This window comes from Siphonobacter curvatus (genome assembly GCF_002943425.1).
GTDB classification, from domain to species: Bacteria; Bacteroidota; Bacteroidia; order Cytophagales; family Spirosomataceae; genus Siphonobacter; species Siphonobacter curvatus.
In genome coordinates, this window is the sequence record NZ_PTRA01000008.1 from 60,172 (window position 1) to 117,842 (window position 57,671).

Consider the following 57,671-nt stretch of genomic DNA (forward strand, 5'->3'; position numbering starts at 1 on the left):
GGAAAATATGGCTCCGGGTCAGTATCGTCTGGCCGCTATCAAGGATGTCAACAACAACCTTTTTTATAATACCGAAAAGGAACAAATTGGCTTCTACCCTAACCCGATTACACTTCCAGGTTTTACAGGTTCGCCCGAATTGAAAATTACAGCAGCTGATCAGTCGCCCCAACGTACGCCCAAAACCGTAGCTACTTCCCGTAGTTTTTCTCTGCTTTATCCGCGAGGTTTACAGGCCATGCAGGTGCGTTTCGAACGTAAGGAAGATAGTCTGACTTACGCATTCATCGAGCCGAATCAGTTACGTTTTTATAATATCCTCAATACGACGGATACGGTACGGGCGACCATAACCGTACAGGACTCGCTGAATCGGGATTTCACGCATACGCAAAAAATTCGGTTTCGGGAACGGGGCAAACGCGATGCCGATACGCGGGAATCGATGGAAGTAAAAGTCAGTCCAAAAACGGGAGAGGACCAGGAACAACTTTTCCAAGTAACCATCGACTTTAGCAAACCCATTACTCAATTCAATCCACTACGGGTAGAAATTCAGGAAGACACCATTCGGCAGGTTATGTTCTCAGCCAACGATTACCAATGGAATCCATACCGAACACAATTGAAAATTGAAAAGGAATTAAAGTTCCGCCGGGACGTTCGAAGTATTTTTCCCAAGGGTACATTCATTTCCATCGAAGGTGATACGGCACAGGCAATACGATTACTCAATCCCCTTCGCGACCCCGAGAAGTATGGTACCATTAGTGGGGAAGTACGGAATGTACAATCTGATTTTATTGTCGAACTCCTAAGTGCCGCCGATTACAAAGTGGTACGTAGCCTTCGGAATCAAACTCCGTATACCTTCAAATCGGTACCGGCTGGAACCTACCGTTTGCGACTCGTTTTGGACGTTAATAAAAATGGACGCTGGGATGCCGGAAATCCGGATGCTTTTATCCCACCCGAAGCCATCATTCTTTTCCCCGGTGAAATCAAGCTGAAAGCGAACTTCGAATTACTGGGGAATGATTTCACCTTACCCTAGTTGAACGAATCGATACATTGGTTTCAAGCCTCGCCTACTTAGGCGGGGCTTTTTTATGCCTGTAGCGGTGTCTTTTTTGATGTGGAAAACTTCTGTGGACAAGTAGCCAAATGAGCTCTAAAAGGACTACTACGGAAAAGCTACATTCAAAATAAAAAATGTCCAAAGATTACGTGGATAAGTTCGTGGATAACTGGGCCATTTTCTGTGGAAACGGGGGATAAGCCCTGTGGATGATTTCTGGATCTATACACATTGCTTAGGGCACAACTCCTAAAGCGGAAGATCGCGTTGAAAACTCGGGAGAAATCCCCCATTTCATACACGAGTTATTAACCGTAATTCACACCCTTCGAAAAACAAACTTTTCCACCGTGGATAAAACACTATTTTGTGCATAACTACGGTTTGATTGTAAATCAGTATATTAGATGTGGAGAAGCATGTGGATAGTTGTGGAGAAGTAGGGAAATAATCAACGAAGTATCAGGCAAGGATTTTAAAAGAAAAACTTTCCCACTTTTCCACTGCCCCTATTACAACCATTAAAAAAGATTTAAAAGAAAGATATTGTTAATAAATGTAATGGTAAACGATCTGTGTAAACTGATTTTCGTTGGGACTCTATTGCTCACGCTGAATGTACAGGCTCAGCTCCAGCCCGCTCAAGTAGAAATGCCCGAAGTACAGTTGGGGCGGGAATACCTTCGTAACGGGGAATATGAAAAAGCCCGTGCTACCCTTGAGAAATGGACGCGGAATAAGGAAACCGTGGGTGAAGTGTACGAGCCCTATCTGGAAAGTTTGATGCGTCTGAAAGAACTGGGCGAAGCCGAAAAGTTTTTGAAGCGTCAGATCAAGAGTGATGGGGATAACCCCTTTTATCTACTCGACTATGCCCGCCTGCAGGAAAGTCAGGGCAAAATCAAGGAAGCGGATAAGCTTTACGCCGAAGCTCTACTCAAAGCCCAGAAGAAAGAAGAGCTAACCTATCGCCTTGGAAAGAACCTAGCCGACAAGGATCAGGCCGATTTGGCTCTAAAACTCTTCCAGGAGGCTCGCAAAACGCAAAATGATCCCCTACGCTACTCCATCCAGATTGCACGGCTCTATCGCATTCTGCAGCAAAATGAAGCGATGATGGAAGAATACCTCCGGTTTGGATCGCAGGAAGGCAATACGGATTTAGTTCAGGGCATTCTTCAGGATGAGATGAAGGATGAGAAAATGACCCTGCTTCTGGAAAAATTACTGTACAGAAAAGTGCAGGAAGTGCCCAATGAAAAGTACTATGGTGAAATGCTGGTCTGGTACCTCATTCAGCAAAAAGAGTTTGGGAAAGCCTTTATTCAGGCCCGGGCTCTGGACCGTCGTCTAAAGCAGGAAGGCCAGAAAGTAACCGAGATTGGCTTCATGGCCATGCAGAACAAGGATTACGAAGCAGCGGGGAAAGTTTTTGAATATTTGGTGAAGGAATACCCCAAAAGTCCCAATTACCCCGTCTACCGCCGATTGCTAATCAACGCCAAAGAGGAAGTAGTCAAAACCACATACCCTGTCCAATTAAACGATATCCGGCTCTTAATTGGCGAATACCAGCGATTCTTTGCTGAAGTTGGCGAAAACCCGCGTACGCTCGAAGCCTTGCGAAACACGGCCCATCTGTACGCATTTTACCTGAACGAAAAGGATACTGCCGCCGTTATTCTGCAGAAAGCAATCAGGAGTGCGGGAATGGATCAGGATTTCATCGACAAGTGTAAGCTGGATTTAGGTGATGTGTACCTGTTGAAAAGTGAACCCTGGGAAGCGACGCTCTTGTATTCGCAGGTGGAAAAGTCAGCCAAGGAAAGCCCTCTGGGTTATGACGCCAAGCTGAAAAATGCGAAACTCTCCTACTACAAAGGCGATTTTGAACTAGCCAAGGAAGTGCTCGACATTCTCAAAAAAGCTACCACCCGCGAAATTTCGAATGATGCGATTGAGTTGAGCCTACTCATTCAGGACAATACGGGCATGGATACAACCGAAACGGCTATGAAGGCCTACGCTGCGGTAGATCTATTGCTCTTCCAGAACCGGACGGAGGAAGCGTTAGCATCGCTGAATGCCCTGTATGAACAGTACAAAGAACACCCGCTGGCAGATGAAATTTTGTGGCGTCGGGCGAATACGCTGGTGAAACAAAATCGCCCCGAAGAAGCTCTGGCGGATCTGGATAAAATCCTTAAAAACTATTCGGTGGATATCCTGGGTGACGATGCCCTGTTTCTATCGGCTAAGATTCAGCAGGAAAATATGAATGACAAAGACACCGCTATGAAGCTGTACCAGGAGATTCTTCAGAAGTATCCTGGAAGTATTTATACCGCCGAAGCCCGTAAACGTTTTAGAAATCTGCGGGGTGACGCAATAAATTAAGGCGAAATGCCATTTGTACCATAAAGTCCGTGGCTTGTGATTCGATATGTACAGGGCCGCAGTGAAATGAGCCACGGGCTTTTCTTTAGTTTTGTGGACAAGTACCCCTCATTGTTAATAACTCAGACAAGTTATCCACATTTGCACACCTATGAACAGCTTTTTCAAGCAAGGCCTTCTATGGGGTTTATTAGCGGTAAGTGGACCCGTAATGGCTCAAGACTCCACTGATAATCAAGAAGATCGTTTTCCTACCTGGAGCTACGGATCACAGAAATTGCAAAAAGGTCCCTGTGACGTATACCTATTCAAGTCGAATCAACACGCCGAGACGGTTGTGGATAACATTTTGAAATCGGCGGGTATGGGCTTTGGGAAACGCAATTTCCAGGTAGTCGAATGCCCTAATACCGATAACTGTTACGCGACTATCATCAATGGAACCCGCTACGTCGTTTATGATAACGCTTTTCTGAAGCTGGTGGAAAACCGAACCCAAACCGACTGGTCGGCGGTAAGTATCATGGCTCACGAAATCGGACATCATATTCTGGGCCATACGTCCGATGGTACCGGTAGCCGTCCTGATAAAGAACTTCAGGCCGACTATTTCTCGGGCTTCGTGTTACACAATCTGGGTGGAAGTTTAGAGAATGCTCAGATTGCCATCAAGCTCTTACAAAACGACGAAGGAGACTATACTCATCCACCCAAGCGTGATCGATTATCCGCAATTGAGAAAGGATGGCGAGAAGCGGATAATTTTTACCCACGTATAGCCAGTAAGGAACCGGTTTCCTCCCCTACCCCATCACCTTCAGTTGCCAAGCTTCCGTCCGTACCATCCGTGACCAAAGTGGAAACTAAGGTCCCGGAGGTTGCTCAAACGGGATGCTTGGCGGGCAACTGTGATAATGGTACAGGGCTTTACGTAAATCGGAAAACACTGGAGAAATACGAAGGTGATTGGAAAGAAAGCCGCCCTAATGGTTTTGGAACACAGTATTATTCAACGGGTAAAAAGAAATACGAAGGAACCTTTCTCAACGGACGCTTCGATGGTAAGGGTACCTTGTGGTACACCAACGGGGCTATTTACGCCGGTGATTTTTCCGCGGGCCAATGCCATGGTAAAGGGATGTTACGGTACGCTAACGGCGATCGCTACTTGGGTGATTTTAAAAATGGCTACCGCCATGGAAAAGGGAAATATATTTATGCTAGTGGATACGAGGAAGTGCTGTATTATTTGAACGATAAGCGGCAGCCCGAAAAATAATGGTATAGTATTTACAGAGACAAGGCCGGATTCCGGCCTTTTTTTGTGCATAATCCAGCCACTTGAAACGTTCGATATTAAAATGTTTTAAATTGAACTTCGAAAAGGAATATATTGGACCTGTACCACTATGGAAACGCAGACCCTAACACCCCGCCCTCCCATGCGTGAAACGCACTATCCCTACGACAGGGTTTTCGATATACTGCCGCAGTATGTACTGCAAACCAATAGCGATGAAGCCCTAGCCTCCAAGATCAATGGAACCTGGAAGAAAATAACTGCTCAGCAATTTGCTGAGCAGGCCAATCAGGTAAGCCTGGGTTTATTGAAAATTGGTATTGGGAAGAATGACAAAGTGGCGATCATTTCGAATAATCGTCCGGAGTGGAATATTGTAGACTTTGGCATTCAGCAAGTAGGAGCCGTATCGGTACCTATGTACCCGACCATTACGATTGAGGATTACCGCTACATTTTACGCGATGCTGGAGCAAAAGTGGTTTTTGTCTCAAGCAAAGACTTACTGGTGAAAGTACAGCAAGCGGTTGAGGAAGTACCAACGGTACAAGCCATCTACACGTTCGATGCTATTGACAGAGCTACGCACTGGTCAGAACTTACTAAACTAGCCAATCCAGACAATCAGGAGGAACTGGAACGCATTAAAGACAGTATCCGTACGTCTGATTTATTGACCTTAATTTACACATCAGGGACGACAGGTACGCCTAAAGGGGTAATGTTGACGCATCGGAATATCGTTTCGAACATTGAAGGGGTAAATCCATATATGCCCATGAAGCCCCACGAACGGGCCTTAAGCTTTCTCCCCTTAAGTCACGTTTACGAGCGTACCATCCTGTACGTTCACATGCGGTACGGCGTTTCCATCTTTTATGCGGAGAGTATGGAAACCATCGCGGAAAATTTACGGGAAGTAAAACCCACCGTTTTTACCACCGTACCCCGTCTGCTGGAAAAAGTATACGACAAAATCGTAGCAAAGGGATATGAACTGAAAGGCATTAAAAAGCAACTTTTCTTCTGGGCGTTGAATCTGGGCCTTCGGTATGATCCCGTACAAGACATGGGATTCTGGTACAATACGCAGTTGAAAATTGCTCGTAAATTAATCTTCAGTAAGTGGCAAGAAGCTTTAGGAGGTAAAATCCGCATAGTAGCGACGGGTTCAGCGGCTTTGCAACCTCGCTTATCCCGGGTGTTCTGGGCGGCTGGAATACCCATTGCCGAAGGGTATGGATTAACGGAAACTTCGCCGGTAGTATCCGTGGGTCGGGTAGATCCGCCGGATCTACGTGTAGGATGTGTAGGTACGATCATCCCAGAAGTTGAAGTGAAAATCGCCGAAGACGGAGAAATTCTGGTGAAAGGTCCCAACATCATGCAGGGCTATTACAACCAACCGGAACTTACAGCCCAAGCTATTGACAAAGAGGGATGGTTTCACACCGGCGACATTGGAGAAATGGTAGAAGGTCGTTTTCTTAAAATTACCGACCGGAAAAAAGAGATGTTCAAAACCTCAGGAGGTAAGTATGTGGCTCCGCAGTTGGTAGAGAACAAACTTAAAGAATCCAAGTATATCGAGCAGGTGCTCGTCGTAGGCGAAGGTCAGAAATTTCCGGCGGCCCTAATTGTACCCGAGTTTGGAGCACTGAAAGTGTACTGCAATCTTAACCAGATTGAATTCACCACGCCGGAAGAAATGGTAAAAAACGAAAAGGTTCTGGAGAAAATGCATCAGGAGGTCGAACGCCTCAATGAAAGCTTCGCTCAATATGAGCGGGTGAAAAAGTTTAAAATACTAGCCAAACCTTTTACGCTGGAAGCGGGTGAGCTGACACCTACCCTGAAATTAAAACGGAAAGTAATTTACAAGAATCATCAGGCTGTAATTGACAGTATTTATCAGTAATCTAGTCCTAGATTTAAACTAAAAAGGGCTTAGCAATATCCATTGCTAAGCCCTTTTTAGTGATAAAGAATGAGTTTATACGGTGGCTCTCTTTCGCCAGATCCAATAAAAAGGTAATCCAGTAGCCATCAGCAAAAGTCCAATCATAGCTTCCGTTGTACGGGTGAACAGGGTATTCACTACCAAAAAAGCACAAAAGATTAGAAACAGACCCGGCACGATTGGATAACCAATTACCTTGTACGGACGATTGACGTCCGGCATTTTTCTACGAAGAATGAATACGCCTAAAGTCGTAGCTCCGTAGAAAATGAAGGAGGCGAAAATGAGCATATCGGTTAATTGATCGAAAGTACCGGATAAAATCAGCACCGAAGACCAGAAGCCCTGAATCCACAATGCTTTGGAGGGTGTGTTGAAAACTGGGTGAATATAATTGGCTGTCTTAAAGAATAACCCGTCTTTGGCCATGGCATAAAACAAGCGGGAAGCCATGAGAATAGTGCTGCTTGTACAGTTGAACGTTGTGACCAGGATTAATAATGAAATGACTAAACCACCGCCATTCCCCAAAAAGTGCTTCACAGCCACTACTGCAGCAATACCGTTCTTGGATTGATGCACTGCAATAATGTCGTCAATCGGTAAAACGTAGAAATAGACGAAGTTCATCAATAGATAAATCGTCATGATGATGAGCGTACCAATCGTCAATGCCCAGGGCAAGTTTCGCTGCGGGTTACGAATTTCACCGCCAATGTAGCCGAGGTTGTTCCAGCCCTCGTAGGCCCAGAAGGCACTTAAACAGGCGAGGGCTAACGCACTTGCCAGCGTACCACCTGACATTTTATCGGCGTCGAAATTCACCGAAGGCTGTTCAATATTCGCCCAACTGCCCGTAGCTGAGAACAGACCCAGAACGATAATGACCAGCATGGTGGAAATCATGGCTACCGTCAGAATTCGGCTAATGGTTTCGCCCATTTTCAAGCCTCGAGCATTGAGAAGCGTTAGAATCAGTACCAGTCCAATAGCGACGAGTTTTACGCTCAAATTATCCAGGGGCTGCAAGCCAAACAGATGGATCGAGGATAGGGATTCGGGCGTAGCGGGTAGCGTGATGAGTGAGCCTAACGACTGAGCAAAAACGTAGGAAATGGAAGCAATAGAGGCCGTTCGGATGACTGCGAAGTTGGTCCAGCCTAGCAAAAAAGCAAAGAATCGATTGTAGATCGTACGGAAATAGACGTATTCACCCCCCGAATCCACCAGCATACTGGCTACTTCAGCGTTACTGAGCGTTCCGGCCAAACTAATCATTCCGGCCAGTAACCAGGCCGCTAGTACTAGGCCCGGTGACTGCAATTCCGCCGACATAGGGGCTACTTTCTTAAACACGCCCGTTCCAATAACGGCACTAATCACAAAAACAATTCCGGAGACCAGACCAATCGAACGCCGAAGGTGACCCTGAGATTCAGGCATACAAGCAAATTTTAGTTGGGAAAAGCGGTTAGATGAAAAAGCAAATTCGGAAAAAAATGGCGAAGTTGGTATAGTTTTCGGTTTAGAGTTTTCGTGTAGCCTAGCTGACTACCCGGTTTCTTACTGCGTAATAGACACGTGTACACTATACCTATACTACGCTTCTGACGTTACTTGGGATTAACCGCTTGGTTGCAAAGGCAGTTTCCAACTGCCTCATGGTAGGTACAAGTTTGGAAACCTGCACCAGTTGAGGGGCTGCTCGAAATCAAAAACTCAAAACCCAACACGCAACCCTAAACCCGATTCTCTATGTAACTTTGTCTTTTACGAAGCAAATCAGTATGGCTCTTACTACCCTTACGGCTATTTCGCCCGTAGATGGCCGCTATCGTCGGACTACGGAATCGCTGGCCCCCTTTTTCTCTGAATTTGGGTTAATACACTATCGGGTTCGGATAGAAATCGAATATTTTATCGCTCTCTGTGAGCTTCCCCTGCCCCAACTCGCTGATTTTGACCCCTCGCTGTTCGATCAGCTACGGTCCATTTATACCGAGTTTTCTGAAGCAGACGCCCTGCGAATTAAAGAAATTGAGAAGACGACCAACCACGATGTAAAGGCGGTTGAGTACTTTATCAAAGAAAAACTCGCCGATCTGTCCATCGAACAGTACCTGGAGTTCATTCACTTCGGACTCACTTCGCAGGATGTGAACAACACGGCTATTCCGCTTTCCCTCAAAGAAGCGATGGACGCCGTGGTCACGCCCGCTTTCGAAGAGGTTATCTACAAGCTCAGTTCGCTGGCGGCTTTGTGGAAAGATATTCCGTTACTGGCCCGTACGCACGGTCAGCCCGCGTCACCGACCCGCCTAGGGAAAGAATTACAGGTATTCGTCGAACGCTTACAGCAACAGCGGAACCTGCTGGTTCAGATTCCTTACGCGGCGAAATTTGGCGGAGCAACGGGTAATTTCAACGCCCATTTCGTAGCCTATCCAGGTTTTGACTGGCCGGAATTTGGTAATGATTTCGTGAGTGATCTCGGTCTTTGCCGCAGTCGGTATACCACGCAGATCGAACATTACGATCATTTGGCAGCGATGCTGGATACGCTCAAGCGATTGAATACCATTCTCATCGATTTCTCGCGGGACGTGTGGAGCTACGTATCCACCAATTACTTTAAGCAGAAAATCAAAGCGGGCGAAGTTGGTTCTTCCGCGATGCCGCATAAGGTCAACCCGATCGATTTCGAAAATGCGGAAGGAAACCTGGGTGTAGCAAACGCCCTCTACGAACACCTGTCTGCTAAGCTACCCATCTCTCGTTTGCAACGGGATCTTACGGATTCAACGGTACTGCGGAATCTGGGAATGCCCCTGGCTCATACGCTCATCGCTTTGAAATCGCTGGTACGGGGTATGGACAAACTGGAGTTGAACGAAGCCGCTATCCACGCGGACCTCGAAGCCAACTGGGCCGTAGTAGCCGAAGCGATTCAAACGGTATTACGTCGCGAAAGTTATCCACAACCCTACGAAGCACTCAAGGCTCTTACCCGGAAGAACGAAGCGATCACGGCGAAGACTATTGCCGAGTTTATTGAGACCTTGGACGTATCAGAGGGCATTAAAGCCGAATTACGGGCTATTTCGCCGTTTAATTACCTCGGTGTAATGGAATAAGGCTAAAAAGAGCGTTTCATTCGATTTGTGGACAATGGATTTGAATGTGGAAAAAACTGTGGATAACTTGTTGACAATCAATTTTTAATCGACTGAAAATTGCCTAAGGTTAGCCACTGAGATTTTGATAGAAAAACGGAGCTGTACCTTTATACAGCTACAAACCATTCTCGAAGTCCTCAAAACGCTCTTTTTGTAGAGCCGTTAACAAAATTTTGGCGAGAGCCCCGGTCGGTCATTCAGGCCCGCCGGGGTTTTTTCGTGGCGAATGTTTTATTTTTGAAGAATGAAGATTTTACACACGGCGGACTGGCATTTGGGAAAACGCCTGTATCAAACGGATTTGCTGGAAGACAGTCGCCGCTTTGTAGAGTGGCTGCTGGCAACGATTGAGGAACGACAGATTGATGTGCTGCTGGTGGCGGGCGATATCTTCGATACGGCCCACCCATCGGTGGAAGCCATGCAGGTATATTATGATTTTCTAAAAGGACTCATTGCCTCCAAATGCCGGCTGGTCATTACGGGTGGCAACCACGATTCGGCGGCGGTCCTGAACGCTCCCCGTGAAATTCTACGACTACTCGACGTTCACGTTATTGGTGGTGCCTGTGACGATTGTTGCGAGGAGGTATTGCCCCTACTCGACCGCCGGGGTAATCTACAGGCTGCCGTAGCGGCTGTACCTTTTCTGCGGGATCGGGATCTGAAGCGTTCGGTTGAGGGAGAAAGTTTTGAAGATCGTCGGATGGCCGTGCGAGCGGGTATTCAGCGTCGGTATGAGCAGGTGCACGCCCACGGTCGGAAAACGTACGCAAGCGTACCCGTGTTGGGGATGGGACATTTGTTTGTCAACGGCTCGGCTACATCGGACAACGACGAAAAACTACATAGCATCGGTACGCTGGATTTGTTCGAGGTCAACTTGTTTCCAGCCTTCGATTATCTCGCTCTCGGACATATCCACCGACCCCAGATGTTGGGAAAAATGGAATACGTTCGGTACTCAGGCTCACCAACGGCCCTGAGTTTCAGCGAGCGGCTGGATGAAAAGCTAATTATTCAACTGGAAATCAAAAACCAGAAGGTTGTTGATATTCAAGAACTTAAAGTGCCAAAGTTTCGACAATTGCGGCGGTTTAGCGGTTCGTTTACCGAAATTGAAGCAGCCGTTACTAGGTATCAACATTCCGATGTGTTACGGACGCTGGCTGAAATTGAGATTCTGGAAGAACACCGCGATCCGATGCTGATTGACTTGGCCAAGAGCTATTTTCTCAAACTCAACCATCCCTACCTATCCGTACTCAACTGGCGGTTCCGTTTTCAACAACAGTTAAAAACGACGGACGAATTGTTTGGTGAGACGATGGCCCTGCCCGAACTGGCTCCAACGGAGGTATTTGAACAATGGCTCCAGGAAAATGCGGAGACGGAAGAATCCAAAGCCTTACTTACCGAAGCCTTTCACGAGTTATTACACAGTCTGTAAGAGTTATCCACATAAGTTATCCACATTTTACAGCGGGGGGTTGATAAGATCGCATGCGTATTCTAAAAGTATCTTTCGAAAATATAAATTCGCTACGAGGACAGCATACCATTGATTTTCAGAACGAAACGGCCTTTCGTACGTCCAACCTGTTTGCGATTACCGGGCCAACGGGAGCGGGAAAGACCACGATTTTGGATGTGATTACGCTGGCTCTATACCACCGTACCCCCCGATTAGGCGAAGTCAATACCAATTTGCTGGAAAAACTCGGCGGTGTACTCACCCGTGATACACACGTGGCTCAGGCCGAAGTGACGTTTTCCACACCCGGCGGTACGTATCGGGCCAAGTGGGGGCTGCAACGGGAAATGATCAGTCGGGGGGCAAACAAAGGGCAGTTTCGACTGGATGAATACGCTGAAATTGCCGATGTGGATAACAATGTTATACTGGCATCCAAGAAGAAAAAAGAAGTACAGGAAGAAATCAAAAAACGAATTGGACTGGATTACGAACAGTTCGTCAAGGCCATTTTGCTTTCGCAGGGTGATTTTGCGGCTTTTCTAAAAGCGAAACGGGAAGAAAGAGCCGAGTTGCTGGAACGGATTACGGGCACGGAAATCTACCGAAAGCTCGGGATGGAAGCGTATGCCCGCTGGCATGATGGCTACAAAAGGGAAATCGAGCAGAAACAGCAATCGCTTGATTTACAGAAGCTTTTATCCGATGAAGACGTTACCGAATACGAAACGTTCATTAAAGAGTACGACGAGCTTTGCCGACAGGCCGAAGCTGGACGCAAAGGCTTGGAAGTTCAATTGCAGCGAAAAGTACGGATTAGTGAAATCTGGAAATCGCTGGAAGCCATCCGGCAAACGGAATGGCCCACCTGGGAACGCGACCAACACCAGTTCGACCAACAGCATACCCCCGCCCTGAGTCGGCACGAACGCGTACAGCAGTTTTCAGCCCAGTTAACGGAATATCAGGTCCAGGAACAAAACGTAAAAAATGCCCAGATCCAGGCGGAACGACTGGCCAACGAATACCAGCGGGCTCAGCAAAATCGTACGCAGCTGCTGGGAGATATTGCTAAACTGACGGGCGAACTGGTAACGGATCAATCGGCTCAAAGCGGACTGGAACGGTTTCGGGAAACAGTCTCGGGACTGGTTACTGCTCGGCAGGAAGTGGCTCAGCAGTGGCAATCGGCGAAAGAACAAGGGACGTATTGGCTCGATAAAACGGGTTCGGGGGAATTACAGTCCCTCTGGAAGCGGGAATCGTACGGCGATTGCCTGGGCAGTTCGCGGGAATTGTGGAAAGAAACGCAACGGCGTCAAACGGACATACGAACGCTGTATAACTGGGATACGCAAGCCAATCTGCCTGAGATTCGCCAGCAGTCGCAGATCCGCCGTGATGCTTTACAACAACTGGAAATACAGGTTCGTCAGTACGAAACCGTTCGCCGACGATTGGCTGACTACGATCGTCAGGTAGACGAACAACGAAAGCTGATACGGGCCAATGAACCCGCCTTACAAACGGCTCAGCAGGCCGTTACGGAAGCTAAGAATTTAGTACAGATTGCTCAGGAAGAGCAGCTTACCTTTATTCGGGAAACCTCTATTCCCCGCTTGCGTACGGAGTTACGTCCGGATGAACCCTGTCCCGTTTGTGGCTCTATGGATCATCCCGCTGAAAATAGTAGCGATGATCATTTTAGCATCGAACGTTACTTACAGGAATTAGCCAGTTTAAAAGCCCGTTTTGAAGCTCGTGAACGCTCGCTAAGTACCACGGAGCAACAACTGCGGCAGGTCGAACTCGTGACCAAAGCCGCGGAAGCAACAATTCAAACCCTGGAGCGGGAGAAAACCCAGGCCCAGATGGAGCTCCAGCCCATTGCGGAAGCGGTGGGAATGTGGAAAACTCAGTTAGCCATTGAAAAGATTGGCAAATCGGAAGAAGTAAAAAGTTGGGTACAGGCAGAGGTCGAACGATTCCAATTACTCGAAGAACTTATTCAGCTACAGGAACGGAGCGATAGTCTGGCTCATTTTGGGAAACACCTGAAAAATGGCCTCGAATTCTTCCAGAAACAGCAGGAATACACCGCAGAGCTACAGAAACGCTACCCAAAAGACCCAAAATATCTAAACGCTGAATGCGACGAATTGCTTCGCAAACTGGTTCAAAAAACCTTTTCGCCGCAGCAGTATGAACCAGAACTTGTGGAAAACAAAAAGCTCCTATTGGATACGCAGGAAGTTTTCCACCAGTTGCAGACAAAGTTATCCACAGAGTTATCCACATCGGGCTTTGCCAGTGTGGAAGAAGCTCGGTCAGCTTTGTTGTCTACTGAGTTATACCGCACCCTGGTTGAGCGTAAAGACCAGCTCATTCGTCGGAAAACCCAACTGGAAACGCAGATGGAGAACCTGACGAAAGAAGTGGAAAGTCTGATTCAGGCCGACGATTCGGATTTGTCGATTGATGTGTTGAAAAGTCGAATGGAGGATTACCGCAATTCCGAACGGGAGTATCTACAGAAAATTGGTGGCTGGAAGCAGTCATTGAAAGATAATGAAACGAGCCGGGCCGAAAATGCCCGCCGGATTGCGGAAATCGCGAATCTCGAACAACGCTATAAAAAATGGCGATTACTGGCCGAAGGGCTGGGTGACCGCGAAGGAAAAAAATTCAACCAGTTTGCTCAGAAATTAACACTAGCGAATCTGGCCCGTTCGGCGAATAGTCGTTTGAAGGATTTATCGGATCGGTATCTGCTCCTGCCGCCCGAAGGCGATGAGGAAAACCTGTGGGTACTCGATCGAAACTTTGACGAACGCCGGGCGGTGGCTACGCTCTCGGGCGGAGAAACTTTTCTGGTAAGTCTAGCTTTGGCCCTGGGTCTTAGCGATATGGTATCGAAAAACGTCCGGATTGAAAGTCTGTTCATCGACGAAGGTTTCGGTACCCTTGATCCCGATACGCTGGAAATTGCTCTGGGAACGCTGGAAAAATTACAGGCCGAATCCAACCGCATGATTGGGATTATTTCCCACGTGGAAGCCCTGAAAGAACGAATCACTACCCAAATCCGGCTTCGGAAACAGGCCAGCGGATTCAGTGAAATGGAAATTGTCGGGTAAACTAATTCGAGTTATCCACAGTTATCCACAAGCAATACCTTTATTCACAAATTAGGAAAAATATGTCGATTACCTCACAGGCCGAATTAGCGGGAATGCAACAGGTGAGCGAAGCCGTCGGGCTGACCCTTAAGGAAATGCGAGCGTACGCCCGCCCCGGTCTCACGACGAAAGACCTGGATAATTTCGGTGGAAAAATCCTCAAGGAACTGGGAGCCCGCTCAGCTCCTCGCCTGAGTTACGGTTTTCCCGGCTGGACCTGCATCAGCGTGAATCACGAAGTAGCCCACGGCATTCCTTCCGCTAAAAAAGTACTTCGCGAAGGCGACCTGATTAATATCGACGTATCCGCCGAGCTGAACGGCTTTTGGGCAGACAATGGCGGTTCGTTTGTATTAGGGCAGGATACCCGGAAACACCAGCCGTTAGTCAACACGTCGAAACAGATTTTACATAAGGCAATTCAGCACATTAAAACGGGCGTACGTATTGCGGATGTTGGTTTACTGATCGAAACGGAAGCAAAAAAAGCGGGATATCGGGTGATTAAAAATCTGGCCGGTCACGGCATTGGCCGCAAATTACACGAAGAACCCAGCAGTATTCTGAACTGCTACGACCGTTTTAACAAGGCTCGTTTCAAGAAAAACTCGGTGGTAGCCATTGAAACGTTTATCGCCACGGACTCCATGTACGCCAACGAAACCAACGATGGCTGGACGCTGATTGGCAACCGGGGCGGATTTGTGGCTCAGCACGAGCATACCATTGTCGTTACGGATGATCAGCCGCTGATCCTTACGGCGATGAACGAAATCTGGAATTAAGAAATTTAGTTTCGCCGCAATACGACACGTTGCAGATGATCGACGGAGTAGTTGACGACGGATTGCGGCGAACCTTTTTTCCCGGAAGTAACTTCAAAAATTAACTCATCTTCCCGCAGTTCATACGTGGAGGTAAGTACGATTCCTTCCGTTTCAAATACGCTATACAGCTTATTACCAAAGCGATAACTCGTTAACTCCGTTCCGTCGCGTTCGTCCATGAGGTACAGGCCCGTAGCGGCATCTTTCAATCGTAACCGGTAATCTTTGACGGCGGGCTGTTTTGCGGAAAGGTACTCGGTTTTCCAGGACCAGCTTTCCGGCTCGGTAGTTGTTCCCACCGTCAGTCGAACGGTAACCGTATCGCGTAGTTTTCCACGAGCAAAGATTTCCATCCGGCCCGTCCACGTACCTACGCAGGCTTCCCCAAACGGGACCTGAGCGGCGGTTGGCTGAAGAAAAATCCACAGGCAAACGAGTGTACTCAAAAGCGTTTTCATGCAGTCAGTAGAAGGTAAAAAGCAAGTGTTTTTACTCGGCCGCGGCTCTTCGGATCCGGTCATTAATTGCGGTTCCCAAATCCCGCTCGGGTACTAATTCGGCGTAAATACGATCCAAACCCAGGGCATCCAATCGTCGCATGGCGGCAAAAAGATTATGAGCCGCTTCGGCAAAATCACCCGTTACGGAAAGAATTTCCTGATGCAACCGGCCGTAATCGTTCTGGAAACTAAGCACTCCTACTCGATCTGAGTTTGGTACCGAGGCAGAACCGCTAATCAAGGTCAGTGGCGTACGTGGGGCGTAATGACTTTTCAACATGCCCGGAGCCTGTGGATTCGAGCTGGAATGAGCCCTTACCTCTACAGGGCCTACCAGTTGTTCAATGCGTTCGATCGGCGTACCTCCCTTTCGGTACACAATGACCTGATCGCCTTCAAAACCCACAATGGTTGACTCCACGCCCACCTCGCAGGCACCGCCATCCAGAATGTAGGCAATCTGCTCCCCCAGTTGCTGTTCGACGTGTTGGGCGGTGGTGGGACTGATATACCCAAACGGATTTGCACTCGGAGCCGCCAGCGGAAAGGCTAGTTGACTCAGCAACGAAAGACTTAGCTCATGTCGGGGAATGCGTACGGCGACGGTATCCAGACCGCTGGTCACCAGATCCGGTACGGATTCGGCTTTGGGTAGCAAAAACGTAATAGGTCCCGGCGTTAAGTGTTCCGCCAGTACCAAAGCCTTCTCGGGGATTTCCCGCACAAATTCCCGCAAACGTTCAAACGCGTTGGTATGCACAATGAGCGGATCGAAGGCCGGCCGGTTTTTAACCCGAAAAATAGAAAGTACAGCCGCTGGGTCGAGGGCATTACCCGCTAGACCGTACACCGTTTCGGTGGGAATGGCGACGAGTTCTCCCGCTTCCAAAAAGGCCTTCGCCTGCTGTATATCCGTACCAATCATTCTTGTTAGTGTTCAGTCTTTTTTGCCGTTCCCCGGGTAAGCTTTCCGACAAAAATACGGAAAATGCGGTTGACTTAGGCACAAAACAAAGCTGCCAGCTTGGGGCTGGCAGCGAAGGACTGAAAAGGAATGACAATTATTTGATTCGGAAAATAACCTGAATGCGGGAGGTGAACTTTACTTTCTGGAATTCCAGATCACTTTGGGCTACCTCCTCTGTATCAGCTTTTGCCATACGCATCATAGGCATTTGAGCCATTTGGTACATGGGGGCATTGTAGCTGTCTTCGATTTCGTGGATTTCTAGCACTTCGCCTAATTTGTCACCGAGCGATTCTACTAAATAGGCGGCTTTTTCTTTGGCGTTCTGTAAAGCCTTAATTTTCACGTCTTTGCGTAATTGCTCTTTTTTGGAGTAATCCACCCGGCTGATGTAAGTATTGGCAATACCCCGGGAATCCACTTTGGAAAGCAAGTTATCCACATTATATAATTTGGTTAATTTGAGTTGGTATTGTTTGCTTTCCAGAAACTGAGCCGGGTTTTTCTTTTTTCCAATGCTGTTCTGGTAACCCGTGATTCCTTGAATAGTCAGGGCGTCTTTGGGCAAACCGGCTCCTTGTACCGACTGAATCAATTGTTTTTCCAGAATATCGATGGTGACTTTATCTTTCTGATTTTTCTCATCCTTATAAAACTCTTTGAGGCTAACGGTCAAGTAAAACTCATCCGGATCGACTTCTACTTCGGAAGTTCCGGTTACTTCAATTTTACGAACGGGATCTTTTTCCACGGTTTGAGCGAAGGCGGCAGTGCTGAAAATGAAAGAAGCGGCAAGCAAAAGAATGTTTTTCATGGCTTTGTAAGAATTAGTTTTTGAATCGTTTACACTCAGTAGATGCGATCGATCCAAAAATTCCATACGGAGAAGGTGTTAATGAAAGTTAAAGATAAATTGGAAATGAGAAGGTCAATAAAAAGGTTGATAATGAATGGTTTACAATTGAGATGGATTTTTAAATTACTGTAGATACCAAATAAAACCGGAGATGTTTTAAATCTCTACGCGTAGCACGCTTGAATTATCAGTGCATATTTCCAGTAATCGCTGCTGAGTTAACTGTAACACTGGATGTACAAAGTCGGGAGCAATCTCAGCCAGTGGTACTAGGGTAAAACGTCGTTCCGCCAGGTAAGGGTGAGGAATGCTCAGTTCCGGATCCCTAACAACTTCCGTACCATAGTACAACAAATCAATATCGATCAAACGGGCTCCCCACTTCTCTTTTCGGACCCGACCCAGTTCCGTTTCAATGGCCTGCGTACGCCGGAGCAGCTCTAAAGGCTCCCATTCGGTATTTACTTCGATTACCTGATTCAAAAAGGCGGGTTGATCCGTCAGGCCCCAGGCGGCCGTTTCCCACAAACTCGACTGGACGCGGATGGGTCCGATCGTGTTTTCAATACGTTTCCGGGCTTGTTGAAACGTGGCTAGCCGGTCGCCTAAGTTGGCTCCTAAAAGTAAGAATACGTTCAAAATATCGATTGAATGGTCGTTGCTGCAAAGGTAAAAATAGAGTACCGGGAAAATACGGGTAATCCAGATGAAAGCAATCAACGACTACATTCCCCAGCTCTCCCGGTCCAGACTTCGGTATTGAATGGCCTCGGCTAAGTGCTCAATTTTGATTTCGGGAGAGCCCGCCAAATCAGCGATGGTACGAGCTATCCGTAGAATCCGGTCGTACGCTCGAGCCGAAAGTTGCAATTTATTCATGGCTGTTTTGAGCAGCATCTTACCCGCTTCACTGAGTTCACACACTTTTCGTACTAGCTCCGACGGCATCATCGCATTGCAATAAACGCCCGCATGTTCAGTGAAGCGTTCCGTTTGCATTTCGCGAGCCTTAATGACCCGCTCGCGAATGGCGGCACTCGCTTCGGACTTTCGGGTAGAAGATAACTGCTCAAAATTGACTGGCGTTACTTCTACGTGTAAATCAATCCGATCCAGTAAAGGGCCGGATATGCGGCTCAGGTACTTGCTAACGCTACCGGGCGGGCAGGTGCATTCCTTTTCGGGATGATTGTAATATCCACACGGACAAGGGTTCATACTGGCAATGAGCATGAAATTAGCCGGAAATTCCACCGCCCAGCGAGCCCTCGAAATACTGACGGTCCGCTCTTCCAACGGTTGCCGCATGACTTCCAGAGCCGACTGCTTAAACTCAGGTAGTTCGTCCAAAAACAGGACACCATTGTGAGCCAGTGAAATTTCGCCGGGTTGTGGCATACCCCCGTCCCCCACCAGGGCGGCATCCGAAATCGTATGGTGCGGATTCCGGAAGGGGCGACGGGCCATGAGGGTGGCCCGACTGCCCAGCTTGCCCGCCACGGAGTGAATCTTCGTTGTTTCAAGAGCCTCGTGTAAAGACAAGGGCGGAAGTATACTGGGAAGACGTTTGGCCAGCATGGTCTCTGCCGCCCCCGGCGGTCCGATCATGATCACGTTATGCCCACCGGCGGCAGCAATTTCCAGCGAGCGTTTGATATTTTCCTGGCCCTGTACGTCAGCAAAATCAGTTTCGTATTCGTTGAGGGTGGTAAGAAAAATGTCCCGCGTATCGGATGTGGTAGGTTCAATGTCTAACGTTCCCCGCAGAAAATCCACCGCCTCGCTGAGCGTATCGACGCCAATCACGTCGATGTTATTAACAATGGAAGCTTCCGAAGCATTTTCTTTCGGTAAAATGAATCCTTTGAACTGGTTTTTGCGAGCTTCGATGGCAATAGGCAGTACTCCTTTGATAGGCCGCAATTTGCCGTCGAGCGAAAGCTCACCCATGATTAAATATTCTTCCAGCTTTTTCAGATTCGCCTGTTCGGAAGCGTGTAATACGCACAAGGCAATGGGCAAATCATACGCGGAGCCTTCTTTACGTATATCTGCCGGAGCCAGATTGATTACGGTCTTCGTTCGTGGATAGAAGTAATCGTGATACTTAATGACGGCTTCCACGCGTTGCACGCTCTCCTTCACTGCACTATCGGGCAATCCCATCAAAAAAGTACCTGTGCCCTGTCCTACCGTTACTTCAACGGTAACCAGGGTTGCATTCACGCCGAAAATGGCCGCTCCGTAAGTCTTTGCCAACATAGTTTTCTTACCTAAAATCAGGTAGCAAACTTAAGCGGTTTAGGAGTTATAGCAGATAGAGCCTTTTATTTAACCAACATCAAAGCCGTAAAAAACGAAAAACCCATGGGTAAGAAATTTCTTACCCATGGGTTTTTCGTAGGTATGCTAACTAATGTCCAGTACATATTTAGGGAACGGTACTAGACGGTTGCTTCCAGTAACTGCTTCACTTTCAGTTCTAGTGGAGACAAAGACGAGGGATCTGCTGTTTCACTGGCAGCCGTATCTAGTCCCTCGCAGTAGCCCCAAAGTTTCTCTGACTCGTAGGCCGTAATTACTTTGGGATGAACATAGTATTTTTTGCTAACGGCCCGGGTATTACCCAACGCCTCAGCCACCAAATCATAACAGCGGTTGATATTGCGTTTACAGGCCGTAGGCGTATCGAATAATCCGAGCGATTGAAACGCCTCAAAAGCTCCCAGCGTACCTCGCCAGGTACGAAAGTCCTTAGCGGTAAATTCTTCACCCGTGATCTCACGTAAATAGGTATTGACATCACCAGAGCCAACACTACGGTGGTTGCCTTCATTATCTACATACTGAAAAAGCTCCTCGCCGGGCACATCCTTACACCGCTGAATCAACTTCGCCAGTCGTTTGTCTTTGAGGCTAATTTCGTGGAAAATGCCCTTTTTCCCTTTGAAACGAAAGGTAACTTTTGATCCTTCGATGTCGGCATGTTCATCCTGCATGGTGGTAAGTCCATACGAGCCATTTTGCTTCTTATACTCTTCGTTACCCACCCGAATGCTGGTTTTTTCCATGAGTCGAACAATGAGGGCCAGTACTTTTTCGTACGGAAGGCCTGGGCGACGTAAGTCCTTTTCAACCTGCTCCCGAATCTTTGGCAGCACTTCAGCAAATTCTACTAAACGATAAAACTTGGTCTCATTACGAATAGCGTTCCAATCCGGATGATAGCGATACTGCTTGCGACCCTTCGTATCGAAACCCGTGGCTTGCAGATGCCCGTTATCCAGCGGACTTATCCACACTTTTTCCCAAGCCGGTGGTATAACCAGTGAACGGATTCGCCGTAGCGTATCCAGATCGCGTATAGGCTTTTTGTCAGCGTCAACGTACCGAAACGATTTATTATGGCGTAAACGATAAATACCCGGTTGATCGTCGGTCGTGTAAACTAACCCTGCCACCTTAGCCGACCGCTTTGGATCTTTTGACCAAAGACGAGTACGGCGGCGACGGGTGGTTTTCGAAGGAGGTAGTGCAACAGCACTCATAAAGTTAAAGGGTTGTGGGGTTTAGAGAAGGGTATAACCTTCCCAACAAATATCAATTATAGCAGAGGATCGTCTTCCTTAATCGGAGCCTCATCGTGCTGGCTATGGCGATCAGCATCCTGCTGATGGCGGTCAGCCCGATCAACACTTCCCCGTTCGCGAATATTTACTTCCGTTTCCATATCGGTTGGATCAAACTCTCCTTTTTCATTTTCAAAGGATTGTTCATAATTCTCAACACCTTCACTTTCCAGAGCTTTCAGTTCAGAGGGGTTCAGACCCAGATATAACTTTTCTGGTTCTTGCTTCTCCGTGTTCTCTCTCAGTCCATTGTTTTCTTTCGGTTCGGTATTCATGGCTGTCGGATATTAGTTTGAACAGGGATAGGATAAAAAAGAGTGCCTTCATGAATTTCCCCCGCATCTAAAGCCCTTTGATGTAGAAAATATTCCCTTGTTTTTCTGATTTCAACCCTGTTCTGGAAACTAGTTATTATGCTTGCATACTATTTTGATAATGGTATCTTTGCTAGAGTAAATTGATTTTTTCGAGCAAAACAAAAAAGGTATGCAACTCCTATCGCAAGTAGTCTTTGCCTTAGTTGCAGGGTTAGTGGGCTGGATGATGGTTCGACGGATTCGAATCATTCAGCAAACGATCCAACTCGGCCGGGCCGAGGATTTGACGGATCAGCCGGGTCTTCGCTGGCGTACCATGCTCCGGATCGCGTTCGGGCAGCAACGCATGTTCGATCGACCGCTGGTGGGTATACTGCACTTATTGGTCTACGCGGGTTTCCTGTTGATCAACATCGAAGTACTGGAGATTGTACTGGATGGCTTACTCGGCACGCACCGACTTTTTGCTCCAGTATTAGGCGGTTTTTATCCGTTCCTGATTGATTTTTTTGAAGTATTGGCCCTGGGTGTACTCGTAGCCTGTGTACTCTTTTTGATTCGCCGGGATGCTCGGCTAGTGCCCCGTTTGCAAGCCCGTCAGCACCGGGAATTGAACGGCTGGCCCTTGCTGGATGCCAACGTTATTCTGATTACCGAGATCGTACTGATGGTGGCCATTCTGAGTATGAATGCTGCTGATAGCTTGTTACAGGAACGCGGGCAGGCCCATTATCCGCTTGTGGGTGATTTTGTCATCAGCCAGTTTTTGAAGCCTGTTTTTGCGGGTTTTAGTACGGAAGCTTTGCTCGTCATCGAACGGGTCGCTTGGTGGTTTCATATTCTGGGCATTTTTGCCTTTGCCGTATACGTTACCTATTCCAAACACCTGCACATCTTTCTGGCCTTTCCGAACACCTATTTTACCCGATTTCAGCCGCAGGGAACCATGGATGCTATGCCTTCTGTCACGCGGGAAGTAAAACTAATGCTCGGTACCGAAACGGATACGGGAACGCCGCCGGAAGCGGGCAGATTTGGAGCTAAAGACGTCATGGATCTTTCCTGGAAAAATCTCATGGACGCCTATTCCTGTACCGAATGCGGACGGTGTACGGCAGCTTGTCCGGCAAACCTGACGGGTAAGAAACTTTCGCCCCGGAAAATCATGATGGATACCCGGGATCGGCTGGAAGACCTGGGAAAAAATCTGCAAACGAATGGCGGTGAGCTAAAGGACGACGGAAAATCACTACTGGGCGACTACATTCAAACGGAGGAATTACGAGCCTGTACAACCTGTCAGGCTTGCGTACAGGCCTGCCCTATTCTGATCAATCCACTTGACATTATTCTGCAATTGCGTCGGTATCAGGCCATGGAGGAATCCAACGCTCCGGCCGCCTGGAATGCCATGTTCCAGAATGTGGAAAACAATCAGGCTCCGTGGAAATTCTCGCCCGGCGACCGCTTTAACTGGGCCGAGCAGTTGTAACCGTTTCAAAGCAATTCGTGTATGAGTATGGACTATAAAGTACCTACCATGGCCGAACTGATGGCTCATGGAGATACGCCCGAGGTATTGTTCTGGGTGGGTTGTGCGGGCAGTTTCGACGACCGCTACAAACGCGTAACCGTTGCTTTTGCCAAGATTCTCAATCAGGCGGGGATCAAATTTGCGGTGCTGGGTACGGAAGAAAGCTGTACGGGTGATCCGGCTCGTCGGGCCGGAAATGAGTTTCTGTTTCAAATGCAAGCCTTAACCAATATTGAAGTGCTAAACGGATATGGTGTACAGAAAATCGTGACGGCCTGTCCCCACTGTTTCAATACGCTGAAAAACGAATATCCGGCTCTAGGCGGCACGTATGAAGTCATTCATCATTCCACCTTTCTCCAGCAGTTGCTTGATGAAGGCCGCCTGACCGTACAGGGCGGAGCCTTTCGTGGCCAGCGAATCACCTATCACGATTCTTGTTATCTAGGGCGGGCGAATGGTGTATACGAAGCTCCACGGATTCTTATTCAGGCTCTGGATGCTGATTTGGTAGAAATGAAGCGTTCCCGCAAAAACGGCCTCTGCTGCGGAGCGGGCGGTGCTCAGATGTTCAAGGAACCCGAACCCGGACGAAAGGACATCAACGTCGAACGAACGGAAGAAGCCCTACATACCGGAGCGAAAACCATCGCCGTTGCCTGTCCTTTCTGTATGGTGATGATGACGGATGGGGTCAAAGCCAAAGAAAAAGAAGACCAGATCAAAGTCCTGGATCTGGCCGAACTGATCAGTCAATCGAACGGCTGGTGAGCCTTACGGAAACGCCAGCGGATCGGGATACTGAAAGGTGTACGCCAGTTGCTTGATGAGTTTTTCCGGTGAAATTACTTTGAACGGAACGGGTGCTTCCGGTTCTTCGAATACAGGCGGAGCCCAGCCCTGTTGTTCCGCGTTTCGTTCGTAGATGGCCCGCCGTACCGGATGCTCGGGAGCTACCACGTTGAAGGTTTCATTCCAGACGTCCTGTTGTAAGAGGGTCTCAATAATGCCAATGACGTCGTCACGGTGCACAAAGTTGACGGGTACATCTCCGGTATCTACCGTTTTTCCAATGAAGTACTTCCCGGCAATGCGGTCATAGCCCATCAGGCCACCGCAGCGGAGTACGGTCAGGGGAAGCGTGCTTTCCTGTAGCAGATGTTCAACGGTAATCAAAGGATGATTCTCCAGCGTTGGTCCGTATTCATCGAGTACCGTACTGGTTTCGGGATACACGGAAGTCGAGGAAATGTAGATTAGCTTTCCTCGAAAGTCGGTCATCTGGTGGAGTAACTGGCGAATTTGTTGCGGATGAAAATCGTCGCCCTGCGAGCTGGCTCGGGGTGGAATACTGATGATCAGTACCTCCGCCTGAAGTAAAGCCGCCAGATCGCCTACGGGTTCGGGATTGAAATTCAGAAGCACGGGCTGAATGCCTGCCTGCCTTAACACGGGCAGTTTTGCTTCTGAGGTGGTCGTTCCGATCACCGTATGCCCTTGTTCGGCCAGTGCTTTGCCCAGCGGTAAGCCCAGCCAGCCGCAACCCAGAATACTAACGTTCATTGCTTTAGACGTAAAATTTTTTCCAGCGAATATAGGCTTCTACTTCTTCGGGGACCATATACCGAATGGTTCGTTCGGCCTTGATTTGTGCCCGGATAAAGGTAGCCGAAATATCCAGCAGGGGCGATTCCACAAGCCGGACGTTGGGATGATCTACCAGATCGCTCGGCTCAGCATTGGGCCGGGGATAGACGTACAGACCAAATTCACTTAGAATTCGCTCGTGTTCTTTCCAGTTTGGAAACTGGCCCAGGTTATCGCCGCCAATGATGAGTCGAAAGGAATGCTGGGGAAACTTCTCCTGTAGCTTCAGCAGGGTATCGATGGTATAACTCGGACGCGGCATGGTAAACTCCACATCACTGACTTTGAACTTGGAATTGTTCTGGATGGCCAGCGAAACCAGTTTGTAGCGATCTTCCTCGTGTAGCAGTTGCTTATTCTTTTTGAAAGGATTCTGGGGAGAAACCACAAACCAAACCTGATCCAGATCGGTCGTCTCAGCCATAACGTTTGCTACAATCAAATGGCCGATATGAATGGGATTAAACGAACCGAAAAAGAGACCAATGTTCATGTTGTTATTAGTTTTAGGGGATCGTTGTTGGTTGTTCGTTGATTGTTACTGAGCAAATTACCAACAACTATTAACAAACAACTACCAACTAAATACTTACTCTTCCGCCTGATCCAGCCACGATTTCGGTAACTCCTTGGTGGCCCGGGCTCCGAGTGTGCGGATTTTTTCGGCTGTACGAATCAGATTGCCCTTGCCTTCATGGAGTTTCTTGACGGCCTCGTCGTAAGCGGATTGCGACGATTTCAGCGTATCACCTACTTTTTGTAAGTCGCGAATAAAGCCTTCAAATTTGTCGTACAGTTCGCCGCTCAAGCGGGCAATTTCCAGTGAATTCTTACTCTGCTTTTCGAATTTCCAGAGACTCGATACCGTACGCAAGGTAGCCAGTAAGGTGGTAGGGCTGACCAGTACGATCCGCCGTTCCCAGGCAAAGTTAAACAGCTCGTTATCCGACTGAATGGCCAGACTAAACGCTGGCTCAATCGGCATAAAGAGCAAGACAAAATCGGGAGAAATCAGGCCCTGAGCCGTTTCGTAACGTTTCTCAGACAGAATCCGGATGTGGCTGCGGACAGAAGTCAGGTGAGCCGAGAGGTACTTATGCCGCTCGGTTTCGTCGTCGCAGCCAATGCAGCGTTCGTAGGCTACCAGTGAAACTTTGGCATCCACGATCAGATGCTTGTTGTCGGGTAAACAGATGACTACATCGGGCCGGATGATGCTGTTATCCACATTTTGGGTCAGTACCTGCGTCAGGTATTCTTTCCCTTTCACCAGACCCGAACGTTCCAGTACTTTTTCCAGAATCACTTCGCCCCAATTCCCCTGCTGTTTCGTATCGCCCTTGAGGGCTTTGGCGAGGTTATCGGCATCCTGACTGAGCCGCTGGCTTAAGTCGTGTAGTTTGCGTACTTCGGCGAGCAAACTGACCTTATCCCGCAGTTCTTCCTTGTAGCTTTCTTCAATCTTGCGTTCGAATGCCTGAATCTTCTCGCCCAGTGGATGAAGAATCTGATGTAGATTGACCTGATTCTGCTCCGTAAAGCGACGCGATTTTTCTTCGAGCAAGTCGTTGGCCAAGAGCCGAAATTGGGCGGAGAGTTCTTCCTGTTGGAAGTGAAGTTTATCTTCCAAATTGCGGTAATCGGCTTCCAGAGCCGCCAGCTGACGGTTCAGATCCAGCGTACCACCGCGTTCTTTTTCCAGAGCCGTTCGGAGCTGAGCGTTCTCGTCACGGACGGTTTTCAGCGAAGCTTCCGCCACCCGTACCTGCGAACTACTCTGCCCTTTGGCAACCAGCCACGCGGCCACGGCTCCAATCACCAGCCCGAGAAAAAGAAAGAGGAAATCGCTCAAGAATCAGCCGATTAAAAACTTAATTCAAATGGGGTTTCAGGATGTTCGACACCCGAACATCTGCTTCCTGCTGTAATAAAGGGAACGCCTTAACCAACTCCGTTGGAGTCGCTGGCTGGCGATCTTCAACGATTTCTGTAATCGTAGTAAAAGGCAAACGATCGAGTAACTGCTTCATAAAAACAGCCTGATCTTCGGGTATATCAATTGTAATTTTCATGACTTTACGCTTCACATTTAATGTTTGATGGGCCTAAGGTTTGATCGCACTTCAAGGCTAACCTTGAGTTAGGTTTAAGGTTCGAATTCATTTGAAGTTTGATAGTAACCCACCCATTCCAAACGTATGAAACCTTAAACCCCTATCAATCAGTTCACAAAAACTCAAACTTTAAACCCTCAAAACTTTTCAAACCCTAGATACCGATCAACTTACAACCAGCAACTAAAAATCTAAACGGCTCCTTCTTTCAAACGTTCAGCGTTTTCAGCGATCCGAAGCTGTTCGATAAAATCGCCAATGTCTCCATCCATCACCGAAGGAAGGTTATGCACGGTATAGCCGATACGGTGATCCGTCACGCGGGATTGTGGATAATTGTATGTCCGGATTTTATCGGAACGGTCACCGGAGCCTACCATGCTTTTACGGGCACCCGAAATCTCAGCCTGTTGTTTAGCCAGTTCCATTTCGTAAAGCCGTGAACGCAGTACCGTCATGGCTTTCTCAAAGTTCTTGATCTGCGAACGTTCGTCCTGGCATTGTACGACCAGACCCGTGGGCAAGTGCGTGACCCGAACGGCTGAATACGTGGTGTTTACGGACTGTCCACCGGCACCCGACGAACAGAAGGTATCCTTCCGAATGTCGTTCATGTTGATCTGTACGTCCACTTCTTCCGCTTCGGGCAGTACCGCTACCGATGCGGCTGACGTGTGAATACGGCCCTGCGTTTCGGTGGCAGGTACGCGTTGCACGCGGTGTACGCCCGATTCGAATTTAAGTTTTCCGTATACGTCTTCCCCCTGTACCGAAACGATGATTTCCTTGAAACCACCCGAGCTACCTTCGGTTTGGTCCATAATCTGGAACTGCCAGCCCTGATTCTGGGCAAAACGTTGGTACATCCGGAATATATCACCGGCAAAAATGGCCGCTTCGTCGCCACCCGTACCCCCGCGAACTTCGAGGATGATGTTCCGGCTGTCGTTGGGATCTTTCGGAATCAGTAGTTCTTTCAGCTCCTGTTCGAGTACTTCCTGATTGGGCTCGAGTTCGTCGAGTTCCATCTTAGCCATTTCCCGAAACTCTTCGTCTTTTTCCGTCGTCAGTACTTCTTTAGCCGAGGCAATTTGTCCCAACAGCAATTGGTACTCTTCGTATTTTTTGACGATTTTTTCCAGGTCTTTGTACTCTTTACTCAGGGTTTTATATCGTTTCACATCGCTGGCCACTTCGGGCTGAACGATCTGCTGGGATACTTCGTGGAAGCGTTCGCGTATGGCTTCTAATTGCTCAAGCATAAGGATACTATGAATAGGTTTTCCCTACTGACGGAAAACGTTGCTTTTAAACAAGGACAAATTTTCCACAAAGATAACTATAATAAGATGTACCAACCACAGAACCTAAAGCAAAGGCTTCGCGTTGAGTAAGATAAGTACTGCTGATTTTTAATTCTTTTTGAGAACTTCTTACATTTACTGCGTGAAATTCTTCAAAAGCATAGGAGTTTTTTGTTTGCTGGTACTGAGCGTGCATTCTGCTTGGGCCATCGATATTCCTTTGTTCGGAAAAACCCGAAAAGTCGTCATCAATGGGCAGGTGGTGCGGGTACGGCGAGCAAACGTCATTTTGAAGGTGAGTCCAGACGTACGGATCACCGCTTTTAATACACCTTGGGGTCGTCGACAATTTGACAAGCTGAGCGAATTCATCAATTTACCCTTCTTACGGGCGGATCGCGTCTTTGCTCCTCCTTCATATCTTCGAGTGCTTACTCCGGCCCCGAACGAAGGCCCCGACTTTACCTCTTTTTCCACGCCGGCTCTTTCAAAGAAATTTCCCCAGCTGGCTGCCCGTTAACGAAGCACACCGATTATGAAACGAGTAGCAAGTGTACTTGTGGTAAGTACGCTCCTGGTTACGTCCTGCGAATTCAAACGCCTGGATACTGCTAAAATGCAGCAGGAAATACAAAATCAGAAGATTAAGCACGTGACCAGTGCTCAGGTTTCTACCTTGGCTACTGAGCAGGGGGATGCCATAGGCCGGGTTATTGATCGTCAACCCATCCGGGCTTTATCGACCAAAGCTTTGGTGGATTCGCTCGCTCAGGCGTATGGAGCCCGTATTGAATTTGTACCGGTTGCTCAGTGGAATCAGCCTCGCTTTGATGCCAAGACGAAAGAAGTCTTCGCGGCATATCGGTACAATGCCGAAAAACAATTGCCGCAGGAAAATAACATCCAGAAAATTGGCGATGGCAGCGAATGGCTGTATACGATTCCTGTGGTTATGACGCCGGAATTGACGACAGCAATTAACCGAAAGCAGCTTCCTACCCTTCAACCGCAAAAAGAAAAGGAATTGCTGGGTTTGTGGGCCGTTCATTTAAGCCGAAAAGAAATTGTCCGCCGAATTGACCCAAAAACGCTGGAAAAAGGTAAATTGTAAGACCTTGCATCGCCTCTACCTGAAAAAACGTTTCTACTGCTGGAAACGTTTTTTTGATACCAAAACGGCATTATTATAGCTTATCCTTCATGGAAAATCATTCTGATAAAAACATCCGCAACAGTACGTCGATGATTCGCTTACCGATGTTACTGGCGGCTACGCTGGCCGGGGGTATCCTGATCGGAGCGACCTTTTTTGGGGGCCGCACCCGCTATTCCGGTGATCTGGTACGCAACCTCAATAAGTTCCGGGAAGTACTAACCTGGATTGATAACGCGTACGTCGATTCGGTAAATACAGACACGTTGGTAGACTATTCGCTGGAAAAGATGATGACGCACCTGGACCCCCACAGCGTCTATATTCCCAAGAAAGAGGTAGCGGCGGCCAAAGCCCAGCTTGAATCGGGTTTTGACGGTATTGGTGTGGAGTTCAATATTTTTAACGATACAGTTTTTGTGATCAATGCCATTCCCGGCGGACCAGCAGCTACGGCGGGCATGCGTTCGGGGGATCGGTTGATTCGGGCGGATGGTACGCCACTGACCGGAAAGAAAGTGGATAATCAACTAATCTTTAGTAAGCTCCGGGGACCGGGCGGTTCGGCAGTGAAACTGGATATTCAGCGGCGGGGCGAAAAAAATCTACTGAATTTTAATGTAACTCGGGGGCGGATCCCTTCCTATTCCGTCTCGGCTAGCTATCTCATTGACGGCAATACGGGTTATATCAAAATTGATCGTTTTGCGGAATCGACTTACAATGAATTTCGCAGTCAGCTGGCTTCGCTCAAGAAACAAGGGATGAGTCGGCTGGTACTGGACTTACGCGGCAACGGTGGTGGCTTCAAAGATCGGGCTACGGATATTGTGGACGAATTAATGGGTGGTAATAAGCTCATCGTAAAGACCGACGGCAAGGGTACGCAATTCGACGATGAAACCTACGCCCGTAAGGAAGGTCTCTTTGAAAAAGGAGCCGTTGTGTTACTGATTGACGAAAACTCAGCCTCGGCTTCCGAAATCGTGGCCGGAGCCTTGCAGGACCATGACCGGGCTTTACTGGTAGGTCGTCGTACGTTTGGAAAAGGGCTGGTACAGACGCCCGTCGATTTGTCTGATGGTTCACAGATCCGAATCACCGTTTCGCGGTACTATACCCCCAGTGGCCGCTGTATTCAGAAACCCTACACTATTTACGATTCAGATGATCGCTACAAGGATGGCGAGTTATTTGTAGCGGACAGTATCAAATTTGATAAAAAACAGGCCTTCAAAACGGATAATGGCCGGGCAGTCTACGGCGGTGGTGGGATTATTCCCGATATTTTCGTTTCGGTAGATACGAGTTATCGTACCAAATATCTGTATCAGCTAGCCGCTCGTAACGTCATTGCCGAGTACGCCTTCCGGTATGCACTGGACAATCGGGCTAAGTTGAGTGAACAAACGTTTAAAGACTATTTACAGAAATTTACGGTAAGCGATGCCATGATTAACGAAGTAGCGGCGATGGCGGCAGCCTCAGGAATCAAGCGAAATGAAGCCGATCTGTCCCGTTCTAAGCGTTACATGCAGGATCAGATTAAAGCCTTGGTCGCTAGTTATATCTGGGAAAAGCGTTCAAGTACGGCGGGGCTCCGCAATGAGTTGTATCAGGTTCTAAACGCGAACGATCCTTTGTATAAGAAAGCACTGGTGTATTTCCCGCAGGCGGATCAAATGGCGGCGAAACAGTAATGAAGAACACGATTTGATCAGATCGGTTTTACAAAAAAGGAGGAGCTTCTTGCTTCTCCTTTTTTGTAACTATTCGGTAACTACGGGTTCTGATTTCCGGAGTTGCCAGGTTACCCCCAGCCAGCTACGGAAATTACCCGTTTTAAAATCCTGACGTGAGTACGGGGTAAGCTCAAAGGAAATACCTAGTTGAGGAACTTTAACCAGCGGCGTAACCCGCGTACCAACGCTGAGAAAATAACCCTGTACTAACCGCGTTTTGGAGTCAACCAGCTTACCTACAATACCCAAATTGGCTCCTACGCCCGCGTAAAACAAATGCTGGGGTTTGCGAACAAACGTGACCATCGGAGCCAGCTCGGTGTTAAGGGAAGAAAAAATGGAATTGGTTTGAAAGCGAGCCTCCCCCCAGATGCGATGACGGGGATTACTACTGACCGTCAATACACTGTTAAAGGGATAATAGCCGACTACGACCTGAGCACACAGCGACTGAAAAGCCGAAGTCAGCAGTAGCCCACTCAGCAGGTAAAGAAATTTCATACGTGAAAGTTTTGCCAAAAGTACGATTCTCTGGTGCTCATTAGCTAGGGGTTGGGAATTTGGCTCTTGCCTTGCCTACCTTTGCGGAACGTACACGAGAATATTCTGCTAGGTACGGAAAGACTTGTATGGGTGTTTTGAAGAAACTAGCCAGTGACACGGCTCTGTATGGTGTCAGCAGTATTTTGGGTCGGGTGATTGGCTATCTGCTGGTACCGTTACACACGGCCGTATTTGGTCCCGGACCTTTAGCTGAACAGGTAACGTACTTTCTTTGGGTAGCCTTACTCAATGTGATTTACGTTTTCGGGATGGAAACCACGTTTTTCCGCTTTGCTTCCCGGGAGAAGGATCGTTTTCAGGAATTCTACAACCTGTCAATTACGGCGATCCTGACGGTAAGCTGCATCGGTTCAGGAATGATCATTCTGCTTTCTTCATCCATTGCCGAGGAATTTGGGTATCCGGGTCGGGGACAGCTGGTTTCCTGGCTAGCCATTATTATGATCATTGATGCTGTGGTCGCCATCCCCTACGCCCGGATCCGGCTCGAAAAACGTCCCCGGAAATTTGTCGCCATTCGCGTTTCCAATATCCTTCTTAACGTGGGATTGAATTTCTATTTCCTCTGGTTCTGCCGGAACATTCACGAAGGCAATTTTCTACCTTTTCTGAAAGGCACCTGGTTCTTCAACTACAATCCCGCATTGGGAGTGGGTTATATTGTTTTTGCGAATCTCATTGCCAATCTGGCCACGATTCCCATGTTATGGGGAGAGCTTCGGGATTTTCGCTTTCGCTGGGACTGGAACGCCTTCAAGCCCATGTGGATCTACGCATACCCCATCCTTATTCTGGGCTTAGCGGGTAATTTCAATCAGCTTTTTGACCGGCTGGTGCTCGAACGCTGGTTACCCGAAGGGTTCTATCCGGGTCATACCTCGAAGGAAGCTTTAGGAATTTACGGTAACGTATATAAGCTTTCCATTTTTATGAGTCTGGTGATTCAGTCATTCCGTTACGCGGCTGAGCCTTTCTTTTTTTCCAAGGCGGAAGACAAAAATGCTCCGAGTGTATTTGCGGACGTCATGAAATGGTTTGTGATTGTCTCAGTACTGATCTGGGTAGTTGTTTCGCTGAATCTGGATGTAGTGGCCCATCTGTTCCTCCGGCGGAAAGAATACTGGGAGGGTTTGCCCGTCGTACCCGTGTTGTTATTGGCGAATCTGTTTCTGGGCGTGTACTACAACTTAACGGTTTGGTTCAAACTTTCGGATAAAACCCAATATGGTACCTTACTGACATTTATCGGAGCAGCGGTTACATTGGTTGCCAACTTTGCCTTGATTCCCTGGCTAGGTTACATGGGGTGTGCCATTGCCTTTGCTCTCTCCTGTCTGGTCATGATGGTAGCCTGTTATGTACTGGGCGACAAATATTATCCCATTCCATATCACGTAACTTCAGCCGTGGGGTATATCGGGGTGGGTGGAGTATTGATTGGGCTTTCTTCCTTGTATACGTTCTCTAATCTCTTTGTTTCGGCCCTCGTACATGGCTTGTTCGTACTAGTGTTTTTGGTGGGTATACTGGTTGTGGAGCAAAATGCGTTACCACCCGCCATTCGAAAAAAATTAAAGTTTTTACCCGTTAAAAATGGGTAAAAGTCTAAGTAATGAATTTATTGTACTATTTTTGTGACTCTTCACAAAAAAAATAATACAGAGATTTCAGGCTTGTCTTCCGAATATGATTTGGTGAAGGAGGGATTTTCAGCTCTATTTTTGGAAAGTATTGTTAAAATCTGTTAAAACCGTGTCAGATGGGCTCAGACACGGCTTGGCGTTTTTGGTATTTTGCTGGAAGAGATTAATTTTGAATGCTACAATAAAAAAAACACGGATAGGAGATACTACATGAAGCACAGCTTTACGTTAACTAAACTGGAAAGTAAATGGCAAAAGTCCAATTTAGCGACAGTGAGCTGGTTTCGCTGTACATCCGTGGAAATGAGCGTGCCTTTGAACATTTAGTCAATCGCTATAAATCGAAGGTTTACACGACTATTTACCTCATCGTTAAGGATTCATTCGTTGCAGAAGATCTTACGCAGGATACCTTTATCAAGGCCGTAGATACGCTGCAATCGGGTAAGTACAACGAAGAAGGTAAATTCCTTCCCTGGATCATTCGAATCGCACACAACCTCGCTATTGATTACTTCCGCCGGGAGAAACGCTACCCTGAAGTGGTGTTCGAGGACGGCAGCAATGTGTTTAATACGCTGGAATTTGCAGACGACTCCATTGAGGCGGCTACCATCCGAAAAGAAACGTATGAACACCTGAAGGAACTCATTACGCGGCTTCCCGAGCCACAACGCGAAGTGCTGGTTATGCGGCATTACGAAGACATGAGTTTCCAGGAGATTGCTGACGCCACGGGCGTTAGTATTAACACCGCCTTAGGCCGTATGCGTTATGCTCTCATTAACTTACGGAAAATGATGAGTAAACACGTTCGGACGTATGATACAAACCTTTACACAAAATGACATTCTTCGGTACGCATACGAAGAAACAAGCACGGAAGAAAACCAGCAGATCGAAGAACTGCTCATGCACGACCATGAGTTACTGCTCTTCTATCTGGATATTATGGACCTGAAAGCCGGATTAAACAAAGTAGAGCTGCAGCCATCCACCCGCGTTACGGATACTATTCTGGAATACTCGCGAGCGAGTCGCCAGAAGAACCAATCCCGTCAGGAATCATACTGATTCAGCGGGATTGGTTTTTTATTATCTTCGCGTACCCCCTCTCTCTTCGGGAGTCGGGGTTTTTTTGCTTATGACTAAGAAAGAACGCTACGCTGGTGTATTGGCGTATTTTACCGAACACTTCCCGCAGCCCGAAACCGAGCTGAGTTACCGGAATCCTTACGAGTTGCTGGTATCCGTAATCTTATCGGCTCAGTGTACCGACAAACGCGTCAATCTCGTGACGCCTGCCCTGTTCGAGCGGTTTCCGACGCCTGAACTGTTAGCCTTGGCCACGCCCGATGAGGTCTTTACGTACATTCGATCCATTTCGTATCCAAACAATAAGGCCAAACATTTGGTTGGAATGGCAAGGATACTGGTCGAAGAATTTGGTTCAGAAGTACCCGTCCGGATTGAAGATTTACAGAAAATGCCGGGCGTGGGTCGGAAGACGGCGAATGTGATTGCCTCGGTTATTTATAATCAGCCAACCATGGCGGTCGATACGCACGTATTTCGGGTATCGCACCGGATAGGGCTGGTCAGCAAGACGGCTACGACGCCTTTAGCCGTTGAAAAAGAGCTGATGAAGTACATTGCCAAGGATCTGGTACCGAGGGCTCATCACTGGCTGATTCTGCACGGACGATACGTTTGCGTAGCCCGTTCGCCCAAGTGTTTAGAATGCCCGCTGACGGAATTTTGTCAGTACTTTCAGAAAAATCTCCTGCTGGTACCTGGCGGAAGGAAGTTAAACGAATAATTGCTGAAGGAGAACGGTTTTTTGTGCACTTTTGCCGAAGTCCGATTTATCTACAAGCGTACGAATACATCCTATGTTCAATCTTACACCGGCCGTACGAATTATCCTGATTCTTAATGTAGCGGTATTTGCTGCTCAGAACCTGTTAGTACCCAATCTGGATGAATGGTTAGGACTGCATAATTTCAGTTCTCCGCTTTTCAATCCGATTCAGATGGTTTCCCACATGTTCCTGCACGGCAATCTGGGGCATATTTTCAGTAACATGTTCGCCCTGATTATGTTTGGTCCAGGACTGGAGCAATTGTGGGGTACCAAACGATTTACCTTTTTTTATCTATTTACGGGCATTGGAGCAGGCCTACTGTATTCGGGAATCAACTACTATGAGATAAGTCAGTTGAAAGAAGCGGCTCTGTTGTTTATTCAAGACCCCGATCCCACAAACTTCGTAGGTTTTGTGAACGATTACGCTCCAAGGCTCAATTCAATACCTGAAGTACGACGGTATCTGGAAAATCCGGACGTGGCTCTGTACCAAAATCAGTGTATTTATTTGACGAAGCAGTACGTGAGCTTAGCGTTAAATGCTCCGATGGTAGGGGCTTCCGGAGCTATTTTCGGATTACTAATGGCCTTTGGAATGTTGTTCCCCAATACTACGTTGTTTTTGTTGTTCATTCCCTTTCCAATCAAGGCTAAATATTTTGTAGCTTTATATGGAATATTTGAGTTATACTCTGGTTTACACCGCACTCCCGGCGATAACGTGGCACACTTCGCTCACATCGGCGGAATGCTTTTTGCTTTTATTTTAATTCGGTACTGGGCCGGGCAACGGAAAAATTTCTATTGATCAGGCATTATTTTTTTTAAGATTTACAGGAGCCGTATGCGTTAGCTTTCATAACTAAGTATAGGGTAACCATGGGAACTATTAACGCTATTTTTTAGCTATGAGCGGCTTTGTCGACGATATCAAGGAGGCTTTTTCCAGAAGAGACAATGGGTTGATTCAGTTGATTCTGATCAACGTTTTTGTATTCTTGGTTTTGTTAGTAATTCAGGTAAGCTTTAGTCTGGCCGGAAAACCCGGTATCTACGGGATGATTCTCGACCAGATAGCGATGAAACCTAATCTGGGCCACATTCTGTATAAACCCTGGACCCTACTAACGTACTGCTTTGTCCATCAGCAGGTACTGCATATTTTATTTAATATGCTGTTTCTCTTCTGGTTTGGTCAATTGGTACAGGAGTATCTAGGGAGCCGTCGGTTGGTGAGTATTTACCTGCTGGGTGGTATTTTTGGTGGATTGATCTATCTGACCTTATACAACGTAGTTCCTTATTTTCAGGCCAATCTGGAAGAACTAAACATTGGAGCTTCGGGAGCCGTATACGCCGTAATGCTTGGTGCGGCCACACTCTTACCAAACTATACATTCCACGTACTGATTATCGGTCCCGTTCGGATTAAATACATTGCAGCCTTCTGCGTAATCGTTTCTTTCGCCCAGATTCCCGGTACCAATGCGGGCGGAAACATTGCTCACCTGAGTGGAGCTTTATTTGGTTATTTGTACATCCGAATGCTACGTCGGGGTATTGATCTGGGCCAACCCGTCGAAGCCGTACTGGATTTTTTCAAACGCCTGTTCGCCCGCGAACCGCGACCAACGATGCAGGTCAAGTACCGTTCACAAACGCGGACGAGCTTTACGACGTATAGCACGACTACGGAAGATTATCCCGGCGATGAAGAAATAGACGCGATTCTGGATAAGATTTCGAAATCCGGTTATGAAAGTCTTACGCGGGAAGAAAAGCAGAAGCTTTACAAAGCCAGTCAGAAGAATTAAAGGAAGCACCCCTCGCCTACCGAGGGGTTTTTCAATGAGGGATACGAAGGATTATACGGCACCTAACCGGTTTTTACCGTACCTTTGTCCTCGTTTTTACCAAAACCCACGTTAGCCTACGAAACATTTCGTGACTTTCAAGGGTTTAAGACTCACAGTTCATCTATGAATCATGGAATGAGCGAGTGCTAACGAGTAACTCATTCAGTTCCTGAATCCCCTTATGCAATGCTTATTACGCCTGGTCCTTTGCTAGCTCAAATTGACACCCCTGAGGAATTGCGGAAGTTGGATAAATCGCAATTGGTTCAGGTCTGCCAGGAGTTACGTCAATTCATTGTTGATAATGTCTCCGTCTACGGCGGACACTTTGGAGCTAGCTTAGGGGTGGTAGAGCTCACGGTAGCCCTGCACTACGCCCTGCATACGCCCGAAGATCAGATTGTTTTTGACGTTGGGCACCAGGCTTACGGCCATAAAATTCTTACCGGTCGCCGCAATCGCTTTCATACCAACCGTTTCTACGGGGGGCTTTCGGGTTTTCCCAAACGTAAGGAAAGTCCTTATGATGCCTTTGGCGTAGGTCACTCATCTACGTCGATTTCAGCGGCCTTGGGCATGTCGGTTGGAGCCTTGCACAACGGTAATACCCAACAGCAGCACGTAGCCATTATTGGCGATGGGGCTCTGACGGGGGGTATGGCCTTCGAGGCCATGAACCACGCAGGTTCGCTGAAGGATACGAATTTGCTGATTGTTCTCAATGACAATTGCATGAGTATCGATCCGAATGTAGGAGCTTTAAAGGATTATCTGACGGATATTACTACGTCTCATACCTACAATCGGGTCAAAGATGAAATCTGGAACCTGCTCGGTAAAATGAGTAATTTCGGACGGACTGCTCAGGAGATCGTTTCGAAGATCGAAAATGGCCTTAAAGCGACGCTACTGCATCAGAGTAATCTTTTCGAATCCCTGAATTTACGGTATTTCGGTCCCGTAGACGGGCATGATGTCGATCATCTGACAGAAATTTTCTCGGATCTGAAAGCCATTCCGGGGCCCAAAATTCTGCACTGCGTAACCGTTAAGGGCAAAGGATACGGTCCGGCGGAAAAGGATCAGACCAAGTGGCACGCTCCCGGAAAATTTGATAAGATTACCGGGGAGATTTTCAAGAAAGTATACGAGAAACCCCAGCCACCGAAATACCAGGAAGTATTTGGTAATACGCTGGTGGAACTGGCGGAACAGAATGCTAAAATCGTAGGCGTGACCCCCGCCATGCCGAGTGGTTCTTCTATGAATATCATGATGAAGGCCATGCCCGAACGGGCTTTCGATGTGGGCATTGCGGAACAGCACGCGGTTACGTTTTCAGCGGGTATGGCTACCCAAGGCCTGACGGTATTCTGTAACATCTACAGTACTTTCATGCAGCGGGCCTATGATCAGGTTGTACACGACGTTTGTATTCAGGAGTTACCCGTCGTTTTCTGTCTGGACCGGGCTGGTTTTGCCGGAGCCGACGGACCAACGCACCACGGAGCCTACGACATCGCTTTTATGCGTTGTATTCCGAATATGATCGTAGCCTCTCCCATGAACGAGCAAGAGCTACGCAACCTGATGTACACGGCTCAAAGTGACAGGGTACAATCCGGTACTCAATCCATCACGATCCGGTATCCCCGGGGCGAAGGCGTGATGCCCGACTGGCGTACGCCCTTCGAACTGATCGAAATCGGTAAAGGTCGTAAGGTACAAGATGGCGAAGAAGTTGCGATTCTGACCATCGGGCCGATTGGTAATTACGTACCTAATGCCTGCCAACTGCTCGAAAAAGAGGGATTGACCCCCGCTCATTACGATCTGCGTTTTGTGAAGCCGTTAGACGAAGCTCTGTTACATGAAGTGTTCCAGAAGTTTGATAAAGTCATTACGGTAGAAGATGGCTGTCTGATGGGAGGTATGGGTTCTGCAGTGGTGGAATTTATGACGGAACATGGGTATACGGCTAAAGTAAAACGACTGGGTATTCCGGATCGCATCGTTGAACACGGAGAACAACTTGAACTGCACCGGGAATGTGGGTTTGATCCCGAGGGAATCGCCCGGGCGGTACGCGAACTGGCGGTTTTGACTTTAGTCTAATCGATAAGAAATTAGTAAAATGCTGTGAAAGCCCGTTCCTTAGGAATGGGCTTTTTACTTGGTATTTAATACATTTGAAGTAGAAGAAGCTCAACTGCCATGGAACAGTCACCCGACGAAAAACTGGAGCGTATCATCGAGGCCCGGATGAAACTCAAAGCCCGATTCGAAGAACGCATGAACAATACGCCGTCCATCGCTGACGAGCGGCCCCAGGGAAAGGGTCCAACGAATCGCCACGGGATGCCGCAAGTCCCCGTTGGACAAACCATTACGCAAAAGTGGCCCGTACTGGATTTAGGTTATCATCCCGACATTTCACTGGATCGCTGGCGATTGACTATCGACGGTGAAGTAGAACATCCCGTCGTACTGAAATGGGAGGATTTCATGGCGTTGCCGCAAACCGAGGATACTTCCGATTTTCACTGCGTAACAACCTGGTCGAAGCTGGACATGGTCTGGAAAGGCGTTCGGCTCATGGATCTGGCGGCTCTGGTACAACCCAAGGAAACGGCTACGCATCTGTTGTGCTACGGCTACGATACCTACACCACGAACGTTTCGTTGGAAGAAGCTCTGAAACCCGACGTATTGCTAGCACATACCGTATACGACGAACCGCTCGCCCTTGAACACGGTGGTCCAGCCCGGATGATTACGCCCCAGCTGTACGCCTGGAAAGGATCGAAGTGGATCAAACGAATTCAGTTTTTACCGCAAAATAAACTAGGTTTTTGGGAAGAGCGGGGATATTCCAATACGGCCTATCCCTGGCGTAACGACCGTTATAGCTGATGAAATACTGGAGCCTGATGGGAGCCTTACTGCTCCTGAGTGTAGGAGCCTGGGCTCAGGGTCCGGGTAGATTGACATTGGGGGTAGGAAATAGCCGTGAAATTCGTCTGGGAAGTAACCCTGAGATGGGTCATCAATGGACCTACGCGTTGAGCGACTCAAGCATCGTGAAGATTACCAGTAAGTATCAGGCCAATAAGCCACCTCGCCCCGGTGCTGGCGGTGAACAGATCTATACGGTTAAGGGCTTACGCCAAGGAACGACGCTGTGGATTCTTAACTACGTCCCCTCCGACCCTAAGCAAAAGCCCGCTCGTACGGTTCATTATCTGATTACCGTACATTAAGGAATCGTGCTATTTTTCGTACCTTGCGGCCCCAACCGAGCCGCTTTGGCTCGGGTATACCTAAGAAAAAAAGCTGATTCGCTGTTAAAGGGCGTACGAAAGCCCAGACAGTCAAAGTTTCTCAAGATTTAGCCCTATGACCATCCACCGAGAAGGTATTGCTACGTTGTCCCTGGCTCTGGCCATCTTGCTGGCCATTAATGCTACGATTGCCTACCTATTTCCAGCCCAGACTTTGACCCGTCAGGTCGTGATCGTGGTGAGTATCATTGTCTACTTAATCATTTTACAGTTTTTCAGAAGCCCCCGCCGTAAAACGGTTCAGGATTCCAAGCATATTATTGCCCCGGCGGACGGAAAAGTAGTAGTGATTGAAGAAACGGTTGAAACGGAGTATTTCAACGGTCCCCGCCGACAGGTAAGTATCTTTATGTCGCCGATTAATGTGCACGTGAATCGTAGCCCGCTTTCCGGTATGGTCTCCTTTTTCAAGTATCATCCCGGAAAATACCTGGTAGCCTGGCATCCCAAGTCCTCAACGGAAAACGAACGTACGACCATCGTGGTGCGGCATGAATCCGGCGTAGAAGTTATGTTTCGTCAGATTGCCGGAGCTTTGGCCCGCCGCATTTGCTGGTACGTAAAAGAAGGCGACGCGGTCACGCAGGGCGAAGAATTTGGCTTCATCAAGTTCGGTAGCCGGGTGGATATTTTTCTCCCCTTAGACGCTAAGATTCTGGTTAAACTAGGCGATAAACCCGTGTCTGGTCAAACGGTAATTGCCGAGCTAGCCTAGTTTCGCTTTTCATATATTCCTCTAAAGAGCAGCTTTAGGCTGCTCTTTTTTTGTGCTTATGCCTGAAAAGTCGGGGTCTTAACGTTTTTTAAGTAAACTTTTTTGAAAAAACTTTTTTGCCTTTCCAACTTTCTGGTCTTCAAGAGGGTCCTTAGTATACCTTTCCTGTAAAAGCCAATTTTTAAAATGAATAGTTATGAAACGCATACTCGCTCTGGGAGGGCTCTTGCTGGTGTTAGTATCCTGTGAAAAAGAGAAAATTTACCGGGATGACAGCGAGCGACTTCGTGGAATGGAGCAGGAGATCCTGGCCTTTATTCAGGACAAAGCCTGTCAGAACGAGCGAGTGTGCGGTAGTATTGCCTTTGGTAGCAAACCCTGCGGTGGCCCCTGGAAATATCTGGTGTATTCATTAAAAGCCGCCGACGTGGCCCGATTGGAAGAGAAAGTACAGAGCTACAATGAGTTAGAAAAAGAAGTAAATACCCGGGAAGGAAAAATCTCGGATTGCGTACAGGTAACTCCGGTAACGGTAGACTGCATCGATGGGCAATGCCTACCATATACAGTAAAGGACTGATTGACAGGTAGGTAAGGTAAACCGGAAATCATCCAATAAAGAAGTAGTAATCGGCTGTTCCTGCTGGAGCAACCCGGATCGTCGCGTCTTTAACCCTTCATTCACCTTATATCCTACGACTACTCGATGAAAAAGCCTCTACTCGTATGTATTCTGGCGGCGTTTGGCCTTAGCTCCTGTGAAGACCAGTGCCAGCAAACCCGTGTATACCGCCAGCTTTCTCCCTTTCAGGTTTCCTTGAGTGAATTACGCCAGAATGGGGTAGCCATTCAGGAAGCTACGGGTTTAGAAAATCCTGGCAAAATCTACGCCAAGGATAACTTCCTCTTCATCAATGAAGTAAAAAAGGGAATTCACATCATTGACAATACGGACCCGGCCCACCCCGTCAATGTATCCTTTATTCGTATTTTGGGTAATGCCGATATGGCAGTGAAAGGAAACACGCTGTATGCCGACAGTTATACGGACTTCCTGGTTTTTGATATCTCCAATCCCCGGCAACCGCTCCAACTGCAACGGATTACGAATGCTTTTCAGAGCGGTATGGTAGAAGGAATTAGCTGGTCTACAAACGCGGTGAATTGGGGAAACACGCAGCAGGAGGCTACGACGATTATCGATTATACCCCTAACCTAGTCACTCAGGTGACGGAAACGGACTGCGAAGGCAATACAACGAATCCAGGGGGTTGGGGCGGCTGGATGAATTTCGCTTCGTCTTCCATGTATTCCGATAGTAAAAGTTCCGGAGGAGGTCAGGGCAGTGGTACGGGTGGCTCAATGGCTCGTTTTGCCATTGTGAATAATATTCTGTACGCCGTTACGAACCAGCATATGCAGCTTTTCGACATTACGCAACCTAAAAATCCGCAAAAGGGCAATGTCGTTACGCTAGGCTGGGGCATTGAAACCATCTATCCGTATAAAGACCGCCTGTACGTAGGTTCTACAACGGGTATGCACATTCTTTCCAATGCCGATCCGAATAATCCCGTTCGCGTATCTACGCTAAGCCACGTGCGAGCCTGCGATCCGGTGGTAGTACACGATACGTATGCTTTTGTGACCTTACGGGCTCAGCAGGGCAGTGCAATGTGTGGACCGGCCCAGAACAATCAACTGGATGTAATCGACGTCTCGAACATGTATAGCCCAAAACTACTGAAAAGCTTTCCCATGCAGGAGCCTTACGGACTGGGCGTGGATCACCCAACCCTGTTCGTTTGCGAAGGCAAGTACGGCCTGAAAAGCTATGATGTGAGTGATCCTTTACAACTGGATAAGAAATTGCTCAACCACTTCAAGGGCATGGATGCGTACGACGTAATTCCGCTCAGTACCCAAGTGCTGATGCTGATTGGAAAGGATGGTTTCTATCAGTACGATTACAGCAATCGAAACAATCCCAAACTGATAAGCAAAATTCCCGTACGACGTAAAGACCTCTAATTAGCCTTATGAAACATTTAGTGTGGCTAGTACTGCTAACTACTGGGTTTGCTCAGGGGCAGACGAATCAGTTGTACCTACGCGGCGGCTTGAGCCGATCGCACTTTACGGGAGAAAGTGCGTCTTCAAAAACGCAACTCTGGACGAGTAATGAAATGATAAATCCTGGCAGTTGGCCGCCTAAAACGACCTACGCAACCAACTTTCTAGGACGTAGATTTCAATCCGGATTTATGGGCGGTTTGGGCTGGCGGCATCGGTTGAGTACGCACTGGGCCTTTCGTACGGAGCTGAATTACGAACAAGCCGGGGGAAGAATTGATCCATTGCGAAATACGCCAATGAAACAGATCGCCTACGGTCCACCGATTCGTTTCCTCCGGGATCTCATCAGCCTGCCCCTAGTGGCCGAATACAGTCAGTCCCTGAGTCCCCGCTGGCGGCTCTATGGATTCGCAGGACTACAAATAGCGTATCAATTAAAGGCTTTGGAAAAAGGAAGAATTGACGAACCCTGGAGGTCCAGTCTGCCTACATTTTACGAATACACGTATAACCGGAATGAAACCTACCGACAGACGGATTTCGGCGGCCTTCTGGGCCTGGGTACGCAGGGCGAATGGTTTGGTCAGCAGGTAGGCTTGGAAATTCGGTACCAGACGGGTTTGTTAAATGTGGTTAGTCCCACCATGACCGGAAAGCAACGGGGTCGTATGGAATTCTTTCAGGCCTCTGTTCTTTACTACTTACCCTTATGAAGCAAATTCTATTCTTTATCCTGTTGAGTAGCTCCGTGTATGCTCAGGTGAACCAACGCCGGGGGTATACGAACCATACGGAGATGGGTATATTACTGGGCCGGGTAGCGTTCAACAACCAGCCGGCCATAAGCAAAGCCAGTTTTTCAGCACTGACTTTTAACGGATACCGATTCATTCCCGCTTTGGCCGTAGGACTCACGGTCGGCGTGGATGCGTATCGAACGCAAATGATTGTACCGCTATCGCTCGGGTTACGGGGCGATTTCCTGAAAAATCAAAAAGTGACGCCTTTTTACGCTATTGACGTCGGCAAGGGCATGACTGGGCTGATCAAAAACAACACGCTTTCCTATAAGCGAGGCGGTCTTCACCTGAACCCGGCTTTGGGCTTACGCTTTGCTACGGGAGGCGGTTCGAGTTTGAGCTGGAGTGTAGGGTACAAACGTCAGTTGTTATCCAGCGGTACCGAAAACGGCTACGGCGAAGGCGTATACTATGATTATGCGTACAATCGCTTCTCGATGCGAATGGGAATGAGCTTTTGAATCGAAAAGAGCCGGTTTACGCCGGTTCCTGTTGACTTTTTATTTGGTGTTAAGGCGAACAAGCCCGGAGTCTTTGCTCCGGGTTTTGTATTGCTTACCAGCGCCATTCTTTGCCGAGCATAAGTTCGTCCTTCAAACCCTGTTTTTCCAGAAACGCTTTCGTTTGTTCAAAAGTAAGTTTACGAGCGGGTAGTTCGGGTGCATTCGCCAGGGCGTACAACATCATGGCCGTGTAGCGAACCGTATTACGCAAGCCTTCTTTATCCACTTTATCAAACGTATCCAGATTGGTGTGGTAGGTACGACCTACCGTTGGTGGTAAATGACCTAGCGGCGTTAGCGTCGGAATACCTTCCAGCATAAAAGGCTGATGATCGGAATGTAAACCGGCCCGATTCATGATTTCATTTTTATAGTTGGGCTCTACGGCCTGAATCTGAGTGCCTATCTGGTTGCAAAAAGCTTCCATGGCGTCCCAGCCAGAAATATTCATCCCGGAAGGCTGATTGGTCATATCCAGATTAATCATGTATTGAATGCGGTCCAGCGTATTGGTCTGTTTGGCGGTCTTCACGTAGGCTTTAGATCCTAGCAATCCCTGCTCTTCACCCATGAATAAAACGAACTCTATCGTCCGGCGGGGCTTCAGGTTGAGTTTTTTCAGCGTACGGGCAATGTCCATAATCGCAAAGGATCCCAGGCCGTTGTCAATAGCTCCCGTAGCCAGATCCCAGCTGTCGAGGTGGGCTCCGATGACGATTTTATCTTTACTTCTTCCCTTGAGTGTCGCTACGATGTTTCGGGCCTGTACCTTCCGACTGTGGTTTCGCATCTCAACCAGAGCCATGAGTTTTTCTTCCGTCATCCATTCCCGAATCCGCTGACCGCTTTCCAGCGAAATACAAACGGCTGGAATGGGAATCAACGAACCGGTTACGGAAGCAGTACCCGTTAGCAGTACATTTCCCGGAACGGTATTCACCATCACAATACCCGCGGCTCCGTACCGAGTGGCTAGAGCTGTTTTTTCCGAGCGGTGCAGATTTTTCGTTCCTGGAGCGGCTCCCAGTAATCCAAGGTTAGTCAATACCACCCGACCCGAGATGCGGGCTTTCTGAGCTTCAAAATCGGCTTCCAGACCATTGCCAACGTCAACAAGATCCGCACTTACATTTGCCTCCAGAGGGGAATGAGCCAGAGCTACGACGGGAATGTCCTGAAAATTGTCGCTTTTGCGGGGAGCAATGGCCAGGGTTACCGTATCACGACTCCAGGCTTCCAGATCGAAAGGCTGGTAAGACACGTCACGAAAGCCGTAACTTCTGAGTAGATCGTACGCATAGGTTTCCGCTTTTTGCCCGTTAGGACTACCCGTAAGCCGATGTCCGATTAAACGAGTAGCCTCACCCAGTTTCTCGTAAGCCTGAGAACGCTCGTCAACTTCACTATTGATTCGGCTAAATACGCTACCAAGCTCATCGGGAAGAAGAGTTGAGGTGAGACAAGCCAGCACCACTGCGACCAAGGCGTAGCGGTATAAAGGGGATTTCATCGTGGGTATACAGTTCAATCGTTAAGGAATGAGAGTAGGCTTGTGACAAAAACCGTGCTTGCGGATAGGAAAGTTCACTGATTTGCTCCCATGGACGAACAAAAATAAACATTACAACTAGCTTATACAGAGGTTTGAAGGCGATTATCAAAAATAAATTTTCAAAAAAAGCAAGCAAAATCTTGACGAGGGCACCTGTTTATGCTACTTTTGCAATCCCAAAGCCAAAGATACCGAAGTGGTGGAATTGGTAGACACGCACGTTTCAGGGGCGTGTGTCTTTACGGACATGCGGGTTCGAGTCCCGCCTTCGGTACCACTTTACGAAAAGCCCGCTTCAAGCGGGCTTTTCGTTTTTTATGCCTCTTCTTTGACACAATAAAAAAGCTGTCAGCGAGAAGCTGACAGCCTAGTATACGTACTGCGTTAAAGACGTCTTTCTATACTTCTACCCCATTTAACCCTAAAGCACGAGCCGTCCGATCGCGGGATTTTTCCAGTAGAGCCGCATCTTTAGCTAGCGATTTTCCGTAGGAAGGAATCATTTCGCGTAGCTTTGACTGCCAAGCTTCGGAGCTTGATTTTTCAGCGAAACAACGCTTGAGTAAATCCAGCATGATAGCAACGGACGTGGAAGCCCCCGGAGAAGCTCCTAACAGGGCAGCAATAGAGCCGTCAGCGGCACTAACGACCTCCGTACCAAATTCCAGAATTCCGCCCTTTTTGGGGTCTTTTTTAATCACCTGTACCCGTTGACCAGCCACTTCGAGTTTCCAGTCTTCCAGGCGGGCCGAGGGCATATAATCTTTAAGAGCGTTCAGACGATCTTCCGGTGACTGACGCACCTGATCGATCAGATACTTGGTCAGCGGAATATTCTGAATACCTGCCGCCATCATGGGGCCAATGTTGTTCAGCTTGATTGATTTGGGTAAATCAAGGTACGAACCATTCTTCAAAAACTTCGTTGAGAAGCCAGCGTAAGGTCCGAAAAGCAATGCTTTCTTTCCATCAATCACCCGCGTATCCAGGTGAGGCACCGACATCGGAGGCGAACCAACGGCTGCTTTGCCGTATACTTTAGCCTGGTGACGTTCGATAATGGCCGGATCTGTACAAACCAGCCACTGACCGCTTACGGGGAATCCACCGAAGCCTTTTCCTTCCTTGATTCCTGATTTTTCGAGTAAGTGTAGCGAACCGCCACCCGCTCCAATGAATACGAAAGGCGTCAGTAAGTCACGCTTTTTACCACTCTTCCGGTTTTTTACCTCCACTTTCCAGCGACCGTCGCGTTGGCGATCAATATCGCGAACTTCATGATTGAGTGAAAGTGATATGCCAGGCAAACCTTTCAAATAGTTAAAGATACGCCGGGTAAGTTCACCAAAATTGACATCGGTACCAATGTCCATTCGGGTAGCGGCGATTTTTTCATTCGGGTCACGCCCTTCAGTGATAAGCGGAGCCCACTCGCCGATCTCTGCAGGATCTTCGGAGTATAGCATACCCTTGAAGAGGTGATTCTTCGTCAGGGCCTGATACCGTTTCTTCAGGTAATCCACATTGTCATTCCCCCAGACAAAACTCATGTGCGGTGTATTGACAATGAAGTCCTGCGGTGAAGTAACAATATTTTTTTCCACTAAATACGCCCAGAATTCGCGAGATAATTCAAACGACTCGGCAATCTTAATGGCTTTGTTAATTTCAACGGAACCGTCGGGTTTTTGCGGGGTATAGTTCAATTCGCAGAAGGCCGAGTGACCCGTACCCGCGTTGTTCCAGGCATCGGAACTCTCCGCAGTCACTACATCCAGGCGTTCAAAGATTTCAATCGTCAGGTCGGGTTGTAATTCTTTGAGCATCATCCCCAGGGTGGCACTCATAATCCCGGCACCAATCAATACGACGTCAGGGTCATTATTTACAGATTTTTTACTGGTATTCATAGGGAAATACGGTTACTTTCAATGGAATGAATCGGAGCCTTTCCGTTATGCTAACAAGTTTGTAATCAATCAAGTAAAGAAGTTCGTGCCAGGTTTTATCCTTGCTAATTACTCCTCCGGCAGAAAGCACTTAAAATGGGCTTTCAAAAATATCGGTTATCCACAAAATTTTAATCCTTTTACCGCAGGATGTTGGTATTTTGTTATAGTTTCTCCTGAAAAAAGGCTTGTAGACCCTTTTGAATACGGTTTGAATTAGACGTACACACGCGTCAAAAGAAAAACCAAGTATTCAACTTTCCTTAGTACGGAAGAGTTTTCGAAAACGCTAATAAATACATACCAGCTTCCGGTTTGTACCCGTGGATCCTTCCCCACAAGCACCTGATTATCACAAATTGTAGACGTTGAAAGTTCCGGAAAACCCTGGAAAAAGAGAGGAGTTTTCAGTTGTTAGTTTAAAGTTTTCAGTTTGGAGTTACTGGGGTGGATTTGTCAGCCAATGAATGGTTAGCTTACTGATTATTCCATGGGTTGCAATGCGAGGATCCTATCCCCTAGCCTCAAACCTTCAACTTCAAACCTGAAATAAAAAAACTCCCTTCCAAAGCGATTTGGAAGGGAGTTTTTTATGGAATGCAAAAGCAATCTTATAAGTCGATGGCTTCGCCGTAAGCTGCTTCCGTAGCACCTTTCACCGCTTCTGACATCGTCGGGTGCGGGTGAACCGTACGCAGGATTTCGTGAGCCGTTGTTTCGAGCTTACGAGCCGCTACTACTTCAGCGATCATTTCCGTAACGTTGGTACCGATCATGTGAGCACCTAGCCACTCGCCGTATTTGGCATCGTAAATTACTTTTACGAAACCATCACGGGCACCGGCTGCGGTTGCCTTACCAGAAGCTGCGAAGGGGAATTTACCCACTTTCACATCATAACCCAGTTCACGGGCTTTCTTTTCAGTCAGACCTACAGAAGCAATCTCGGGTGAGCAGTAGGTACAGCCCGGAATGTTACCGTAATCCAACGCTTCGGTATGGTGACCGGCAATGTGCTCAGCACAGATAATGCCTTCAGCAGTAGCTACGTGAGCCAAAGCCTGACCGGGTACACAGTCGCCAATCGCGAAGAAACCAGGAACGTTGGTTTCGTACCATTGATTAACCGTGATTTTACCTTTATCCGTAGCGATGCCTACGTCTTCCAGACCAATGTTTTCAATATTGGCTACGACACCAGCTGCAGAAAGTACCACGTCAACGTCGAAGAATTTTTCTCCGTCCGGTGTTTTTACTTTCACTTTGCAACCTTCACCGCTCGTATCCACTGATTCAACGGCCGAGTTGGTATAGATGTCGATACCAAGTTTTTTGTATTGCTTGGCCAGTTCTTTCGATACGTCTTCGTCCTCAACGGGAACAACGCTCGGCAGAAACTCTACGATGGTTACTTTCGTACCCATGCTGGCGTATACGTAAGCGAACTCCACACCGATGGCTCCTGAACCAATGACCAGCATTGATTTAGGTTGCTTTTCGAGGGACATGGCTTTGCGGTATTCGATTACCTTTTCGCCGTCGATTTTGATGTTGGGCAACTCACGAGCCCGACCACCCGTAGCAATTACAACGCCTTTCGTAGCCGTGTAGTCCGTTTTTGTTCCGTCAGCGGCGGTTACTTCAACCGTTTTGTTGGCTTTTACTTTGCCGTAACCCATGATGACGTCGATTTTATTCTTCTTCATCAGGAAAGCTACGCCTTTGCTCATGCTAGTGGCAACACCCCGTGAACGGCTAATGACAGCACTGAAATCAGCGTTGTAAGATCCGTCCTGAATCGTAATGCCGTAATCTTTGGCGTGTTTAATATATTCAAAAACCTGAGCAGACTTTAAAAGAGCTTTTGTCGGAATACAACCCCAGTTGAGGCAGATCCCTCCGAGGCTTTCTTTCTCTACAATTGCGACTTTCATGCCCAGTTGGGAAGCACGTATGGCAGTAGGATAACCGCCAGGGCCGCTTCCTACTACGATCAAATCATACTGTTGAGCCATTGTTGCGAAATCTTTTTAAAAGGTTTGGGCCGAAGCCACACAAAAATAGAAGAAAACCCGCTGGAAAGAGTCTTCCAATTGGAAGTTTCCCAGGAGAGCAAAATCAGAGATACGGTATAAAGGCGTTTTTTGGGAGATAAACCCCTAGAAAATACCCTCCCTTTTAACAGCAAACATAGGTAAAAAGGTTTCCTTCGCTCACCCGTACAAGGGGTGGCAATCGGTGCTGAAACACACGGACTTAGAAAGGGACTAAAACTTAGGACAGGCCAGTTCTCGCTTGCGTTTACGCGGGTAGGGCTTGGGGTCGAATAGGGCGTCGAGCGTATACGAAATGGATAATTCGTGGGCTCCGCCCGAAGCCATACTCAGGGTGGAAATGGTGGCGTCGTAACTGTATCCAATGGAAAAGTTGTCTTGTCGGTAGCCCACCAGAAAAACCAGGGCATCATGATTGTTCAGGCCGCGATCGTACTGCTTGATGGGAATACCCCGGTACCAAACACCCAGCGTCAGCGGATCGTAGGTCATATACAGTCCTAAATCCAACTGATCAAATTTGCCCTGTTTTTTGTAGAGAATGGCGGGGGAAAGACTGCGTTCGCGTCCCATGTCGGCTCCGAGGCCATTGCCCAGCTCCCAGCCCATTAGCGGAATTTTAAAGCCACCCTGCAAACTGATCTTCATGGGTAACCGCTCAGGTGTAGCCGAAAACGACTGATTCGGACGATTGAGGTGATGAACCGATATACCCGCCCAGAACTGATCGGAATAAGTTAGTAAGCCACCCGAAAAATCCAGGTAGTTGATGCGAGGACCCGTATCGGCTACGGGGTCATTATAGATGGGCGTAACGCCGCCCGTACCGTTAAGGTCGTAGTTGAAAACCAGGTTATAATAATTGACGCTCCGGTTTACGTACGAAGCCTGAATCCCCGCCCGTAACCGTACAGATTCGCTCAAGCGAGCCTGGTACGCGTATTGTAAGCCTACATCCAGGGTACGCAGGTTGCTAAACTGGGCGTCGTTCATGACCATCAAACCCACGCCGGAATTGATCTTGTCCAGATACGTATCCACACTGGCAATGGTCGTTACGTAGTTGGCGTTAAGGGCAGGCCACTGATTACGGTAATTGAGGGTAGCACGCGGAGCCAGAGCCGAGCCCGCAAATGCCGGATTCAGGTACAGCGGAGCCGCGTAGAACTGCGACAGCTGCGGATCCTGGGCCTGCGTTTGCAGTATACTCACGAGCACAACGGCGACTATAAGGAGATGTTTTATCATGGCGTACAACCAAAAACCAGACTCATCAGATTAAGGGGTCATTCAGGTTCGGTAGAAAGTTGGGGCGTGCGGGAAAATCGGCTTCCTAAAAAATCCGATCTAGCGAAAAATTTTCAAAAGTTCGGCAAGTTGCATAAACCTTCACAAAATTTGTAGTAGAAGTTTCCGTTAATTTCCAGGAAATTGATCCACGAAAAAGTAGCCGTTCGAACCAACCTCTCACCGAGCGTGTCTTCTTCATCGAAGGTTAAGAAACCAACGTCGAAAATTTCAACGTACTCATCTCGTGATTCGTCTCTTGCTACCGCCACCGCAAAGACCTTTCCCGATCTACGTCGTTTAAAACGTAAATAAAGCCACATCGGGTATGATTCGAAAGATATATTTTACGGTGCTTCTATGGATTACCTGCTTTCTGGTCGCCCAGGCTCAGACGGTCAAGCCGTCGATTCGGGTAACCGGTCGCAAGTGCGAGCCCGAACAGGGCTGCGGTGGGGACTCCACTCGCTTTGAAGTAACGGGCGTGACGGCTACCAGCTGGCAGTGGACCTTTGAGGATCCCAATACTTCTGATCCGCAGGCGAAGAGTTCAACGAAAGCCAAACCCGCCCACCTGTATTTACAGCAGGGCTCGTACCGGGTTTCGGTACGGGGAAAACTAGCTTCCGGAGCCGAGTATTCAACGGATACAACCATTAAAATTTCTACCCTTCCCCCCGCTTTTGAATTTTTTCAGGGCAAAGAAGATACGACCATTTGTAAGGGCAGTGAGTTAGTACTCGACCCCTACGATTCGCGTTTTTTTCAGGGTACGCCCCCAGCCGAAGGTACCGTGAAGTACTTATGGTATCCCAGCGGTGACACTACTCGTACGCTGACGGTGACCGAAAAGGGCTGTTATTCAGTGGAGATCATGAACGGCGATAGCTGTACCGTAACCGACCGCATTAACGTCAAGATTTGTGGGGAAGCTGACCAGCAGGCTTCCAAATGGTACTTTGGCTCGAACGCCGGGATTAGCTTCGAAGGCGGACAACCGACAGTCATTACGGACGGAAAGATTAATACGCCCGAAGGAAGTTCATCGATTTCCGACCGGAAAGGCAACCTGCTATTTTATACCGACGGACGAAAAATTTATGATAAGGACGGCAACGTCATGACATCCCGGGATGCCAGCGATACGACGAGTTTGAGCGGTAGTCCGAATTCGACGCAGGCGGCCTTAATCGTTCCGCAACCGAGTTGTCGGGGCTGCGAAACAATTTATTACGTCTTCACGACGCGGGATGTGAATGACTCACTAAAATGCCTGGAATACTCCCGAGTGGATATGCGAGGAAATGGCGGAAAAGGGATAATTCTGGATAAAAATAATCCGACGGGTGAGTGTAATGTTAGTGAACGCCTCACCTCCATCGAAAATCCAAAAGATTCTACGTATTGGGTGCTTTCCCACGGGCTTGGTAATAGCAAATTCATTCTAAAGCGGCTGACCAAGAGTGGTCTGGAAGATGCGGATTCGCCGGAAATTGGTATTCCGCATACTTCGAAATATCAGGGCGAAGGCCAAATCAAATTTGCCAGCTCGGGCGGTAAAATGGGTGTGGTCATTCCGGGTTCCGACGGCAGTAAGAATTACGCAGAGATTTACAATTTCAATGATTCCACGGGAGCGATCACGCCACCCCCAATTACGCTGGATTTAGGCCCTGCCCCGCCGTCTGCGTACGGGATTGAGTTTTCGCCCGATGGGAAACAGGTCTATGTGTCATTACGGGGCAATGACAGTACCGAATCCATTCTCTATCAGTACGACATTAGTAATACGGATTCAACCATCATCGCTTCGACCCGTATTGAAGTAGCTCGTTCCGAAAAAGAATTTGGTGCCTTACAGTATGCTCCCGACGGTAAAATCTACATGGCCGTCAAAGGCAGTCAGTACCTGGGTGTGATTACGCCGCCTTCGGCTGATTCAACGGACGTGGAGTTTGAGTTGGACGGTTTCAACCTGGGAGGGAAATTAAGTCAACTGGGTTTGCCCAACTTCGTACAAAGCATTATTGAGCCGCCTTCAGGTCCGGGGATCAGCGTCGCAGATGTCTGTTTTGGCGAACCCATTGAGTTTGGTACGGGACCCATCTGCGATCCGCTGAAAGATAAGTACGAATGGGATTTTGGCGATGGAAAAGGAAAATCGACCCAGCAGTCGGGTCAGTATACCTACGCCGCTGCGGGTACGTACACCGTTACCCTACGGCAGTACAATGATTGTAAAGACACCACGATGACGCAACAGGTGACGGTCAATCCCACGCCCATTGCTAATCTGGGACAGGATCTGAATGTGTGTGCTAAAAGTGTCGTACTCGATTCCAAAAACAACTTCCCCAACAGTCAGTACATCTGGCAACGTAACGGCCGGATTCTAGCTGTGGATAGTACGGCTTCCAGTATTCGGGTGGATTCTTCTGGACAGTATGTTGTGTTCGTACTCATCGGCGATTGTTTTAGCTCCGATACTATTCAGGTAACCCTGGAAACGCCACCCAATTACAGTCTGGGGCCGGATCAGAAGCTTTGTACGGGAAAAACGCTGCAATTGGATGCCCTGCCGGGCGGTTCGTCGTACCTCTGGAACACGGGAGCCAATACGCAACTGATCACGGTTGATCAGGCGGGCAATTACTCGGTGGTCGTCACGATTCCGCGAACGAACGCAATCAGTTGTGAAGTATCGGATACGGTACGAGTTGATTTGTTGCCCCTGCCGAATGTGAGTGTAATTCCTAAAATGTCGTTGTGTCAGCCGAATAACCAGACCATTACGCTTACCGGTGGACCTAATGACCAGTTCCGCTATCTATGGACGCCGGGCAGCGAAACGACACGGGTGATTTCCGTCAATCGAATTGGAACCTATACCGTAGAGGTGAGTACACCGGACGGCTGTAGCGAAGCACATAACATTGAAGTGATTGATCTGTGTGACCCGCAGATTCTCGTACCGGACGCCTTCTCGCCCAATGGCGATGGGCAAAACGATCGCTTACAGGTCGTGACCAATCATATTTCGGATCAGGATTACGAATTCCGGGTGTACGACCGCTGGGGTGAAATGATTTTCCGTACCACGGACCGTAAAGAAAGCTGGGACGGAACCTACAAAGGCCGTACCTATCCGCCGCAGAGTTATGCCTGGGTGGTGCAGTACCGCAGTACGTATTACCCCGAGCGAGGCATCAGTACCCAGCGGGGAGCGGTACTGCTGGCTAAATAAGTTTTCAGAAAGCCTTTTAAAAACGGTCAGCTTTTTCGCTGGCCGTTTTTATTTTTGAGTAAAACATCTACGCCTGTTAAACCGATGAAGCGTATTCTTTCTGTGCTCCTACTGCTCGTCATCAGCACGTCTTTTATGCCCGCCCGAAAACTAGTATGGGCCGATGAATTCAATACCGACGGAGCCCCCGATCCTAAAAACTGGACCTTTGAACAAGGTTTTGTTCGGAATGAAGAATTACAGTGGTACCAGCCCGAAAATGCTCACTGCGAAAAAGGGTTACTGATTATGGAAGCCCGGAAAGAAAATAAGCCCAATCCGAACTACGAAGCAGGTAGTACCGAATGGCGAAAAAGTCGCAAGACGATTGACTATACCGCCGCCTGCTTGATTACCAAAGGTCTGCACCAATGGCAGTACGGACGTTTTGAAATGCGGGGAAAAATTAACGTAGATCCGGGGCTATGGCCCGCGTTCTGGACGCTGGGCGTCAAGGGCGAATGGCCTTCCAACGGTGAAATCGATATTATGGAATATTACCGCAATACGTTACTGGCCAATGTGGCCTGGGCTACGCCGACGCGGTACAAAGCCAACTGGAATTCAACGAAAGTACCGCTCAGTGATTTTAAGAAAAACTGGGCGAATCAGTTTCACATCTGGCGAATGGACTGGGATGAGAAAACGATCAAACTGTACGTAGACGATCGCTTGCTACTGACCTCCGACTCGCAGAAAACCGTTAACCCCGACGGCTCCCACCCCTTTGATCAACCGCATTACTTGCTACTGAATTTAGCTATTGGAGGCCAAAACGGCGGCGATCCTTCCCAGACAACCTTCCCCGCCCGCTTTGAAGTGGATTACGTGCGGGTGTATCAGTAGCGATTTGTTAATGATCCGGACGCAACGGCTCGCGTCCGGATCGGAATGCTGGTGAAGGACCCTAACGCTATGCCTAGGTTTTAATAAAGAACCCACGCCTACTGGCCTTCACAAAAGCGTCAACCGAACTAAAATCCAATGGAGTTTCCCCCGTCTACCGGTAGCGATACACCCGTGATGTACGCCGCCGCTTCGGAGGCCAGAAAAACGGCGGCGTAGCCAATATCGCTGGGTTTACCGAAACGATTCATGGGGGTACGGCGTAAGGCCCGGTTCATACGATCCGGATCGCCACTCATGGCCGTTTTCATCATAGCCGTTTCAATGAATCCGGGAGCAATGGCGTTGATGCGTACGTTATGCGGCGAAAACTCCGAAGCCAGAATTTTGATCAGTCCCGATACGGCCGTCTTGGAAGCTCCATACGCCGCCACACGATCAATGCCGTAATAGGCGGCCATCGACGTGATCATGATGATGCTACCGCTCCCGCGGGTAATCATTCGGCGGGCACACTCGCGGGTAAGCGAAAAAACGGCATTCAGATTGGTTTGAATGATTCGCTGAAACTCTTCATCGGTTACTTCCAAGGCCGGTTTTTTCATGTTAATACCCGCGTTGTTGACCAGAATATCAATCGGACCTACCTGGCTTTCAATGTCCGCTACGAATTGGGGAAGCTTGCTCAGGTCGGTTACATCATTCACGAAATAGTAGGCACCCTCGCCCAGCTCCTGTATGGTCTGGCGGAGTACTTCTTCCCGCCGTCCGGTGATGACTACGGTAGCCCCGGCTTCTTTCAGACAACGCGTAATTTCCAGTCCGATGCCACTTCCACCCCCCGTAATGAGGGCAATTTTATTGCTTAAAGAGAAAACCTGCATACTTCAGAACGAATAGAGATGATAAGGTAAAAAGAGCGAACGTTCTACTAGCTGGGCAGCGACTGGAGAATAGCATATTCAACGCCGCGTAATTCAGCCAGTCCACGTAATCGACCAATGGCCGAATAACCCGGATACGTTCGTTTGTTCAGGTCATCCAGCATCTGGTGCCCGTGATCCGGTCGCATGGGCAGAGTGGTTTCCCCCTGACCCGTTTCCTGACGCCGCTTTTGTTCCAGCGTCAAGGCCCGAATGACCGCCACCATGTCGACATCCCCCGACAGGTGCCCAGCTTCATGGAAATTCAAAGGATTGTCTTCGCGTTTCGTAGCCCGTAAATGCACAAAATGAATCCGTGAACCCAGCCGCTGAACGATTCCCGCCAGATCATTATCGGGGCGTACGCCCAGCGAACCCGTACAGAAGGTAATCCCATTGGCCACGGAATTGTAGGCTTGGCAAAGCTGTACCAGGTCGTCTTCCGTACTCACGACCCGGGGTAGGCCGAGCAGGGGCTTTGGCGGATCATCGGGATGAATACAGAGCCTGATGCCTACTTCTTGGGCAACCGGAGCTACTTCCCGAATGAATTCGTAGAGATTCGCTCGTAGCTCGGGGGCACCAATGCTTTTATATGCATCGAGTTTGCTTTGGAAAGTTGCCAGTTCAAAGGCTTCTTCAGAGCCGGGTAAACCGAGTAAAACCGTATTGGTCAATCGGGTACGTTCTTCAACCGACAAACGCTGGAATCGTTCGTAGGCACGTTGCCGAACGTCAGGTTCGTAGTGGTTTTCGGCTCCCGGTCGTTGCAGAATGTACAGATCGAATAAGGCAAAATCTTCCCACACGAAGCGTAAGGCTCGCGAACCATCGGGCATCTGGTAATCGACATCCGTTCGTGACCAGTCAAGTACGGGCATGAAGTTGTAACAAACGGTCGAAATCCCACAAGCCGCCAGGTTTCGTAACGAAGTCTTGTAGTTTTCAAGAAACACATGACGAGAAGGTAAGCCTTTCTTGATGTCTTCGTGTACAGGCAAGCTTTCGACAACGGCCCAATGCAGCGGGGTAAACCGGTCGTTATCTGCTTCAATGCGTTGTTTTCGTTCCAGAATCGCCTCCACGGACCAGACTTCACCTACTGGAATCTGATGCAGAGCGGTGACAATACCCGTACACCCAGCCTGCCGGATGTCCATGAGCGAAACGGGATCCTGCGGCCCGAACCACCGCATGGTTTGTATGAAAGCCATAACTTAGTTTCTGTTTATAGCAAAGACCAGTTTTTTTAGTCCT

50 protein-coding genes and 1 tRNA gene (1 of these 51 running past the window's edge) are annotated in these 57,671 nt (G+C 48.3%); 30 read left to right on the forward strand and 21 right to left on the reverse strand.

Annotated features, from left to right (window positions below; translation table 11 throughout):
* The 4 genes from C5O19_RS23865 to C5O19_RS23880 form a co-directional block, all read left to right on the forward strand.
* Positions 1–1,054, forward strand: partial view of an Ig-like domain-containing domain gene (locus C5O19_RS23865; protein ID WP_104715882.1) — the 3' portion only. It extends 578 nt beyond the left edge of the window; 1,054 of the gene's 1,632 nt are visible here — the last part of the coding sequence; the start codon falls outside the window, past its left edge; it ends in the stop codon at positions 1,052–1,054.
* 585 nt (positions 1,055–1,639) lie between these two features.
* Entirely contained in the window at positions 1,640–3,475 is a 1,836-nt protein-coding gene (locus C5O19_RS23870) for a tetratricopeptide repeat protein (protein ID WP_243406499.1), read from the forward strand.
* A 151-nt stretch (positions 3,476–3,626) separates the two neighbouring features.
* On the forward strand, positions 3,627–4,754 hold the full coding sequence (locus tag C5O19_RS23875; RefSeq protein ID WP_104715883.1) for a M48 family metalloprotease: 1,128 nt from the start codon (positions 3,627–3,629) through the stop codon (positions 4,752–4,754).
* 130 nt (positions 4,755–4,884) lie between these two features.
* On the forward strand, positions 4,885–6,693 hold the full coding sequence (locus C5O19_RS23880; RefSeq protein ID WP_243406500.1) for an AMP-dependent synthetase/ligase: 1,809 nt from the start codon (positions 4,885–4,887) through the stop codon (positions 6,691–6,693).
* 75 nt (positions 6,694–6,768) lie between these two features.
* On the opposite strand, the gene C5O19_RS23885 is transcribed toward C5O19_RS23880, so the two are convergent.
* A complete protein-coding gene (locus C5O19_RS23885; RefSeq protein ID WP_104715884.1) occupies positions 6,769–8,178 on the reverse strand; it encodes an APC family permease in 1,410 nt (469 codons plus the stop codon).
* A gap of 344 nt (positions 8,179–8,522) precedes the next feature.
* On the opposite strand from C5O19_RS23885, the gene purB reads away from it, so the two are divergent.
* The 4 genes from purB (at position 8,523) to map (ending at position 15,349) form a co-directional block, all read left to right on the forward strand.
* Complete coding sequence (gene purB, locus C5O19_RS23890; protein WP_104715964.1) at positions 8,523–9,869, forward strand: adenylosuccinate lyase; 1,347 nt, start codon at positions 8,523–8,525, stop codon at positions 9,867–9,869.
* A gap of 286 nt (positions 9,870–10,155) precedes the next feature.
* Positions 10,156–11,361: an exonuclease subunit SbcD gene (sbcD, locus tag C5O19_RS23895; protein ID WP_104715885.1), complete on the forward strand. Its 1,206-nt coding sequence runs from the start codon at positions 10,156–10,158 to the stop codon at positions 11,359–11,361.
* Positions 11,362–11,414: 53 nt separating this feature from the next.
* A complete protein-coding gene (locus C5O19_RS23900) occupies positions 11,415–14,522 on the forward strand; it encodes an AAA family ATPase (protein WP_104715886.1) in 3,108 nt (1,035 codons plus the stop codon).
* 62 nt (positions 14,523–14,584) lie between these two features.
* A complete protein-coding gene (gene map, locus C5O19_RS23905; RefSeq protein ID WP_104715887.1) occupies positions 14,585–15,349 on the forward strand; it encodes a type I methionyl aminopeptidase in 765 nt (254 codons plus the stop codon).
* A 5-nt stretch (positions 15,350–15,354) separates the two neighbouring features.
* Here map and C5O19_RS23910 read toward each other — a convergent pair whose 3' ends face one another.
* From C5O19_RS23910 to C5O19_RS23940, 7 genes are all read right to left on the reverse strand, one after another.
* Complete coding sequence (locus tag C5O19_RS23910) at positions 15,355–15,849, reverse strand: hypothetical protein (protein ID WP_104715888.1); 495 nt, start codon at positions 15,847–15,849, stop codon at positions 15,355–15,357.
* A gap of 31 nt (positions 15,850–15,880) precedes the next feature.
* The gene (locus C5O19_RS23915; protein ID WP_104715889.1) at positions 15,881–16,816 is read right to left on the reverse strand and encodes an L-threonylcarbamoyladenylate synthase; all 936 of its coding nucleotides are present in this window, start codon (positions 16,814–16,816) and stop codon (positions 15,881–15,883) included.
* Between the two features lie 136 nt (positions 16,817–16,952).
* A complete protein-coding gene (locus C5O19_RS23920; RefSeq protein ID WP_104715965.1) occupies positions 16,953–17,672 on the reverse strand; it encodes an SIMPL domain-containing protein in 720 nt (239 codons plus the stop codon).
* A gap of 198 nt (positions 17,673–17,870) precedes the next feature.
* Positions 17,871–18,353 carry a 2-amino-4-hydroxy-6-hydroxymethyldihydropteridine diphosphokinase gene (folK, locus tag C5O19_RS23925; protein WP_394341805.1) on the reverse strand — a complete coding sequence of 161 codons (483 nt, stop codon included), beginning with the start codon at positions 18,351–18,353 and terminating at the stop codon, positions 17,871–17,873.
* An 84-nt stretch (positions 18,354–18,437) separates the two neighbouring features.
* A complete protein-coding gene (locus C5O19_RS23930; RefSeq protein WP_104715890.1) occupies positions 18,438–19,976 on the reverse strand; it encodes a YifB family Mg chelatase-like AAA ATPase in 1,539 nt (512 codons plus the stop codon).
* A gap of 182 nt (positions 19,977–20,158) precedes the next feature.
* Positions 20,159–21,262, reverse strand: coding sequence for a DNA topoisomerase IB (locus C5O19_RS23935; RefSeq protein ID WP_104715891.1), 1,104 nt, complete (start codon positions 21,260–21,262; stop codon positions 20,159–20,161).
* 56 nt (positions 21,263–21,318) lie between these two features.
* A complete protein-coding gene (locus tag C5O19_RS23940) occupies positions 21,319–21,618 on the reverse strand; it encodes a hypothetical protein (protein WP_104715892.1) in 300 nt (99 codons plus the stop codon).
* 211 nt (positions 21,619–21,829) lie between these two features.
* Here C5O19_RS23940 and C5O19_RS23945 point away from each other — a divergent pair, with 211 nt between their 5' ends.
* Both C5O19_RS23945 and C5O19_RS23950 read left to right on the forward strand, forming a co-directional pair.
* Positions 21,830–23,152 (forward strand): (Fe-S)-binding protein, encoded by a 1,323-nt coding sequence (locus tag C5O19_RS23945; protein WP_104715893.1) that lies wholly within the window; start codon positions 21,830–21,832, stop codon positions 23,150–23,152.
* 27 nt (positions 23,153–23,179) lie between these two features.
* On the forward strand, positions 23,180–23,965 hold the full coding sequence (locus tag C5O19_RS23950; protein WP_394341806.1) for a (Fe-S)-binding protein: 786 nt from the start codon (positions 23,180–23,182) through the stop codon (positions 23,963–23,965).
* A 3-nt stretch (positions 23,966–23,968) separates the two neighbouring features.
* Here the strand turns inward: C5O19_RS23950 and C5O19_RS23955 are convergent, their stop codons facing one another.
* The 6 genes from C5O19_RS23955 to C5O19_RS25885 form a co-directional block, all read right to left on the reverse strand.
* Positions 23,969–24,757 (reverse strand): NAD(P)H-binding protein, encoded by a 789-nt coding sequence (locus tag C5O19_RS23955; protein ID WP_104715895.1) that lies wholly within the window; start codon positions 24,755–24,757, stop codon positions 23,969–23,971.
* Positions 24,758–24,761: 4 nt separating this feature from the next.
* A complete protein-coding gene (gene nadD / locus C5O19_RS23960; RefSeq protein WP_104715896.1) occupies positions 24,762–25,334 on the reverse strand; it encodes a nicotinate (nicotinamide) nucleotide adenylyltransferase in 573 nt (190 codons plus the stop codon).
* A 96-nt stretch (positions 25,335–25,430) separates the two neighbouring features.
* A complete protein-coding gene (locus tag C5O19_RS23965) occupies positions 25,431–26,693 on the reverse strand; it encodes a DNA recombination protein RmuC (protein ID WP_104715897.1) in 1,263 nt (420 codons plus the stop codon).
* 19 nt (positions 26,694–26,712) lie between these two features.
* A complete protein-coding gene (locus tag C5O19_RS23970; RefSeq protein WP_104715898.1) occupies positions 26,713–26,913 on the reverse strand; it encodes a hypothetical protein in 201 nt (66 codons plus the stop codon).
* A 233-nt stretch (positions 26,914–27,146) separates the two neighbouring features.
* Complete coding sequence (gene prfA / locus C5O19_RS23975; protein WP_104715899.1) at positions 27,147–28,217, reverse strand: peptide chain release factor 1; 1,071 nt, start codon at positions 28,215–28,217, stop codon at positions 27,147–27,149.
* 46 nt (positions 28,218–28,263) lie between these two features.
* Positions 28,264–28,455 (reverse strand): hypothetical protein, encoded by a 192-nt coding sequence (locus C5O19_RS25885; protein ID WP_133163440.1) that lies wholly within the window; start codon positions 28,453–28,455, stop codon positions 28,264–28,266.
* Here C5O19_RS25885 and C5O19_RS23980 point away from each other — a divergent pair.
* The 3 genes from C5O19_RS23980 to C5O19_RS23990 all read left to right on the forward strand — a co-directional run bounded on the left by C5O19_RS23980 (position 28,450) and on the right by C5O19_RS23990 (position 31,112).
* Complete coding sequence (locus C5O19_RS23980) at positions 28,450–28,779, forward strand: hypothetical protein (protein WP_133163441.1); 330 nt, start codon at positions 28,450–28,452, stop codon at positions 28,777–28,779. The genes C5O19_RS25885 and C5O19_RS23980 overlap by 6 nt on opposite strands.
* A gap of 15 nt (positions 28,780–28,794) precedes the next feature.
* A complete protein-coding gene (locus C5O19_RS23985) occupies positions 28,795–29,370 on the forward strand; it encodes a hypothetical protein (protein ID WP_104715901.1) in 576 nt (191 codons plus the stop codon).
* Positions 29,371–29,459: 89 nt separating this feature from the next.
* Positions 29,460–31,112, forward strand: a complete 1,653-nt coding sequence (locus C5O19_RS23990; protein WP_104715902.1) for a S41 family peptidase — start codon at positions 29,460–29,462, stop codon at positions 31,110–31,112.
* A 69-nt stretch (positions 31,113–31,181) separates the two neighbouring features.
* On the opposite strand, the gene C5O19_RS23995 is transcribed toward C5O19_RS23990, so the two are convergent.
* Entirely contained in the window at positions 31,182–31,655 is a 474-nt protein-coding gene (locus C5O19_RS23995; RefSeq protein ID WP_104715903.1) for a hypothetical protein, read from the reverse strand.
* Between the two features lie 128 nt (positions 31,656–31,783).
* Here C5O19_RS23995 and C5O19_RS24000 point away from each other — a divergent pair, with 128 nt between their 5' ends.
* The 14 genes from C5O19_RS24000 to C5O19_RS24065 all read left to right on the forward strand — a co-directional run bounded on the left by C5O19_RS24000 (position 31,784) and on the right by C5O19_RS24065 (position 44,478).
* Positions 31,784–33,319 carry a lipopolysaccharide biosynthesis protein gene (locus C5O19_RS24000; protein WP_104715904.1) on the forward strand — a complete coding sequence of 512 codons (1,536 nt, stop codon included), beginning with the start codon at positions 31,784–31,786 and terminating at the stop codon, positions 33,317–33,319.
* Between the two features lie 290 nt (positions 33,320–33,609).
* Positions 33,610–34,209 (forward strand): RNA polymerase sigma factor, encoded by a 600-nt coding sequence (locus C5O19_RS24005; protein ID WP_104715905.1) that lies wholly within the window; start codon positions 33,610–33,612, stop codon positions 34,207–34,209.
* Positions 34,184–34,435 carry a hypothetical protein gene (locus C5O19_RS24010; RefSeq protein WP_104715906.1) on the forward strand — a complete coding sequence of 84 codons (252 nt, stop codon included), beginning with the start codon at positions 34,184–34,186 and terminating at the stop codon, positions 34,433–34,435. The genes C5O19_RS24005 and C5O19_RS24010 overlap by 26 nt, the downstream gene beginning before the upstream one ends.
* Before the next feature lie 70 nt (positions 34,436–34,505).
* Complete coding sequence (gene nth / locus C5O19_RS24015) at positions 34,506–35,180, forward strand: endonuclease III (protein WP_104715907.1); 675 nt, start codon at positions 34,506–34,508, stop codon at positions 35,178–35,180.
* A gap of 73 nt (positions 35,181–35,253) precedes the next feature.
* Complete coding sequence (locus C5O19_RS24020; protein ID WP_104715908.1) at positions 35,254–36,036, forward strand: rhomboid family intramembrane serine protease; 783 nt, start codon at positions 35,254–35,256, stop codon at positions 36,034–36,036.
* Positions 36,037–36,136: 100 nt separating this feature from the next.
* Positions 36,137–37,042: a rhomboid family protein gene (locus tag C5O19_RS24025; protein WP_094813073.1), complete on the forward strand. Its 906-nt coding sequence runs from the start codon at positions 36,137–36,139 to the stop codon at positions 37,040–37,042.
* Between the two features lie 228 nt (positions 37,043–37,270).
* Entirely contained in the window at positions 37,271–39,199 is a 1,929-nt protein-coding gene (gene dxs, locus C5O19_RS24030; RefSeq protein WP_104715909.1) for a 1-deoxy-D-xylulose-5-phosphate synthase, read from the forward strand.
* Positions 39,200–39,298: 99 nt separating this feature from the next.
* The gene (locus C5O19_RS24035; protein WP_104715910.1) at positions 39,299–39,997 is read left to right on the forward strand and encodes a molybdopterin-dependent oxidoreductase; all 699 of its coding nucleotides are present in this window, start codon (positions 39,299–39,301) and stop codon (positions 39,995–39,997) included.
* Complete coding sequence (locus C5O19_RS24040) at positions 39,997–40,344, forward strand: protease inhibitor I42 family protein (RefSeq protein WP_104715911.1); 348 nt, start codon at positions 39,997–39,999, stop codon at positions 40,342–40,344. Before C5O19_RS24035 ends, C5O19_RS24040 begins: the two co-directional genes overlap by 1 nt.
* 136 nt (positions 40,345–40,480) lie before the next feature.
* Complete coding sequence (locus C5O19_RS24045; protein ID WP_104715912.1) at positions 40,481–41,140, forward strand: phosphatidylserine decarboxylase family protein; 660 nt, start codon at positions 40,481–40,483, stop codon at positions 41,138–41,140.
* A 196-nt stretch (positions 41,141–41,336) separates the two neighbouring features.
* Complete coding sequence (locus tag C5O19_RS24050) at positions 41,337–41,720, forward strand: hypothetical protein (protein WP_104715913.1); 384 nt, start codon at positions 41,337–41,339, stop codon at positions 41,718–41,720.
* Positions 41,721–41,846: 126 nt separating this feature from the next.
* Entirely contained in the window at positions 41,847–43,172 is a 1,326-nt protein-coding gene (locus C5O19_RS24055; RefSeq protein WP_104715914.1) for an LVIVD repeat-containing protein, read from the forward strand.
* Between the two features lie 8 nt (positions 43,173–43,180).
* Positions 43,181–43,930, forward strand: coding sequence for a porin family protein (locus tag C5O19_RS24060; protein ID WP_104715915.1), 750 nt, complete (start codon positions 43,181–43,183; stop codon positions 43,928–43,930).
* Positions 43,927–44,478, forward strand: coding sequence for a hypothetical protein (locus C5O19_RS24065; RefSeq protein ID WP_104715916.1), 552 nt, complete (start codon positions 43,927–43,929; stop codon positions 44,476–44,478). The genes C5O19_RS24060 and C5O19_RS24065 overlap by 4 nt, the downstream gene beginning before the upstream one ends.
* A gap of 94 nt (positions 44,479–44,572) precedes the next feature.
* On the opposite strand, the gene C5O19_RS24070 is transcribed toward C5O19_RS24065, so the two are convergent.
* Positions 44,573–46,030 carry a M20/M25/M40 family metallo-hydrolase gene (locus tag C5O19_RS24070; protein ID WP_104715917.1) on the reverse strand — a complete coding sequence of 486 codons (1,458 nt, stop codon included), beginning with the start codon at positions 46,028–46,030 and terminating at the stop codon, positions 44,573–44,575.
* Between the two features lie 232 nt (positions 46,031–46,262).
* On the opposite strand from C5O19_RS24070, the gene C5O19_RS24075 reads away from it, so the two are divergent.
* A tRNA-Leu gene (locus C5O19_RS24075) sits at positions 46,263–46,349 on the forward strand.
* Between the two features lie 121 nt (positions 46,350–46,470).
* On the opposite strand, the gene C5O19_RS24080 is transcribed toward C5O19_RS24075, so the two are convergent.
* The 3 genes from C5O19_RS24080 to C5O19_RS24090 all read right to left on the reverse strand — a co-directional run bounded on the left by C5O19_RS24080 (position 46,471) and on the right by C5O19_RS24090 (position 51,323).
* Positions 46,471–47,982, reverse strand: a complete 1,512-nt coding sequence (locus tag C5O19_RS24080; RefSeq protein ID WP_104715918.1) for a malate:quinone oxidoreductase — start codon at positions 47,980–47,982, stop codon at positions 46,471–46,473.
* Positions 47,983–48,632: 650 nt separating this feature from the next.
* A complete protein-coding gene (gene lpdA, locus C5O19_RS24085) occupies positions 48,633–50,036 on the reverse strand; it encodes a dihydrolipoyl dehydrogenase (protein ID WP_104715919.1) in 1,404 nt (467 codons plus the stop codon).
* Between the two features lie 252 nt (positions 50,037–50,288).
* On the reverse strand, positions 50,289–51,323 hold the full coding sequence (locus C5O19_RS24090) for a PorP/SprF family type IX secretion system membrane protein (RefSeq protein WP_104715920.1): 1,035 nt from the start codon (positions 51,321–51,323) through the stop codon (positions 50,289–50,291).
* A 367-nt stretch (positions 51,324–51,690) separates the two neighbouring features.
* Here C5O19_RS24090 and C5O19_RS24100 point away from each other — a divergent pair, with 367 nt between their 5' ends.
* Entirely contained in the window at positions 51,691–54,606 is a 2,916-nt protein-coding gene (locus tag C5O19_RS24100) for a PKD domain-containing protein (protein ID WP_104715922.1), read from the forward strand.
* Between the two features lie 84 nt (positions 54,607–54,690).
* Entirely contained in the window at positions 54,691–55,491 is an 801-nt protein-coding gene (locus C5O19_RS24105; protein ID WP_104715923.1) for a glycoside hydrolase family 16 protein, read from the forward strand.
* Between the two features lie 128 nt (positions 55,492–55,619).
* On the opposite strand, the gene C5O19_RS24110 is transcribed toward C5O19_RS24105, so the two are convergent.
* Both C5O19_RS24110 and uxuA read right to left on the reverse strand, forming a co-directional pair.
* The gene (locus tag C5O19_RS24110; RefSeq protein WP_104715924.1) at positions 55,620–56,375 is read right to left on the reverse strand and encodes an SDR family NAD(P)-dependent oxidoreductase; all 756 of its coding nucleotides are present in this window, start codon (positions 56,373–56,375) and stop codon (positions 55,620–55,622) included.
* Positions 56,376–56,422: 47 nt separating this feature from the next.
* A complete protein-coding gene (gene uxuA / locus C5O19_RS24115; protein WP_104715925.1) occupies positions 56,423–57,628 on the reverse strand; it encodes a mannonate dehydratase in 1,206 nt (401 codons plus the stop codon).
* Positions 57,629–57,671 lie beyond the last annotated feature (43 nt).

Bases quoted from the DNA above. Each gene is read 5' to 3' on its own strand.
- C5O19_RS24060 (WP_104715915.1), top strand. From the start codon at position 43,181: ATGAAACATTTAGTGTGGCTAGTACTGCTAACTACTGGGTTTGCTCAG.
- C5O19_RS23990 (WP_104715902.1), top strand. From the start codon at position 29,460: ATGGAAAATCATTCTGATAAAAACATCCGCAACAGTACGTCGATGATT.
- nadD (WP_104715896.1), bottom strand. From the start codon at position 25,334: ATGAACATTGGTCTCTTTTTCGGTTCGTTTAATCCCATTCATATCGGC.
- C5O19_RS23930 (WP_104715890.1), bottom strand. From the start codon at position 19,976: ATGTTGGCAAAGACTTACGGAGCGGCCATTTTCGGCGTGAATGCAACC.
- C5O19_RS24000 (WP_104715904.1), top strand. From the start codon at position 31,784: ATGGGTGTTTTGAAGAAACTAGCCAGTGACACGGCTCTGTATGGTGTC.
- C5O19_RS24105 (WP_104715923.1), top strand. From the start codon at position 54,691: ATGAAGCGTATTCTTTCTGTGCTCCTACTGCTCGTCATCAGCACGTCT.
- nth (WP_104715907.1), top strand. From the start codon at position 34,506: ATGACTAAGAAAGAACGCTACGCTGGTGTATTGGCGTATTTTACCGAA.
- C5O19_RS24070 (WP_104715917.1), bottom strand. From the start codon at position 46,030: ATGAAATCCCCTTTATACCGCTACGCCTTGGTCGCAGTGGTGCTGGCT.
- C5O19_RS23985 (WP_104715901.1), top strand. From the start codon at position 28,795: ATGAAACGAGTAGCAAGTGTACTTGTGGTAAGTACGCTCCTGGTTACG.
- C5O19_RS23915 (WP_104715889.1), bottom strand. From the start codon at position 16,816: ATGATTGGTACGGATATACAGCAGGCGAAGGCCTTTTTGGAAGCGGGA.
- C5O19_RS24010 (WP_104715906.1), top strand. From the start codon at position 34,184: ATGATACAAACCTTTACACAAAATGACATTCTTCGGTACGCATACGAA.
- prfA (WP_104715899.1), bottom strand. From the start codon at position 28,217: ATGCTTGAGCAATTAGAAGCCATACGCGAACGCTTCCACGAAGTATCC.
- C5O19_RS23970 (WP_104715898.1), bottom strand. From the start codon at position 26,913: ATGAAAATTACAATTGATATACCCGAAGATCAGGCTGTTTTTATGAAG.
- C5O19_RS24040 (WP_104715911.1), top strand. From the start codon at position 39,997: ATGAAATACTGGAGCCTGATGGGAGCCTTACTGCTCCTGAGTGTAGGA.
- C5O19_RS24025 (WP_094813073.1), top strand. From the start codon at position 36,137: ATGAGCGGCTTTGTCGACGATATCAAGGAGGCTTTTTCCAGAAGAGAC.
- C5O19_RS23940 (WP_104715892.1), bottom strand. From the start codon at position 21,618: ATGAATACCGAACCGAAAGAAAACAATGGACTGAGAGAGAACACGGAG.
- C5O19_RS24045 (WP_104715912.1), top strand. From the start codon at position 40,481: ATGACCATCCACCGAGAAGGTATTGCTACGTTGTCCCTGGCTCTGGCC.
- C5O19_RS24035 (WP_104715910.1), top strand. From the start codon at position 39,299: ATGGAACAGTCACCCGACGAAAAACTGGAGCGTATCATCGAGGCCCGG.
- lpdA (WP_104715919.1), bottom strand. From the start codon at position 50,036: ATGGCTCAACAGTATGATTTGATCGTAGTAGGAAGCGGCCCTGGCGGT.
- C5O19_RS23920 (WP_104715965.1), bottom strand. From the start codon at position 17,672: ATGAAAAACATTCTTTTGCTTGCCGCTTCTTTCATTTTCAGCACTGCC.
- dxs (WP_104715909.1), top strand. From the start codon at position 37,271: ATGCTTATTACGCCTGGTCCTTTGCTAGCTCAAATTGACACCCCTGAG.
- map (WP_104715887.1), top strand. From the start codon at position 14,585: ATGTCGATTACCTCACAGGCCGAATTAGCGGGAATGCAACAGGTGAGC.
- sbcD (WP_104715885.1), top strand. From the start codon at position 10,156: ATGAAGATTTTACACACGGCGGACTGGCATTTGGGAAAACGCCTGTAT.
- C5O19_RS23995 (WP_104715903.1), bottom strand. From the start codon at position 31,655: ATGAAATTTCTTTACCTGCTGAGTGGGCTACTGCTGACTTCGGCTTTT.
- C5O19_RS23885 (WP_104715884.1), bottom strand. From the start codon at position 8,178: ATGCCTGAATCTCAGGGTCACCTTCGGCGTTCGATTGGTCTGGTCTCC.
- C5O19_RS23950 (WP_394341806.1), top strand. From the start codon at position 23,180: ATGGACTATAAAGTACCTACCATGGCCGAACTGATGGCTCATGGAGAT.
- C5O19_RS23870 (WP_243406499.1), top strand. From the start codon at position 1,640: ATGGTAAACGATCTGTGTAAACTGATTTTCGTTGGGACTCTATTGCTC.
- C5O19_RS24110 (WP_104715924.1), bottom strand. From the start codon at position 56,375: ATGCAGGTTTTCTCTTTAAGCAATAAAATTGCCCTCATTACGGGGGGT.
- C5O19_RS23945 (WP_104715893.1), top strand. From the start codon at position 21,830: ATGCAACTCCTATCGCAAGTAGTCTTTGCCTTAGTTGCAGGGTTAGTG.
- C5O19_RS23910 (WP_104715888.1), bottom strand. From the start codon at position 15,849: ATGAAAACGCTTTTGAGTACACTCGTTTGCCTGTGGATTTTTCTTCAG.
- C5O19_RS23900 (WP_104715886.1), top strand. From the start codon at position 11,415: ATGCGTATTCTAAAAGTATCTTTCGAAAATATAAATTCGCTACGAGGA.
- C5O19_RS24005 (WP_104715905.1), top strand. From the start codon at position 33,610: ATGGCAAAAGTCCAATTTAGCGACAGTGAGCTGGTTTCGCTGTACATC.
- C5O19_RS23955 (WP_104715895.1), bottom strand. From the start codon at position 24,757: ATGAACGTTAGTATTCTGGGTTGCGGCTGGCTGGGCTTACCGCTGGGC.
- C5O19_RS25885 (WP_133163440.1), bottom strand. From the start codon at position 28,455: ATGCACGCTCAGTACCAGCAAACAAAAAACTCCTATGCTTTTGAAGAA.
- C5O19_RS24050 (WP_104715913.1), top strand. From the start codon at position 41,337: ATGAAACGCATACTCGCTCTGGGAGGGCTCTTGCTGGTGTTAGTATCC.
- C5O19_RS24020 (WP_104715908.1), top strand. From the start codon at position 35,254: ATGTTCAATCTTACACCGGCCGTACGAATTATCCTGATTCTTAATGTA.
- C5O19_RS23880 (WP_243406500.1), top strand. From the start codon at position 4,885: ATGGAAACGCAGACCCTAACACCCCGCCCTCCCATGCGTGAAACGCAC.
- C5O19_RS23935 (WP_104715891.1), bottom strand. From the start codon at position 21,262: ATGAGTGCTGTTGCACTACCTCCTTCGAAAACCACCCGTCGCCGCCGT.
- C5O19_RS24080 (WP_104715918.1), bottom strand. From the start codon at position 47,982: ATGAATACCAGTAAAAAATCTGTAAATAATGACCCTGACGTCGTATTG.
- C5O19_RS23875 (WP_104715883.1), top strand. From the start codon at position 3,627: ATGAACAGCTTTTTCAAGCAAGGCCTTCTATGGGGTTTATTAGCGGTA.
- C5O19_RS24090 (WP_104715920.1), bottom strand. From the start codon at position 51,323: ATGATAAAACATCTCCTTATAGTCGCCGTTGTGCTCGTGAGTATACTG.
- C5O19_RS24055 (WP_104715914.1), top strand. From the start codon at position 41,847: ATGAAAAAGCCTCTACTCGTATGTATTCTGGCGGCGTTTGGCCTTAGC.
- uxuA (WP_104715925.1), bottom strand. From the start codon at position 57,628: ATGGCTTTCATACAAACCATGCGGTGGTTCGGGCCGCAGGATCCCGTT.
- C5O19_RS24065 (WP_104715916.1), top strand. From the start codon at position 43,927: ATGAAGCAAATTCTATTCTTTATCCTGTTGAGTAGCTCCGTGTATGCT.
- C5O19_RS24100 (WP_104715922.1), top strand. From the start codon at position 51,691: ATGATTCGAAAGATATATTTTACGGTGCTTCTATGGATTACCTGCTTT.
- purB (WP_104715964.1), top strand. From the start codon at position 8,523: ATGGCTCTTACTACCCTTACGGCTATTTCGCCCGTAGATGGCCGCTAT.